This window comes from Streptomyces sp. 147326 (assembly GCF_045000215.1).
GTDB lineage: Bacteria > Actinomycetota > Actinomycetes > Streptomycetales > Streptomycetaceae > Streptomyces.
Genome location: NZ_CP134201.1, coordinates 1015877 through 1070632, shown reverse-complemented (window position 1 = coordinate 1070632; position 54756 = coordinate 1015877). Strand labels below are relative to the sequence as shown.

At 70.6% G+C, this 54756-nt stretch carries 57 protein-coding genes and 6 pseudogenes (2 of these 63 only partly in view); 38 read left to right on the top strand and 25 right to left on the bottom strand.

The genetic code is table 11. The features are described from left to right. On the top strand, nt 1-1369 hold the 3' portion of the coding sequence (locus RIU97_RS04925; protein ID WP_404953532.1) for a phytoene desaturase family protein. The gene continues 221 nt to the left of window position 1, outside the view; the window shows 1369 of its 1590 coding nt (coding positions 222-1590); its start codon lies beyond the left edge, outside the window; the stop codon is at nt 1367-1369. Nucleotides 1370-1583: 214 nt separating this feature from the next. Here RIU97_RS04925 and RIU97_RS04920 read toward each other — a convergent pair whose 3' ends face one another. Further along, nucleotides 1584-1757, bottom strand: coding sequence for a CsbD family protein (locus RIU97_RS04920; protein WP_404953531.1), 174 nt, complete (start codon nt 1755-1757; stop codon nt 1584-1586). 343 nt (nt 1758-2100) lie between these two features. Between RIU97_RS04920 and RIU97_RS04915 the strand changes: the two genes are divergently transcribed. From RIU97_RS04915 to RIU97_RS04905, 3 genes and pseudogenes are all read left to right on the top strand, one after another. Beyond that, complete coding sequence (locus RIU97_RS04915; RefSeq protein ID WP_404953530.1) at nt 2101-4209, top strand: pectinesterase family protein; 2109 nt, start codon at nt 2101-2103, stop codon at nt 4207-4209. A gap of 125 nt (nt 4210-4334) precedes the next feature. Further along, nucleotides 4335-4841, top strand: a pseudogene (locus RIU97_RS04910) (SigE family RNA polymerase sigma factor); the annotation flags it as partial. A gap of 16 nt (nt 4842-4857) precedes the next feature. Then, nucleotides 4858-5604 carry a hypothetical protein gene (locus RIU97_RS04905; protein ID WP_404953529.1) on the top strand — a complete coding sequence of 249 codons (747 nt, stop codon included), beginning with the start codon at nt 4858-4860 and terminating at the stop codon, nt 5602-5604. 68 nt (nt 5605-5672) lie between these two features. Here RIU97_RS04905 and RIU97_RS04900 read toward each other — a convergent pair. Then, nucleotides 5673-5774 (bottom strand): annotated as a pseudogene (locus RIU97_RS04900) (IS5/IS1182 family transposase); the annotation flags it as partial. Next, complete coding sequence (locus RIU97_RS04895; protein WP_404962756.1) at nt 5726-6187, bottom strand: hypothetical protein; 462 nt, start codon at nt 6185-6187, stop codon at nt 5726-5728. The gene RIU97_RS04895 and the pseudogene RIU97_RS04900, both read right to left, overlap by 49 nt. Nucleotides 6188-6547: 360 nt before the next feature. Between RIU97_RS04895 and RIU97_RS04890 the strand changes: the two genes are divergently transcribed. Beyond that, nucleotides 6548-8014: an aminotransferase class I/II-fold pyridoxal phosphate-dependent enzyme gene (locus RIU97_RS04890; protein WP_404953528.1), complete on the top strand. Its 1467-nt coding sequence runs from the start codon at nt 6548-6550 to the stop codon at nt 8012-8014. Between the two features lie 75 nt (nt 8015-8089). Here the strand turns inward: RIU97_RS04890 and RIU97_RS04885 are convergent, their stop codons facing one another. After that, nucleotides 8090-8674: a hypothetical protein gene (locus RIU97_RS04885; protein ID WP_404953527.1), complete on the bottom strand. Its 585-nt coding sequence runs from the start codon at nt 8672-8674 to the stop codon at nt 8090-8092. Between the two features lie 105 nt (nt 8675-8779). Beyond that, a complete protein-coding gene (locus RIU97_RS04880) occupies nt 8780-9736 on the bottom strand; it encodes a TIGR03557 family F420-dependent LLM class oxidoreductase (protein ID WP_404953526.1) in 957 nt (318 codons plus the stop codon). A 269-nt stretch (nt 9737-10005) separates the two neighbouring features. Here RIU97_RS04880 and RIU97_RS04875 point away from each other — a divergent pair. Both RIU97_RS04875 and RIU97_RS04870 read left to right on the top strand, forming a co-directional pair. Further along, a pseudogene (locus tag RIU97_RS04875) lies at nt 10006-10512 on the top strand (aldehyde dehydrogenase); the annotation flags it as partial. Nucleotides 10513-10588: 76 nt separating this feature from the next. Next, entirely contained in the window at nt 10589-11131 is a 543-nt protein-coding gene (locus RIU97_RS04870) for an isochorismatase family cysteine hydrolase (RefSeq protein ID WP_404953525.1), read from the top strand. 5 nt (nt 11132-11136) lie between these two features. On the opposite strand, the gene RIU97_RS04865 is transcribed toward RIU97_RS04870, so the two are convergent. The 4 genes from RIU97_RS04865 to RIU97_RS04850 all read right to left on the bottom strand — a co-directional run bounded on the left by RIU97_RS04865 (nt 11137) and on the right by RIU97_RS04850 (nt 15504). Further along, the gene (locus tag RIU97_RS04865) at nt 11137-11280 is read right to left on the bottom strand and encodes a hypothetical protein (protein WP_404953524.1); all 144 of its coding nucleotides are present in this window, start codon (nt 11278-11280) and stop codon (nt 11137-11139) included. 44 nt (nt 11281-11324) lie between these two features. Further along, the gene (locus RIU97_RS04860; protein WP_404953523.1) at nt 11325-11672 is read right to left on the bottom strand and encodes a hypothetical protein; all 348 of its coding nucleotides are present in this window, start codon (nt 11670-11672) and stop codon (nt 11325-11327) included. Between the two features lie 510 nt (nt 11673-12182). Then, a complete protein-coding gene (locus RIU97_RS04855; protein ID WP_404953522.1) occupies nt 12183-13073 on the bottom strand; it encodes a LysR family transcriptional regulator in 891 nt (296 codons plus the stop codon). A gap of 358 nt (nt 13074-13431) precedes the next feature. Continuing rightward, complete coding sequence (locus RIU97_RS04850; RefSeq protein ID WP_404962755.1) at nt 13432-15504, bottom strand: HelD family protein; 2073 nt, start codon at nt 15502-15504, stop codon at nt 13432-13434. Nucleotides 15505-16015: 511 nt separating this feature from the next. Between RIU97_RS04850 and RIU97_RS04845 the strand changes: the two genes are divergently transcribed. The 3 genes from RIU97_RS04845 (at nt 16016) to RIU97_RS04835 (ending at nt 18169) form a co-directional block, all read left to right on the top strand. Further along, entirely contained in the window at nt 16016-16276 is a 261-nt protein-coding gene (locus RIU97_RS04845) for a recombinase family protein (protein WP_404953521.1), read from the top strand. Between the two features lie 457 nt (nt 16277-16733). Beyond that, nucleotides 16734-16898: a hypothetical protein gene (locus RIU97_RS04840; protein WP_404953520.1), complete on the top strand. Its 165-nt coding sequence runs from the start codon at nt 16734-16736 to the stop codon at nt 16896-16898. 710 nt (nt 16899-17608) lie between these two features. Then, nucleotides 17609-18169: a hypothetical protein gene (locus tag RIU97_RS04835; RefSeq protein WP_404953519.1), complete on the top strand. Its 561-nt coding sequence runs from the start codon at nt 17609-17611 to the stop codon at nt 18167-18169. A gap of 176 nt (nt 18170-18345) precedes the next feature. Here RIU97_RS04835 and RIU97_RS04830 read toward each other — a convergent pair whose 3' ends face one another. The 3 genes from RIU97_RS04830 to RIU97_RS04820 form a co-directional block, all read right to left on the bottom strand. Next, on the bottom strand, nt 18346-18861 hold the full coding sequence (locus RIU97_RS04830) for an SRPBCC family protein (protein ID WP_404953518.1): 516 nt from the start codon (nt 18859-18861) through the stop codon (nt 18346-18348). A gap of 527 nt (nt 18862-19388) precedes the next feature. Then, a complete protein-coding gene (locus RIU97_RS04825; protein ID WP_404953517.1) occupies nt 19389-19583 on the bottom strand; it encodes a hypothetical protein in 195 nt (64 codons plus the stop codon). A gap of 84 nt (nt 19584-19667) precedes the next feature. Then, nucleotides 19668-19898 carry a hypothetical protein gene (locus RIU97_RS04820; RefSeq protein WP_404953516.1) on the bottom strand — a complete coding sequence of 77 codons (231 nt, stop codon included), beginning with the start codon at nt 19896-19898 and terminating at the stop codon, nt 19668-19670. A gap of 1004 nt (nt 19899-20902) precedes the next feature. On the opposite strand from RIU97_RS04820, the gene RIU97_RS04815 reads away from it, so the two are divergent. Further along, nucleotides 20903-21127: a hypothetical protein gene (locus tag RIU97_RS04815; RefSeq protein WP_404953515.1), complete on the top strand. Its 225-nt coding sequence runs from the start codon at nt 20903-20905 to the stop codon at nt 21125-21127. A gap of 34 nt (nt 21128-21161) precedes the next feature. Here RIU97_RS04815 and RIU97_RS04810 read toward each other — a convergent pair whose 3' ends face one another. Continuing rightward, complete coding sequence (locus RIU97_RS04810; RefSeq protein ID WP_404953514.1) at nt 21162-21356, bottom strand: hypothetical protein; 195 nt, start codon at nt 21354-21356, stop codon at nt 21162-21164. 115 nt (nt 21357-21471) lie between these two features. Here RIU97_RS04810 and RIU97_RS04805 point away from each other — a divergent pair. Together RIU97_RS04805 and RIU97_RS04800 are read left to right on the top strand one after the other, a co-directional pair. After that, a pseudogene (locus tag RIU97_RS04805) lies at nt 21472-21816 on the top strand (Mu transposase domain-containing protein); the annotation flags it as partial. Then, nucleotides 21791-21898: pseudogene (locus tag RIU97_RS04800) on the top strand (ATP-binding protein); the annotation flags it as partial. The pseudogenes RIU97_RS04805 and RIU97_RS04800, both read left to right, overlap by 26 nt. A 47-nt stretch (nt 21899-21945) precedes the next feature. Here the strand turns inward: RIU97_RS04800 and RIU97_RS04795 are convergent. Together RIU97_RS04795 and RIU97_RS04790 are read right to left on the bottom strand one after the other, a co-directional pair. Beyond that, nucleotides 21946-23078: pseudogene (locus RIU97_RS04795) on the bottom strand (IS630 family transposase). 53 nt (nt 23079-23131) lie between these two features. Further along, complete coding sequence (locus RIU97_RS04790; RefSeq protein ID WP_404953513.1) at nt 23132-23398, bottom strand: hypothetical protein; 267 nt, start codon at nt 23396-23398, stop codon at nt 23132-23134. Nucleotides 23399-24224: 826 nt separating this feature from the next. Here RIU97_RS04790 and RIU97_RS04785 point away from each other — a divergent pair. After that, a complete protein-coding gene (locus tag RIU97_RS04785) occupies nt 24225-24479 on the top strand; it encodes a WhiB family transcriptional regulator (RefSeq protein ID WP_404962754.1) in 255 nt (84 codons plus the stop codon). Between the two features lie 642 nt (nt 24480-25121). Here RIU97_RS04785 and RIU97_RS04780 read toward each other — a convergent pair. Both RIU97_RS04780 and RIU97_RS04775 read right to left on the bottom strand, forming a co-directional pair. Next, nucleotides 25122-26315: a PP2C family protein-serine/threonine phosphatase gene (locus RIU97_RS04780; RefSeq protein ID WP_404953512.1), complete on the bottom strand. Its 1194-nt coding sequence runs from the start codon at nt 26313-26315 to the stop codon at nt 25122-25124. Continuing rightward, nucleotides 26312-27910, bottom strand: coding sequence for an ATP-binding protein (locus RIU97_RS04775; protein ID WP_404953511.1), 1599 nt, complete (start codon nt 27908-27910; stop codon nt 26312-26314). The genes RIU97_RS04780 and RIU97_RS04775 overlap by 4 nt, the downstream gene beginning before the upstream one ends. A gap of 124 nt (nt 27911-28034) precedes the next feature. Between RIU97_RS04775 and RIU97_RS04770 the strand changes: the two genes are divergently transcribed. The 4 genes from RIU97_RS04770 to RIU97_RS04755 all read left to right on the top strand — a co-directional run bounded on the left by RIU97_RS04770 (nt 28035) and on the right by RIU97_RS04755 (nt 29717). Continuing rightward, nucleotides 28035-28808, top strand: coding sequence for a response regulator (locus RIU97_RS04770; RefSeq protein ID WP_404953510.1), 774 nt, complete (start codon nt 28035-28037; stop codon nt 28806-28808). 218 nt (nt 28809-29026) lie between these two features. Next, nucleotides 29027-29257 carry a DUF5133 domain-containing protein gene (locus RIU97_RS04765; protein ID WP_404953509.1) on the top strand — a complete coding sequence of 77 codons (231 nt, stop codon included), beginning with the start codon at nt 29027-29029 and terminating at the stop codon, nt 29255-29257. Between the two features lie 51 nt (nt 29258-29308). Beyond that, entirely contained in the window at nt 29309-29503 is a 195-nt protein-coding gene (locus RIU97_RS04760; protein ID WP_404953508.1) for a hypothetical protein, read from the top strand. Further along, on the top strand, nt 29436-29717 hold the full coding sequence (locus RIU97_RS04755; RefSeq protein WP_404953507.1) for a peptide ligase PGM1-related protein: 282 nt from the start codon (nt 29436-29438) through the stop codon (nt 29715-29717). Before RIU97_RS04760 ends, RIU97_RS04755 begins: the two co-directional genes overlap by 68 nt. 359 nt (nt 29718-30076) lie before the next feature. Here the strand turns inward: RIU97_RS04755 and RIU97_RS04750 are convergent, their stop codons facing one another. Both RIU97_RS04750 and ppk2 read right to left on the bottom strand, forming a co-directional pair. After that, the gene (locus RIU97_RS04750; protein WP_404953506.1) at nt 30077-30526 is read right to left on the bottom strand and encodes a PRC-barrel domain-containing protein; all 450 of its coding nucleotides are present in this window, start codon (nt 30524-30526) and stop codon (nt 30077-30079) included. Nucleotides 30527-30621: 95 nt separating this feature from the next. Continuing rightward, complete coding sequence (ppk2, locus tag RIU97_RS04745) at nt 30622-31680, bottom strand: polyphosphate kinase 2 (RefSeq protein ID WP_404953505.1); 1059 nt, start codon at nt 31678-31680, stop codon at nt 30622-30624. A gap of 148 nt (nt 31681-31828) precedes the next feature. Between ppk2 and RIU97_RS04740 the strand changes: the two genes are divergently transcribed. Continuing rightward, a complete protein-coding gene (locus RIU97_RS04740) occupies nt 31829-32002 on the top strand; it encodes a hypothetical protein (RefSeq protein WP_404953504.1) in 174 nt (57 codons plus the stop codon). A gap of 2 nt (nt 32003-32004) precedes the next feature. Beyond that, the gene (locus tag RIU97_RS04735) at nt 32005-32385 is read left to right on the top strand and encodes a toxin Doc (RefSeq protein WP_404953503.1); all 381 of its coding nucleotides are present in this window, start codon (nt 32005-32007) and stop codon (nt 32383-32385) included. Between the two features lie 184 nt (nt 32386-32569). Here RIU97_RS04735 and RIU97_RS04730 read toward each other — a convergent pair whose 3' ends face one another. The 4 genes from RIU97_RS04730 to RIU97_RS04715 all read right to left on the bottom strand — a co-directional run bounded on the left by RIU97_RS04730 (nt 32570) and on the right by RIU97_RS04715 (nt 37326). Further along, entirely contained in the window at nt 32570-33286 is a 717-nt protein-coding gene (locus RIU97_RS04730; RefSeq protein ID WP_404953502.1) for a restriction endonuclease, read from the bottom strand. A 320-nt stretch (nt 33287-33606) separates the two neighbouring features. Then, on the bottom strand, nt 33607-33858 hold the full coding sequence (locus RIU97_RS04725; RefSeq protein WP_404953501.1) for a hypothetical protein: 252 nt from the start codon (nt 33856-33858) through the stop codon (nt 33607-33609). Nucleotides 33859-33969: 111 nt separating this feature from the next. Beyond that, nucleotides 33970-36204: a catalase gene (locus RIU97_RS04720; protein WP_404953500.1), complete on the bottom strand. Its 2235-nt coding sequence runs from the start codon at nt 36202-36204 to the stop codon at nt 33970-33972. 498 nt (nt 36205-36702) lie between these two features. Beyond that, nucleotides 36703-37326 carry a flavodoxin family protein gene (locus RIU97_RS04715; protein ID WP_404953499.1) on the bottom strand — a complete coding sequence of 208 codons (624 nt, stop codon included), beginning with the start codon at nt 37324-37326 and terminating at the stop codon, nt 36703-36705. 274 nt (nt 37327-37600) lie between these two features. Here RIU97_RS04715 and RIU97_RS04710 point away from each other — a divergent pair, with 274 nt between their 5' ends. The 6 genes from RIU97_RS04710 (at nt 37601) to RIU97_RS04685 (ending at nt 40525) form a co-directional block, all read left to right on the top strand. Then, nucleotides 37601-37936 carry a plasmid stabilization protein gene (locus RIU97_RS04710; protein WP_404953498.1) on the top strand — a complete coding sequence of 112 codons (336 nt, stop codon included), beginning with the start codon at nt 37601-37603 and terminating at the stop codon, nt 37934-37936. A 214-nt stretch (nt 37937-38150) separates the two neighbouring features. Beyond that, nucleotides 38151-38366: a hypothetical protein gene (locus tag RIU97_RS04705; RefSeq protein ID WP_404953497.1), complete on the top strand. Its 216-nt coding sequence runs from the start codon at nt 38151-38153 to the stop codon at nt 38364-38366. Further along, nucleotides 38363-39409, top strand: coding sequence for a YihY/virulence factor BrkB family protein (locus RIU97_RS04700; protein ID WP_404953496.1), 1047 nt, complete (start codon nt 38363-38365; stop codon nt 39407-39409). Before RIU97_RS04705 ends, RIU97_RS04700 begins: the two co-directional genes overlap by 4 nt. Before the next feature lie 80 nt (nt 39410-39489). After that, nucleotides 39490-39903, top strand: a complete 414-nt coding sequence (locus tag RIU97_RS04695) for a phage holin family protein (RefSeq protein ID WP_404953495.1) — start codon at nt 39490-39492, stop codon at nt 39901-39903. Next, nucleotides 39900-40274 (top strand): DUF3618 domain-containing protein, encoded by a 375-nt coding sequence (locus RIU97_RS04690; protein WP_404953494.1) that lies wholly within the window; start codon nt 39900-39902, stop codon nt 40272-40274. Before RIU97_RS04695 ends, RIU97_RS04690 begins: the two co-directional genes overlap by 4 nt. Next, nucleotides 40271-40525, top strand: coding sequence for a DUF4235 domain-containing protein (locus RIU97_RS04685; RefSeq protein ID WP_404953493.1), 255 nt, complete (start codon nt 40271-40273; stop codon nt 40523-40525). Before RIU97_RS04690 ends, RIU97_RS04685 begins: the two co-directional genes overlap by 4 nt. A 65-nt stretch (nt 40526-40590) precedes the next feature. On the opposite strand, the gene RIU97_RS04680 is transcribed toward RIU97_RS04685, so the two are convergent. Together RIU97_RS04680 and RIU97_RS04675 are read right to left on the bottom strand one after the other, a co-directional pair. Next, nucleotides 40591-40863 (bottom strand): isoamylase early set domain-containing protein, encoded by a 273-nt coding sequence (locus RIU97_RS04680; RefSeq protein WP_404953492.1) that lies wholly within the window; start codon nt 40861-40863, stop codon nt 40591-40593. Nucleotides 40864-41269: 406 nt separating this feature from the next. After that, nucleotides 41270-41632 (bottom strand): helix-turn-helix transcriptional regulator, encoded by a 363-nt coding sequence (locus RIU97_RS04675; protein ID WP_404953491.1) that lies wholly within the window; start codon nt 41630-41632, stop codon nt 41270-41272. A gap of 125 nt (nt 41633-41757) precedes the next feature. Between RIU97_RS04675 and RIU97_RS04670 the strand changes: the two genes are divergently transcribed. The 12 genes from RIU97_RS04670 to RIU97_RS04615 form a co-directional block, all read left to right on the top strand. After that, a complete protein-coding gene (locus tag RIU97_RS04670; RefSeq protein WP_404953490.1) occupies nt 41758-42111 on the top strand; it encodes an STAS domain-containing protein in 354 nt (117 codons plus the stop codon). Between the two features lie 177 nt (nt 42112-42288). Beyond that, nucleotides 42289-42612 (top strand): plasmid stabilization protein, encoded by a 324-nt coding sequence (locus RIU97_RS04665; protein WP_404953489.1) that lies wholly within the window; start codon nt 42289-42291, stop codon nt 42610-42612. Between the two features lie 184 nt (nt 42613-42796). Beyond that, on the top strand, nt 42797-43036 hold the full coding sequence (locus RIU97_RS04660) for a hypothetical protein (RefSeq protein WP_404953488.1): 240 nt from the start codon (nt 42797-42799) through the stop codon (nt 43034-43036). Between the two features lie 139 nt (nt 43037-43175). Next, entirely contained in the window at nt 43176-43487 is a 312-nt protein-coding gene (locus RIU97_RS04655; protein WP_404953487.1) for a hypothetical protein, read from the top strand. Between the two features lie 107 nt (nt 43488-43594). After that, entirely contained in the window at nt 43595-44560 is a 966-nt protein-coding gene (locus RIU97_RS04650) for an LLM class F420-dependent oxidoreductase (RefSeq protein WP_404953486.1), read from the top strand. Nucleotides 44561-44770: 210 nt separating this feature from the next. Then, nucleotides 44771-45172, top strand: a complete 402-nt coding sequence (locus RIU97_RS04645; protein ID WP_404953485.1) for an SsgA family sporulation/cell division regulator — start codon at nt 44771-44773, stop codon at nt 45170-45172. Nucleotides 45173-45833: 661 nt separating this feature from the next. Further along, nucleotides 45834-46814 carry a LuxR C-terminal-related transcriptional regulator gene (locus RIU97_RS04640; protein ID WP_404953484.1) on the top strand — a complete coding sequence of 327 codons (981 nt, stop codon included), beginning with the start codon at nt 45834-45836 and terminating at the stop codon, nt 46812-46814. A gap of 290 nt (nt 46815-47104) precedes the next feature. Further along, nucleotides 47105-47437 carry a hypothetical protein gene (locus tag RIU97_RS04635; RefSeq protein ID WP_404953483.1) on the top strand — a complete coding sequence of 111 codons (333 nt, stop codon included), beginning with the start codon at nt 47105-47107 and terminating at the stop codon, nt 47435-47437. 744 nt (nt 47438-48181) lie between these two features. Next, nucleotides 48182-48484, top strand: coding sequence for a phosphopantetheine-binding protein (locus RIU97_RS04630; protein WP_404953482.1), 303 nt, complete (start codon nt 48182-48184; stop codon nt 48482-48484). Between the two features lie 124 nt (nt 48485-48608). Then, entirely contained in the window at nt 48609-49346 is a 738-nt protein-coding gene (locus tag RIU97_RS04625; protein ID WP_404953481.1) for a GNAT family N-acetyltransferase, read from the top strand. Beyond that, nucleotides 49343-52621: an AMP-binding protein gene (locus RIU97_RS04620; protein WP_404953480.1), complete on the top strand. Its 3279-nt coding sequence runs from the start codon at nt 49343-49345 to the stop codon at nt 52619-52621. The genes RIU97_RS04625 and RIU97_RS04620 overlap by 4 nt, the downstream gene beginning before the upstream one ends. Next, nucleotides 52618-54756: the 5' portion of an amino acid adenylation domain-containing protein gene (locus tag RIU97_RS04615; RefSeq protein ID WP_404953479.1), read on the top strand. The gene runs 273 nt beyond the window's last position; only the first 2139 of its 2412 coding nucleotides appear in the window; the start codon lies at nt 52618-52620; its stop codon lies beyond the right edge, outside the window. Before RIU97_RS04620 ends, RIU97_RS04615 begins: the two co-directional genes overlap by 4 nt.

Sequence of the window (54756 nt, the reverse complement as noted above, 5' to 3'; positions counted from 1 at the left end):
CGCCGAGGGCCTGCGGTGGAGCCACGCCCCGTCCGTACTGGCGCACCCGTTGAAGGACGGCAGGTGCGCCGTACTCGAGCGTCGCGTGGAAGCCACCTCGGCCGGGCTGGCGGGGTTCGCGGCGCCCGACGGGGACGCCTGGCGGGAGATGTACCGGGTGTGGAGCCGCGTCGGTCCCGACCTGGTCCAAGCCCTGTTCACTCCCTTCCCTCCGGTCCGGTCCGGCGTCCGGCTGGCGGCGAAGTTGCGGACCGCCGGCGGGCTGCGGTGGGCCCGGAACATGGCCTTGCCCGTTCGCCGGCTGGGCGAGGAGGAGTTCCGCGGCGCGGGCGGGCGGCTGCTCCTGGCCGGCAGCGCCCTGCACGCCGACATGGCCCCCGAGACCGCCGGCAGCGGCGGATTCGGCTGGCTGATGTCGATGCTCGGACAGAGCCACGGATTCCCGGTGCCCGTCGGCGGGGCCGGCGCCCTGTCCGCGGCGCTCGTGAGCCGCCTCCGCCGCCGCGGGGGCGTCCTGCGCTGCGGGGAGCGCGTCACGTCCGTCGTCGTACGCGGTGGCACGGCGGTCGGGGTCGAAACCGCGAGCGGGGAGACGGTCGACGCGCGCCGGGCCGTGTTGGCCGACACGTCCGCACCGGCCCTGTACCGGGACCTCGTGGGCGAGGAACACCTCCCGTCCCGCCTCCTGCGGGACCTGGAACGCTTCCAGTGGGACTTCGCGACCTTCAAGGTCGACTGGGCGCTGACCGGCCCGGTGCCGTGGACGGCGCCGCAAGCCGCCGGGGCGGGCACGGTCCACGTGGCCGACGGCGTCGACGGCCTGACCCGGTTCGCCTCGCAGATCGCCATGGGACTGGTCCCCGACGAGCCGTTCGCCCTGTTCGGTCAGATGACCACGGCGGATCCCAGCCGCTCACCCGCCGGCACGGAATCGGCGTGGGCCTACACCCACCTCCCGCAGCGCATCACCTCCGACGCTGGCCCCGACGGCATCACCGGCCGCTGGGACGCCCGGGAACAGGGAGCCATGGCCGACCGCATCGAGGCCCAGGTGGAACGGTTCGCACCCGGTTTCCGTAGGCTGATCGGCGCCCGCCGGATCCTGGCCCCCACCACCCTCCAGGCCATGAACGAGAACCTCCACAACGGCGCCATCAACAACGGCACCACCGCCCTCCACCAGCAGGCGATCTTCCGCCCCACCCCCGGCACCGGGAGGCCCGAGACCCCTGTCAAGGGCCTCTACCTCGCCTCCGCAGCCGCCCACCCCGGCGGCGGCGTCCACGGCGCCCCGGGCGCGAACGCCGCCGGAGCCGCCCTGCGATCCCACGGGCTCCATGCCCTCCTCCACGGCGCGCAACGCGTCTGAACCGCCCTGGCCGGCCGCCTCCCCGCCGAACCCGCGGCGAATCCGCCGTACATGTCGCTCGTGTGGATGCGTGCTCGGACGTCCTCGGCGTCCAGCGTCGGCGACGAAGGCCGAGTCGCTCCCGCCGGTGGCGGCCGGTGCGTCCGGACGGGACGTGCCTCGGTCCCGAACCCCTGGCGGGTCCGGGACCGAGGCACGCTGCGGCGCGGTCAGGTCACCGCTTGAAGACGTCCTTGATCTTTTCCTTCGCCTGGCGGGCATCGCCCTTCGCCCCTTCGGCGCGGCCTTCGGCGGTCAGCCGCTCGTTGCCCACCAGACGGCCGGCCGCTTCCTTGAGCTTGCCCTCGGCCTGTTCGGCCTTGGCCCGGCCCTTCTCGTCCTCTGACACAGCTGATCACTCCCTGGGGGTGTGGAAACTGCCTTGCTCTCCGCGTCTGGCCCGGATCGCGGCGGGCAAACGTGCGGGGCGAGACCACGCCCGGCATCCGGTCGGCCGGGCGGGACGCCGAACGGCATGCCGGAGAGGTCCGGAGAGGAGCTGCGTGCCCAGGGCCTCGCGCCCGCCGTGAGGGCCGACACGCCTGGGACGTAGAGGTCGACCGGGCCGTTCGGGAAGTGTGCCCCGGCCGCCGAGGTCGCGGACGGCATTTCGGCGGGTGTCCGGCAACCTTTCGGGCTCCGGCGGCAACTGAGGGGTGAACAGAGCGCCTCATCCCAAGGAGCCACCGCCCATGTCCGCTTCCCCCCACCGCCGCCCCACCGGACGTCGAAGGCTTGCCCTGGCCGGAGCGGCCACCCTGGTCGCCGCCGGTCTCGGCGCCGTGCCGCTGGTCGTGAAGGCCGATGCCGTGGCACCCGCCGACCTCGCCCACGGCGTGCTGCCCGCCCGGGACGGCTGGGCCGCGAGCGGCTCGGGCACCACCGGCGGCCGGGCGGCGCCCGCGACACGCGTCTTCACCGTCTCCACCCGCGCCGAGCTGGCGAGAGCCCTGGCTGCGGGCCCGGCCGACGCCCCGCGGATCGTCCGGGTCAAGGGCCTCATCGACGCCGGCACCGACGACAGCGGGAAGCCGCAGAGCTGCGCCGACTACGCCGCGGGCACCGGCTACTCGCTCGACTCCTATCTCAAGGCCTACGATCCCGCCGTCTGGGGCCGTGCCAAGGTGCCGTCCGGCGCCCAGGAGAACGCCCGCAGGGCGGCCCAGGCAAGGCAGGCCGCCCGCATGGTGTTCACCGTGCCGGCGCGGACCACCGTCATCGGCGTGCCCGGCACCGGAGCGGGCATCACCGGCGGCAGCCTGGTGGTGAAGAACGCCGACAACGTGATCATCCGCAACCTGTCGCTCACCGACGTCCGGGACTGCTTCCCGCAGTGGGACCCGACCGACGGCTCCGCCGGCAACTGGAACTCCGCCTACGACGCCGTCAGCCTGCGCGGCGCCACCCATGTCTGGGTCGACCACAACAGCTTCTCCGACGCCCCGCACCCGGACTCCGCCAATCCGGTCCGCTTCGGCCGCGAGTACCAGGTCCACGACGGCGCCCTCGACATCACCAACGCCTCCGACCTGGTCACCGTCGGATACAACACGTTCAGCAACCACGACAAGACCATGCTCATCGGCAGCAGCGACAAGGACACCAAACTGCGGGTGACGCTCCACCACAACGTCTTCCGGGGCATCGTCCAGCGCGCCCCCCTCGCCCGCGTGGGCCAGATCCACCCGTACGACAACTACTACGACACCACGGCGTCGGAGGGCTACGCGCACAGCTACAGCGTCAACTCCCGCGCCGGCGCCCGAGTCGTCGCGCAGAACAACTACTGGAAGCTCTCCTCCGACCGGAAGGCCTCCCAGCTGCTCAGCGGCGACGGCACCGGAGCCATCGCGGGCAGCGGCAACCTCGTCGGCGGCGCCCCCGTGGACCTGGTCGCCGTGCACAACTCCGCCAATCCCGGGAAGAAGATCAAGACCGCCGTCGGCTGGCGGCCCACCCTCACCGCCGGACTGGAACCCGCCGCCGGACTGCCGGCGAAGCTGGCGGCGAAGGCGGGCGCCGGCGTCCTCACCGAAACCGGCGGCAAGGCCGCTCCCGCCCCGTCCGGTCCGGCCGGCGGCCGTACGCTGACGGTCGCCGCCGACGGCTCCGCAGCCCACCGCTCCGTGCAGGCCGCCGTCGACGCCGCCACCGCGGGCGACACCGTCCTCGTCGCACGCGGCACCTACCGGGAGACGGTGAACGTCCCCGCCTCCAAGCACGGGCTGATCCTCAAGGGCGCCACCGGCAATGCCGAGGACGTCGTCATCACCTACGACAACGCCTCCGGCACGCCGAAGCCCGGAGACGGTATGTACGGAACCGCGGGCAGTGCCACCGCTACCTTCTCGGCTGTCTTCGGCAACGCCACCGCCGTCTACGACCACGTCAACATCACCCTGCGCGACCGGGGCGCCGCGGCCGGCGGACAGGGTGGATGCCTCGCCGCGCCGAGCACCGATGCGGCCACGCTGTACGGGATCCTCATCACCGACAGCACGATCAGCAGCCCCGCCCGGCCCGGGACCTACCACCTCGGCCGGCCCTGGCACCCCGGCGCGAGCGCGGTCGGCCAGCTGGTCATCCGCAAGTCGAACCTGCCCGCAGCCGTGAAGACCGAGGGGCCCTGGACCGACATGGGGGGCTTCTCCTGGACGTCCGCCCGGTTCGCCGAGTACGCCAACACGGGCCCCGGCCCCGGCGCCGGCGCGAACCGGCCCCAGCTCGGCCCGGACCATGCCGCGGCCCACACCGCCCGCGCCCACCTGGCCGGCACCGACGGCTGGAACCCTACGGGCTGATGGAGGCCACCGTGCGGAGCAGGCCCGGGCGAACCGAGACGTCCGAACGGACATGCGAGCGGACTGCTACGCTCCGGCACTTGCCTGAGAACGCCCTTGTCGCACCGAGAGGCCGTACCGAGGCCATGACCGAAGATGAGGCGGCCGCAGATTTCCACGCGTTCTTCGAACGCCACCACGCCGAACTCTCCCGCCTGGCGTACCTGCTGACCGGAGAGGCGGACGCCGCCGACGACCTCGCCGCGGACGCGATGGTCGCGCTCTGGCACCGCTGGGACAGGGCCCGCCGTGCCGATTCCGCGGCTGCCTACGCCCGCGGAATCGTCGCCAACCTCGCCCGCAGCCGGATCCGGAGCACGGTACGCGAGCGGCGGCGCGTCATGCTGTTCTGGTCGCACCGCCCGGACCGGACCGACGGCCCGGACATGGCCGCCGTCATGGACGTACGGGCCGCGCTGGACACGCTGCCGTTCCGCAAACGCGTGTGCGTCGTACTGCGGTACGCCTTCGACCTCTCGGAGAAGGACACCGCGGCGGCGCTCGGGATATCGGTGGGTACGGTGAAGAGCCAGACCTCGAAGGGGACGGCGGAACTGCAGCGGCTGCTCGGCGCCCGGGCCGCGGACGAGCTGCGGGAAGGGGAACCCGGTGACCGACGAACTGCGCGACCTGCTGCGCGAGAGCGCCGAAACCCACCTGCCCGACCGGGCCCGCATGCTGGCCCGCATCGAGCGCGGCACGGCCCGTCCCGGCACCGCCCCCCGGTCGCGGGACCGCGAGCGCGAGCGCGCCCGCGCCCCCGCCCTGTCCTGGCCGAAGATCGTCCTCGCGATCCTGGCCACCGCCGGAACCCTGACGGTGAGCGCCCTTACGGTGGTCGCCGTCGTGCACACCCCGGACCCGCCACGGAATCCGACGGCCGCCGCCCCGTCCGACCCCGCCCCGTCCACCGCTGCCCCGTCCACCGCCGGCCGCCCGGTGCCGCCGGTGGAGGGCAGCCGGACCGAGGACGGTCCACTGTGGGCCGACGGCTCCGTCGACCCCCACAGCAACGCCTACTGGGCACAGAGCAACGTCACCCTGAAGGCGAGGCAGCCGCTCACCGCGCTCGTCGTCGAGCTGCGCATCGCCCTCACCGAGGGCGTGAAGGACACCGGTAGCTGGCGGACCCGCCCCGCCGCGGACTTCGACCTCTCCACCCGCAAGGAAGGTGGCTTCCTCGTCTACCGGTGGACCCTCAAACCGGGCAGGACCGTCCCGCCCGGCGAGCACGTCTTCGCCGGCCAGTACGACCACGCTGCCGGCGGGCGCGACGCGAAGGACGACACCTATCGGATCGATGCGGCTGCCGGTGCCGTGGAGAGCGGAGCCGCCGTGTGGGGTGGGTTCGCGTAGGGCGCGTCCACGCCCCGCCGTTCCGGGCAGGTGCGGTTGCAGGCGGGCACCGAGCCGGCGGCCAGTGCGCCGAGCCTGCCCGGCCGCTTGCGGTTCGCGGCCTGGTCGACGGGCTGCGGGATCACCGCCCGGATCCCACGCCGCCGCAGATGCCGGCGGATCGCCCGGGAGCGCCGGTGGCGATGGTGTCGGGGAGGTCGTCGGTGTGCTCGCGGGGGGTCACCCCCAGCCGGTCGCGTGCCAGCAGCACACGTCGCTCGTACGCGCCCCACACCGCGAACGCGAAGATGCCCTCCAGCCGTTCCACGGTGCCGGCACCCCACTGGCGGACGGCTGCCAGGACGACCTCGGTGTCGGAGCGCGTCCGGAAGCGGTGACCGCGTGCCGTGAGCTCGCGGCGCAGGTGGCCGTGGTTGTAGATCTCGCCCGTGAACACCAGCACCGCCGCGGGCCCGCCGGAGGCGGTCCGGTCCACCATGGGCTGTCTGCCGCCCACCTGGTCGACGAGCGCCAGGCGGGTGTGCCCCACAGCCGCACCCGGCCCCGTCCACGAAGCCGAGGCGTCCGGGCCCCGGCAGGCCATGGGCTCCAGCATCGGTTTGAGTTCCGCCGAGTCCGCTTCCGGCATCCCGTCCCGGCCGAACACAACCAAGCCAGCGAGCCCTCACACGAAGAATCGATCCCCCTCGATGACGGCGCCCGATACGAACCACCACCGGGCGGCAACACTCTGCACATTGATGATCATCCAGGGCAATGTGCGGTGGGCCGACCGGGTGACGAGGCGGGACCGGCGGCGGCCGGGCGCATCGGGGCACTCCGGCCGGCCTCCTCGGTTGGCTGGGAAGAGCCTTCATCTTGTGAGCACACAGCGGCGCACGGCCGAAGCCCCTGTGCGTTCGGCGGGCTGTTTTCGCCGTCTGCTGCCGGGCAGGTGCGGACCATGAACCAGTCGAAGGCACCGGTACTCGAGGCGCTGGCCGCCTACCACGCCAGCGGGCAGACCCCGTTCACGCCTCCGGGTCACAAGCAGGGGAGGGGCGCCGACCCGCGCGTACGCGCCGTGCTCGGCGACGCGGTCTTCCGCTCCGACGTGCTGGCAACCAGCGGGCTGGACGACCGCACGTCTTCCCACGCCGTGGTGGAGGCGGCGCAGGCCCTGATGGCTGAGGCGGTCGGCGCAGACCGTACCTTCTTCTCCACCTGCGGCAGTTCCCTGTCGGTGAAGTCGACGATGCTGTCCGTCGCCGGTCCTCACGAGAAGCTGATCGTGGGGCGGGACGCCCACAAGTCTGTTGTCTCGGGGCTGATCCTCTGTGGCATCCGGCCCGTTTGGGTCGACCCGCAGTGGGACGCCGAACGCCACCTCGCCCACCCGCCGTCCGCCGAGTCCTTCGAGGCGGCCTTCGCCGAGCACCCCGACGCCCGCGGAGCGCTGGTGACCACCCCGACCCCCTACGGCACCTGCTCGGACCTCGCCGCCATCGCCGAGGTCTGCCACAAGCGGGGCCGACCCCTGATCGTCGACGAGGCATGGGGCGCCCACCTGCCCTTCCACCCCGATCTGCCGACCTGGGCCATGGACGCCGGCGCGGATGTCTGCGTCACCTCCGTCCACAAAATGGGCGCCGGCCTGGAGCAGAGTTCGGTCTTCCACCTCCAGGGCGACCTGATCAAACCCGAAGTGCTCAAGAGCCGTGAAGACCTGCTCGGCACCACCAGCCCCTCCGTGCTCATGTACGCGGCCCTGGACGGCTGGCGTCGGCAGATGGTCGAACACGGGAAGGTTCTCTACGACGACGCACTCGCCCTCGCGGAACAGGTCCGCGGCCGCATTTCCCGCATCGACGGCCTGCGGGTGCACGGCCGTGAGGACTTCTGCGGGCCCGGCAAGGCGGCGGACATGGACCCCCTCCAGATGATCATCGACATCAGCGCGTGCGAGGTCACCGGCTACAAGGCCGCTGACTGGCTGCGGGAGAACCACGGGATCAACCTCCACGTCAGCGACCACCGCCGCATCAGCGCGCAGCTCACCCACGCCGACGACCACACCACGGCCGAGACCCTGCTGAGCGCCCTGACCGATCTGGCCGCCCATGCCCCGCAGCTTCGTACCGGTCAGCCCGTACACGTCCCGCCGCCGTCCCGACTCCGGCTGGAACAGGCGGTCCTGCCGCGCGACGCGTTCTTCGGCGCGACCGAGCAGGTGCCCTGGGAGAAGGCGGAGGGACGGATCGCCGCCGAGATGCTGACCCCTTACCCGCCGGGCATCCCGGCGGCGCTGCCCGGTGAACGCCTCACCGCAGACGTACTGCGCTACCTGCGCTCCGGAGTCGAGGCGGGCATGGTCGTCCCGGACGCCGTCGACACGAACGTCATGAGCGTCCGGGTGCGCCGAGACGGGTGACCCCGGCGACCGCCTGCGCGCAACGGGCGACCGCCTGCGCGCAACGACAGTCCATGTGAGGCGGCTCCCCCCCGCTCACGAGCCCAACCGGTGCCCGGCCGCCGGCCTGAGGGGGCCACCGGGCACACGCGCCGAGGCCGTCCCTTCGAGTTCCGCCGCGAAGACCTCGGCCGCGCGACGTTGGCGCAGGTCGTCCAGCGTGCGAACCTGTTCGTCCGCGCGGGCGAGAAGGCGGTCGAGGGCGGGGGCATATAGGCGGTCGTCGGTCGCGGCGAGTTCGCGCAGCGCCCGCCAGCACGCGGCCTTGCCCTCGACGCCCAGGAGCATCATCTCGAGTTCGACGACGTCGCTGAGCGGGGAGCGGCGGACGAGGGTCCCGTTCGGCTTGAACCGCCCCAGTGTCTCGCCGATCCGGCCCGCGACCTCGCGTACGCGTCGTACGGGGACACCGAGGTCGCGCATGACGCTGCGCAGGCTCTGCTGGTCTTCGTCGATCTGTTCCGCCAGGTTCGCGAGCGCCGGGCCCCCGTCCGTGCGGCGGTGCCGCTCGGCGATCCGCCGGGCGAGACGTACGCCGGCACCCGAGCCGGTGAGGTGATCGTTCAGGTACACGGTGAGGAAGTACGGCCCAGGCCCTGCCGGGGACTTGGTGTCGCGCATGGTGGAACCTCCGATCGGGGACGTTCAGCGCCGGTGCCGGTGCCGGTGCCGGTAAATCGGTGTCGGCCGCCTGCACGGGCCGGAGGGACTCGGACGTGGTTTCGGTCATCCGCCGAGGGCGGGCAGCACCTTCTCGCGGTAGGCGCCGAAGAAGGCCTCTTGACCGGGGCCGATCTGCCCGACGTACACCTCCTCGAAGCCCGCTTCCACGTAGGCGCGCACGGCGGCCACGTGCTCCTCGGCGTCGTTGCCGCAGGGAACGTTCTCCGACACCTGCTCGCGGGTGACGAGTTGGCTCGCCTGCTCGAAGTGGGCCGGCGTCGGGAGGACTTGGGCGAGCTCGCCGGGGAGGTGTTCCGTGGGCCACAGCCTGTGCGCGGTGTCCACGGCTCTGTCGCGGTCCGTGTCCCAGCACACCTTGAGACCGCCGATCACCGCTTTGCCCTCGCCGCCGGCCTCCCGGAAACGTCCGATGGCCTCCTGGTCGGGGCCCATGGTGACGAACCCGTCGCCGATGCGGCCGGCGAGTTCCACGGCCTTGGGGCCGAAACCGGAGACGTGGACGGGCAGTCGGCCGTGCGGCGTGGTGTAGAGGCGGGCGTTGTCGACGGTGTAGTGCGTGCCGCGGTGGCTGATCTGGCGGCCGGTGAAGAGCTTGCGCATCACCTCGACCGCTTCCTCCAGCATGCCGGCACGCTCGTCGAAGGAGGGCCAGCGGTCGCCGAGGACGTGCTCGTTGAGTGCTTCACCGGTACCCACGCCGAGGGCGAAACGTCCCTCCAGCAGTTGGCTCGACGTGGCGGCGGCTTGGGCCGTCACGGCAGGGTGCAGGCGGATGGTGGGGCAGGTGACGAGGGTGGTCACCGGCAGGTCCACGGTCTGGGACAGGGCTCCGATCATCGACCAGACCAGCGGGCTGTTGCCCTGCGCGTCGTTCCAGGGATGGAAGTGGTCGGAGATGGCCAGGCGGGTGAAGCCGGCGTCCGCGGCCCGGCGGGCCTGCTCCAGCAGCTGGCCCGGGGTGAATTCCTCGCAGGACAGGAAGTAGCCGAACGTCGTCATGGATCTCGTACCTCCATGGGGACGGTGGGGACGGTGCGGACGGCCCCCGGTCGGCGCGTGCCCATGGCGCGGCGGGACAAACATCGCCGCGGTCCGGGCGCCGCGGTCCGGGCGCCGCGGTCCGGGCGCAGCGGTCCGACGCAGCGGTCCGGACCTGCGACCTGGGCTCCCTGCGGGCGCAGGACAAGCTCGGAGCCGCTGCGCACACACCGATCACCCACGCCGCCGTTTTCGGAAGCCTCGGTCGTTTACCGGTGACCTGTGGGGCCCAGGGGCACGAGGACGCCACCCTCACCATGAACGGCCTCATCGACGCCGTCCGTTTCACCGGCAGGATCGGGGTCGTCGGGGTGTTCGTACCCGAAGGCCCCGGAGCCCTCGAGGTGCAGGGGGAACTCGCCGCCCATGGCAAGATCCCGATCGACTTCGGCAAGCTCTGGTTCAAAGGACAGACGATCGGCACCGGCCAGGCCCCGGTCAAGCGGTACAACCGGGCGCTGCGCGACCTCATCGTCGCCGGCAGGGCCGAGCCGAGCTTCGTCGTCTCCCACGAACTCGACCTGGACGAGGCCCCCTCGGCGTACGAGCACTTCGACAACCGCGACGACGGCTGGACCAAGGTCGTCCTCCACCCCGACGGCACCCACCGTTCCGGCCGGCGCGGCGGCTCCTCCCACCTCACCCTGCAGGAACTGCGCCACCGGGCCGCGGAACACGGGATCGAAGGCCGGTCCCACATGAACAAGCACCAGCTCGAAAAGGCCCTCGGGTACTGATCACCGCCGGGGCCGACCGCCCGCAGACGCGCGGCAGCGGCCAGCCGTGCGAGGTCATCGCTCCTGGAGGTGGGCCGTGAGGAAGACCACCGCACTCGTCATCATCGACATGCTCAACACCTACGAGCACAAGGACGCCGACGTCCTGCTCCCGTCCGTCTCGCGGGCCCTGCCCGCCGTGGTGGGCCTCCTCGAACAGGCCCGGGAACGGGACGTCCCGGTGGTCTACGCCAACGACAACTTCGGGAAATGGCGCTCCCATCACGGCGAACTCTTGGAGGCGGCCCCCGCGAGCCCGCACGCCGACCTCGTCGAACCGCTGCGGCCCGACGAGTCCGCGTACTTCGTCGTCAAAGCACGCCACTCCATCTTCTACGAGACCCCGCTCGCCTACCTGCTGAACTCCCTCGACGTGACCAGCCTCGTCCTGTGCGGGCAGGTCACGGAACAGTGCGTGTTCTACTCCGCCCTCGACGCGCACATCCGTCACCTCTCGGTCACGGTCGCGCGGGATGCCGTCGCGCACATTCATGAGGACCTGGCCGAGGCGGCCCTGCGCATGATGGAAATCAACATGTCCGCCCGCATCGTGCCCGCGTCCGACGCCTTCCGTTACTGAGGATTTCAGGGTGGGGCCAGTGGGTTGAAACTCAGACCTGTGGCGGTGAGGCAGCCGTCGATCAGGCGGGGCCGGAGCTGGACCCTGCGCAACTCGCGTCGGAGCTTGCGGTCGAGGTCGTCGGGTGTGTCGAAGGCGGTGTCCGCCATCGCTCCGCGTACCAGTGACCAGACCAGACGGCCTCGACGGGAGTTCAGGTCTGGTGCATACGGCGGCCGGCGGCGGTGGTGAGCCGGTCGTGCCCGGCCTCATACCGCTTCAGCCCGGGGGCCAGATGGGTGTTGAGGTGGTCCCAGACCACCACAACCGGACCTCCGAGCTGGATGTGTGCCCTCACCAGCAGGTCGCGGCGATCCTTCCAGGAGAAGCTCCTGCGCGCGCCCTTGAGCAGGCGGTGGGTGCGGGGCCGGTGGACGAGACGGCTCGGCTGACGGCGGCCTCGGGGATCCGCCTGCGGCGTGGCGCCAGCGGTGACGGCCCGGATGGTGGGTGACCTCGTCGAAGCGGGTCTGCGGGTGGGGCCGGGCGCGGACCGGCTCACGCCGGACGTCCACGGTGACCAGGTCGAAGCAATCGCCCGCCGCCGGGATCTCCCGGCCCTGCTCGACCGGCATACCTTCCTCGGTCCGGACCAGGCCGGGCGCCGTCTGGGCGTACGCCGGAGCGACGTGCGCCTGGTGCGCCTGGGTATGCGGCGCCCGGTGCGGACGGGCGAGGTTGACTTCGGGCGGGGCCGTGGCGGGGTGGTCGACGTGCCGGCCCGGTGGGAGCCGACGGAGGACGCCGGGATGCCGCTGCCGTTCGTCGGCCGCGCGGCGGGGGTGGTCCGGGGGAACGGTGGTGGCCTGGCGACGTCAGCGCCCGCCAGTACCGCGTCACCTGGGTGTAGCCAGAGACCGCGAGCGATGAGGTACATCAGCGGAGCGGGCAGAGTAAGTCCACATGCCGTCAGCCCCGCACCTGCGGGGTTCTCCCGCGACCTGAGTCAGCTGGTCATCCTCGTCTCCCATGGCGTGGACTTCTACGAATTCGGCATCGGCCCGGGGCCCCCTCACAAGGACATCGTGCCGAGCTCGCGGGCTATGCGGACGAACGACCGGACCATCGGGCTGTCGTTGTCCGACCGCCAGACCAGTCCCCACCGCAGGAGGGGCATGTCACGAACGGACACGTACGTGACGTCGGGGCGGACGTAGAAGCGGGTGACCTGATTGCCCAGGATGTGGATGACCTCCCCGTCGGCCACGAGAGTGTACAGCTGGTCCAGCGTCGTGACCAGGAACTTCCGTTCGATGGCACGACCACTGGCCGCGGAGAACGGGACGAAGGCGTCCTCGAAGTACTCGGGCTGGAGTCCGTCCGGCCCCGCGACGCCGTGGTCCGCGAACGCTTCCAGGGTCACCGACGAGCGCCCGGCCAGCCGGTGGTCGGAGGCCACGAGTGCGACCCTGGGCTCCACGAAGAGCACCGGCCCCACGGTCAGATCGGGCTCTTCCACCGGAAGCCATGACAGCAGCAGGTCGATCTCTCCGTTGCGCAGCGGCGCGAACGGGTCGATGTAGCCGTTGTGGTTCAGTCGCAGTCCCCACTGTGGATGCTGCGAACGGAAGGCGTCCCAGAAGGGCCGCAGTTCGTGGCCGTTGGTGACCATGAGGCCGATCCGCAGGATGTCCGTCTTGCCCCGGGCGGTGAGCCGCGCCCGGTCCACGCTCGCCTTCAGGCTGTGGAACACCGGCCGCAGATCCCCGAGCAACTGCTCACCCACCGGCGTCAGCCGTACCCGGCGGCTGGTCCGCTCGAAGAGTTTCGCCCCGATCGACCGTTCCTGCTTCTTGATCGCCTGACTGATCCGTGCCGACGAAACGTGCAGCCGTTCGGCTGTCCTTCCGAAGTGCAGCTCCTCCGACAAGGTCAGGAAGATCTCGATGTCGCGCAGCTCCACGCGCCCCCACGCCCGCTCTCGTTCGTTAACCCCCGGCTTAACCGGCGTTGCATGATCAGCCGTCGATCATCATCTTGTCCAACCCGGATGCTCGGTGGATCAACGTCGTCACGACCAAGGTGTCGCTGACCGTGGAGGACGTAGGCGCTTCCAGCCGGTTCTTCACCACCCAACTGGGCTTTCGCGCCATCTGGGCTTTCGTGAAGTCGAGTCGGCGGAGGGCTACGTCTGCCTCCGCCGGGACGAAGCCTCCGCCGAGACCGCACTTGTCCGAACTCGACCCCGAACAATCGTGCGCGCGGGCCGGTGTCTGTACCGCGCCGGGTGCGCCCGCGGCGGCGACGCGGGCGCCGAGTCGTCAGGCGGGCTGGACGGTGATCGTGCAGAGGCGCTTGGTGGCCCGGGTCAGGGCTACGTACAAGTCCCTTTCCCCGCCGGGGCGGCCCGTGATGATTTCCTCGGGGTTCATGACGACGACCCCGTCGAATTCCAGGCCGCGTGCTTCGGACGCCGGCACGATGCGTGCGTGGTGAGCGATGCCTTGGGCCGTCAGCTCGCTCACCCTGGTGTCCGCGCAGAGCACTCCCAGAAGCTCGCCCGGGTGCGCGGTGCTCTGGGCGCGGAGTTCCTGAACGACGGCGGTGACCAACCCGTCCGGAGGTGTGGACACGGTGCGAGGGCTCTCACCGCTTCGCAGTGACCGTGTGGGCTTCTGGTCCGGAGCGATCCGCGTGAGCAGGTCCCGGACGCTCTCCAGGATCTCCTGCGTGGTGCGGTAGCTGACGGTCAGGTTGTGCAGTTTGAACCGCGGTCCGACGTGGGGGCTCAGTGCTTCCTTCCAGTCGCGTGCTGTCGTGACCGGGCCTGCCTGGGCGAAGTCACCCACCAGCGTCATCGCCCTTGCCGGGCTGCGGCGGACGATCATCCGCCATTGCATGGCGGTCAGTTCCTGCGCCTCGTCGACGACGACGTGCCCGTACGTCCGCTCGGGGGGGCCGTCGACCAGGCTCGCCGCCTCGTCCAGCAACGGCACATCGGCATCGGTCCACGGGTCGTCCGGGCCGCGCAGCAGAAGGGACCGCTCCTGCGCGGTCAGGCGGGGCAGGCGCTCGGCGAGAGCGCCGGCGTTCGTCAGGAGCGCCTTCACGAGGTCACCGGGTACCAGCCGCGGCCACAACACCTCGACCGCTCGGTCGACGCCGGCGTCTTCGAGGAGATCGGCTCGGATGGCGTCCAGGTCCAGCTCGTGGGCCGGCCCTGCATCGGGCGCACCTTCGACACGGCGCTGGGCGGCTCCCGTGAACCGGTCGAGGTTGAGGCCCGTCATCCTTTCGGTATCGGCGTCGATCTGCTCCAGGAGGTCGCCCATGTCCCGTTGCATCGCGTCGGTGACGGCGTCGACCAAGATTTCTTTGAACACCTGGCGCGCGGGGTTGTGCCCCAGTACGGCTGCCACGGCGGCGTCGCGTGCCGCGGCGACTTCCTCGCCGGACAGGTGAACCAGTTCCCGTCCGACCCGCACGGTGAAGTCACCGGCGGGGGCTTGGTGGACGCGCAGCAGGCCGGCCAAGGCGTCGGCGAGGTCGGAGCTGCCCTTGAGCCGCGCCGTATCGAAGGGGTCCATCGTGTCCGTGGACACTCCGGCCAGTTCCCGGCAGGTCGCCAGAACGACATCGTTCTCTCCGAGCGAGGGAAGGACCTGGGAGATGTAGTCGAGGAACCGGGCGTTCGGGCCCACCACCAGGACGCCCTCCTCCGCGGCGCGCGGGAACGCGTACAGGACATAGGCCGCCCGGTGCAGGGCGACCACCGTTTTGCCGGTGCCGGGCCCGCCCTGCACCACGGTCACCCCGCGGTGGGCGGAGCGGACGATCTCGTCCTGCTCGGCCTGCAGCGTCGCGACGGCCGCGTGCATCCTGCCCGTACGCCGTGCCGACAGAGCCTCGGTCAACGGGCCGTCCCCCACGACGTCCTCGTCGGTCGGGGCGGTCCCGTCCAGCAGTTCGTCGCTCACCGAGATGACCGTGCGCTCCTCGAGGCGCAGGTGCCGGCGCCGCCGCAGGTCCATCGGGTGGACCGGTGTCGCCTCGTAGAAGGGCCGCGCCGCGTTCGCGCGCCAGTCGACGAGCAGAGGCAGGTCATTCTCCTCCGTATGCAGTCCGATCCGCCCGATGCGCAGGGCCGTGCCATCCGTCCAGTCGATGCGCCCGAAGACCAGCCCCTTTTCGGCGCCCTCCAGCCGGCCGATTTCCTTGGCCAGACGCTCGGCGGCGATTTCTCTCTCGTATGCCTCACCCACGCCCCCCGCGGGGGCCTTCAGCACGCTCTCTCGGTGTACTCGCGCCTCGGAAAGCCGCTCGGTGAGCAACTCATATAACGAGGACACATAATCCCGCTCCGATTCAACCGCACGCACAGCGGGATCATTCATTTTCGACAACAGGGGGCTCCTTCGATTCGAGCCACACCATACGGTCAAAGTTCCCTAAAGGTAAGCCTTGACTTACTTGGTAAGTCATGGCCCTGCGAGTGAATCCATGACGGCTGACCGTATGGCGCATCATGCATTCCGCCGTTCCCTGTATCGCTAATTGTGCTCCCGGTGCCCGCCTGCCTTATGGCGAGCCCGCCCTTGGATGCCTGCGATGTATTGCCGCGCTCGGGAAAAAAAGGGGGGAAGATCCGGCGAGGCGACCGGCGCCATCGAGCTCACTGCCAGGGGACATCTGGTCGCTTCGTCTGGCGACCCGACCGAGGAGACGAACCGGTCCACCACTGCCCGACCCGTGCCGACGGCTCCATCTCAGGGCCGCAGCACCACGTCGCCGTCGGTCGCGGCCGACCCAGAGAACGGATCGGTGAACTATCACCCCGTTCGCCGCCGCGACGCCCGGCGGCGGCGCCGATCCCATCAGATTTCCGATGACGGCTGATGACAGGGTTTGCTGACAGCTAGGGTCGAATGCGACCACCACGACGGGGAGCGGCATGGTCAACCTGGCAACCTGGTCTACAAGCGGGTGTCGACCGACCAGCAGTCGACCGACCGCCAGAACCTGATGCTGGACGAGGCCGGGATCGAGGCCCCGGTTGTCTTCGAGGAGCAGGCAGGGACCTCCAGCCGCCTTCACCCGCTGGAGCGGCCGAGGTTCGGCGAGCTGCTCGCGTACGCGCGGCCGGGCGACGCTGTGTACATACCGTGATGTTCCGCCTGGTGCGCGGCACCGGACACATCCTCGACGTGTCGATGTCCTGCACGGCGACCGCCTCGCCCTGCGCATCCACGATGGCGCGTTCTCCGCGATGGACCTCACCCCCCGCCACCAGCGTGCCGGCGAGCTGCTGTCCACCGTGAAATTCATGGTGCAGACCCTCCGCCGCCGGCGAACTCCAGCGCGACCTCCATCGCGAACTGACCTACGACGGGCTGTGGGCCGCCGAGGCGAAGGGCAACAAGGGCGGGCGCCGCCCCGCCGTCCCAGCCACGAAGGCCCGACGACGCGCGCACCGCGTACCTGGAAGGCCGCTCCATCGCCGCCCTCGCCCGCGACCATGACGTCAGCCGCGGCGCCATCCGTACCGCCGTCGCGGACCTCCTGCCCGAGTACACGTCCGTCGATCCGGGCGCCCCGGCCCCGGAACTGGCGGTCGCCCCTCGACATGCCGGGCAAGGTCGCCGACTTCCTCCGCACCGCCGAACTGGAGCCCGCCGAGCGCGCCACACTCGACCAGGGCATCACCGTACGACGCGGCCAGGGCTACACCCTGCGGTCCTCGACGGCACCGCGGCGCTTCCGGCCCAGCGCAAGGCCCGCCGCGAGTTGAACTGACCGACCACCACACCCGCCAAGATCAAGAACTGGCGGCTCTTGGGCTTACCTCGGCGCTACCCCACGCGAGCCCGCCCGCGTCGTAGAACGCCTTCACCCCGTCCGGGAAGTCTTGCTGCCCGTACGGACCACCGACCCGTGCCTGCGGCTCAGGGACCAGCAGGGCGTCGGCGACCTCGGCTGGAGACTTCCCGAACCGCAACGGCCCCACGCCGGCTCCGGACCACAGCATCCAGCGCTCCCGCGCCACATCCGCGCTCATCAATCCACCCCTGCCTCTGACCGGCCCATGGTCGTATTCGTGGTGCCCTGGGCGCATGCACCAGGGCAAGGGTCAAAATGCCGACTCAGCCGCTCAAGTGCCAACTGGAGTGCTCGGTCACACGAGGGGTGCGGCGGGGTCGTCCGGGGCGCTCTCGGGCGTAGGTGTGGCTCGGTGATCGTCATGCGTCGCTGGTCGCTGCCTTCGGCTCCTCGCCGCGCTGCTCGCGGCCTCCGGATGCGTCGCCCTCTACCCCGCCCCCTCCCTCGGAACCCGTGGCACCGCTCGGACAGGGGGGCCTGTCACGCGCCTGTGACAGTCGGCGGACAGTGTCGTGAAGTCCGGAGGTCAGTCTTTTAACAGAAGGACAAATCAGACATTTCACCACTGGGATCGTCCTTCGAAACTTCCCCCCATCCCCCCCTTTTACTGGAGTAATTCTCATGGCTCGCACTTCTCGGAAGCAGCGTTTCTCGATGTTCGCCGTCTCGGCCGCGATTGTCGGGGGAGGCGTGCTGCTGCCCACCAGTGCATTGGCTGCGCCGGCCAAGCCGCAGGTCAGCGAGGCGGTCACGCTGGTCGCCGACCATGCGAAGAGCGGTCATGGGAGCAAGGGCAAGAAGGACAACCGGGGCAACAAGGGCAAGAAGCACGGCAAGAAGAACCAGGGCAAGAAGCACGGCAAGATCAAGGACGTCAAGAACATGCCGGGCTGCAAGTTCTACAAGGGCACGGTGTACTGCGAGCACAAGCCCGAAAAGCCCGCCCCCACCACGGAAACCCCGAAGACAGAGACCCCGACCACGGAGACCCCGAAGACAGAGACCCCGACCACGGAGACCCCGAAGACGGAGACCCCGAAGACGGAAACCCCGGCTACGGAGACCCCGGCTACGGAGACCCCGGCCACGGAGACCCCGGCCACGGAGACGCCCGCGACGGAGACCCCGGCCACGGAGACCGGCGAGGCCCCCGTGGAAGCCAGCGCGGCTGCTTCCGGCTGACTCTGAGACCCGGGTGACGTAGCTCCCCGTGCCGGCAGCGCTTCACACGGTGAAGCCGACATGCAGCTGATCAGCCCCTGGGACCCGTCGGGCCCCAGGGGCTTCGGCCTGCCCTGCCGGAGGCGCATCGTCTGAGCTCCGGCGCGCTCCGGTTCGCGCCGATGCCGTTGGCCGTTCTAGGGAGTGGCGGGGTGCGCCTCCAGCTCCGATTTCAGGTTGCGCAGGGTGGTCCGGATGTTCTTGCGCTGGAACTCGGCGAAGGTGTGCCCACTCGTCGCGATCCTGTCGAACGTGTTGGCCACCAGGTCGGGCCAGCTGCGCCGGTCGTCGGTCCACGTCTCCGTCACCTCGGTGCCCTCCGGCACAGCGGCGAAACGGTACTCCCAGGTGGCGATCGGGCCGCGCAGCCACGGGCGGCGCAGGCCTATCGCGTGGACCTTGAACCGGAAGACTTCGTCCGGGTCGGCGGCCGTCACCGTGCAGCGGGTCGTCCAGCGGAACGGACCGCGCTTGTTGTGACCGTCGAAGACCATCCCGACCCGAGTCGCGGTGCCGGGCCCCTCGGTCGGGGTCGCGCCCAGGTTCTCCGGGCTCCAGCGGCCCATGAGAGCGGGGTCGGAAACGTGCTGGTAGACCGTCGACGGGCCGGCCGCGACGGTGATGGTGTCGCAAACGCTGAACGTGCGGGGCATGTGGCTCCCTCCTCGGAGCACGACGTTAGCGGCCGCCGCATCGCCCGGAGCCCGGGCCCCCGCCGCGGGGTCCCTCGCTGGTGCCGCGCCGGCACCCGTCAGGCCGTTCCGGCATCCGGCCGCGGATGGGTTCGGTCCCCAGCCGGTCCGCGGTCACGGCCGCGGCGAAGCAGGTGGGCGGCGGGCCGCGGGCAGCAGGAGCACGCGGGCACCGGTTCCTCGCGATGCAGCAGCCGTGCGCTGCAGCGGCTTTCCCTGCCCGGTCACAGCAGGCGGAGCTCGCCCTCGATGACTTCACCGCGCCGGTAACGCTGAGGAGGTCGCGACGAGTGCGGCTGCCCGATCCTCGTCTGTGCGCCGAGCCAACCCGGCAGCGCCCCGACCACCGGGTAGTGCTGTGAAGTGTCGGCGACCTGCCTCGATGGCGCGTGCTCGGAGTCCGGTCGACTCGACTGCGGCGGGCAAGCCCGAAACGTGGGACGACGGGGCCGCCGGCGTCTCGCCGGGCCCCGACAAGGCGTGACTGCCTATTCGGACCCGTCCTTTCGGGCCTTCTCCCGCGCCTTCTCCGCATGGGCCCGCTCCACGCGGTCCGGGTCGGCGGGCGGGCCCCCGCCCGGGCCGGTCCTGGACGCAGCTCCCGGCGGGCGGCCGTGTTCGTCCACCGTGGCTCCCTGATCGGGGAGCAGCGACGGGCGGGGGTTCGGGTCCTTCTCGCCCATGATCCACCGCCTTCCTCCGTTTTCGATGCGCAGTGCCGCCGCCGCCCTCGGCGGCCCGGCAGTGCGCATCCCCTCGGGCGCGTGTCAGTCGGTCGGCTCCTGGGGCTTGGCGTTGCCCGGCCCGGCAGCGGGCCTCTCGCCCTCCTCGCCGGTGCCCTTCTCATGGCCGCCGCGCTGGGGCCCTCCGGCCGCGGCATCCGGGAGGTCGGGGGCGGACGGGCCGACGGGCGGAAGGTCAGGGGTGACAGCGTCGCGCTTCTCCGGCACACGATCCGGAAGCTCAGGCCCCGTCGGGGCACTGCGGGCACTGGGCATGACAGGTCTCCTTGCACGCGGGCGGCTCGGGACGGCATGGAACGACAGCGGGGGCTGCCTGCCGTTCTTCCCTTTCGCCTGCCCCGCCCTCGGCATCTCATTCGTCCCTCGGGCGCATGCCGCCACCGTGCGGACCACAGGCCGGCCGAGATCGCTCAAACCGATGCTCACGGTTGTTGGCCGGTGCGTGCGGCTTCCCGGCCCGTGGGGCCACTACCTCGGTGGAAGGGCGTGGGGGTGGGATGTGATCGCCGGAGCACGCGATACGGACAAGGTCCGCAACCTCGTGGCAGATGCCGCCGAGCGGGGCCTGGTCCTGCGCACCGCTCGGGCTCGCCGCGGCCTGAACCCCTGCAGGGACGCGGCTGGCCAGTCCCGGAGTCCCGGCGTCCCGGAGCACGGAGCGCTGTGCCGGTGATGGAGCGGCACCCCTGGAGGCGAGTTGGGCAGGTGGTCATGGCCGCGGCGGCCGCGGCGGACGGTGACTTCCGAAACTCATCGACATTGATCTTGCGGTGGGTCCCGGTGGGCCGGGGCGCGGCGGTTGCCGGTTGAGTGCGGCTGGACGACGAGGGTGTTCCGGGCTGCTGCCGTCGGGGTCCGTTGCCCGGGGGCGGCGGTATGAGCGCCGGCGCCGAGGGTTTGCCGGACGGCCCCGCATTTCCGGCCGGGGAGGGGGCCGGGATGCGGGGTGTCCGGGTGCCGTACGGATCCGGGCGGCAGCCCGTCGTGCGGGCGGGCCTGCCGCATGACGCCGGGGAAGGGCATCATGCGGCGGGGCCCGCTCCGGAAGCACCCCACCCCCAGGCGGCAGCTTCCGGTATCACGCGTCTAGCCCGGCTGGTCGTCCCCAAACACCTTTCCGTCCAGGGGTTCTGAGAAGACGTCAGGGGCGTCAAAGCTGCTGCGACGGGTGACTCGCGACCTGAGCCGCTCCAGTGCTGTTCGGCGCGCTGGGGTGAGTCCCGGATGCCGTGCTGGCGGGTCCGCTGCACTCTGGGTGCATGGCGGACCAGACGGAGATCGTGATCCACCCCGTGTCGGCGCAGGGCGGGCGGAAGGTCACGGTGCACGCGCTCGGCGTGGACGCGGACCTGGGCCGGGCGTTCACACTGGGGGACGTGGCGGAGTTCTTGCGCCGGGCCGGGCTGGAGGATGTGGAGCTGTCCGAGGACGGGCCGATCCGGTGGGAGGGGGGCGGCCCTGAGGTGTGGAGCGACGACATCTGACGACGACGGGCGCCGCGGGGTCCGGGGTCAGGGGTCAGGGGATGCGGAGGTCGTTGAGGAGCCGCTCGTGCAGGGCCTTCAGTGCCTTCTCGTTCGTTTTGGGGCCGAGGGCCAGGGCCTGGACGAGGTGTGTGTCGTCGGCTATGAGGCGAATGAAGCCGGCGAGAGGCTCACCGTCTGTCTCGGAGGTCAGTCGCGCGTCGAGGGCAGGACGGCCGTCGAATGTCACTTTGTGCACGTTACTGCTGGTCAGAGGTTCGGCGGTGTTCTGCATGTACGACTCGAGAACGCGCTGGAGACTGTCCTCGAGGGGTACTGGTCGCCCGGCATGTCGTGGACGGCGCTTCGACGCGAACCTCTACTCGGTGCCGGCCCGCAAGGTCTGCTCTCGCCAGCTGGTCGAAGTCAGGGCCACGAAGTCCCAGGTCATGCTGCATGCCACCGCTGCCGATCGCAGTGGCGAGACCCTGCTGGCCACCCATCCGCGGGCGGTCGGCCGAGGCGCCCGCATCGTGGATGAGAGGCACTGGGACGGCCTGCCCACGGGAGCCGGCCGCCGCGTCACGACCGGTGACGGGGCCCTTCCCCGGCCCCGCCGCCACGATGCTCCGGGCTCGCAGGCCGGGCCGTTGGCGGTCCTCCTGAACCGGGCCGCAGTCACCCATCCTCGACCGACTCCTCCACCACTGCGACGACATCTCCATCAACGGCCCCAGCTACCGCCTCAAGAACCGGCTTGCCGCCATCGAACGCGACACAGACGCAGCCTGAGAATTCACGGTTCCTCCGGCGGCTCCGCCGTATGAGCTAGTGCCACATCAAGCAACGTTTGCCTTGTCGACGACGGCGGGTAGGCGCCGGTCGTCGGCGTGGCGGTTTCGCCAGATGATGTAGCGGCGGATCATGCTGCCCTGTTCTTTGTGGTCGGCGTGGTCCGTGTCGTCTAGGGTGAAGTAGCGCAGGGCCGTGAACTGGGCCTCGATGCGGTTGAGCCAGGAGCTGTTGGTCGGGGTGTAGGCCATTTCGACGTTGTTCGCTACCGCCCATGTGCCGACCCGCTGACATCTCTTCGTGGTCAGGTGCGGGGAGAAGTTGTCACTGACGATCGCGATCCGCATCGTCGAAGGGTAGAGCGTGCGCAGGTAGCGGCAGAACTCCAGGAACTGTGTCCGCTTCTCGATCGGCTTGATGTGGCCGTAGAGCTTGTCCTTGGCCAGGTCCAGGGCGGCGAACAGGTGCCGCACTCCGCCGTAGCGGTTGTAGGTCGCCCGGCGCCGTCGGCGGGGCTCACGGTCGGGATCCTTGTGCTGGCCTCCGCGTTCGGCCCACTGCCGGCCCGGGTGCGGCATCAGATTGAGGGGTCCGAACTCGTGCATGCAGAAGATGACTTCGGGTTCTCCGTCCTCGGGTATGACCTCGCCGTCGGCGATCGCGTAGAGGTGCTCGACGCGGGCCTTCTTGGCCGCGTAGTCCGGATCGCGGGAGGTCTTCCAGGTCTTCAGGCGTTGAAAGGAGACGCCTTCCTCGCGGAGCAGGATGCGCAGGCCCTCGTGGCTGATGTCGTTGACCACCCCTCCGCGACCAGGAAGTCCGCCAGTTTCGTCAGACTCCAGGTCGAGAACGGCAGGTCGTGCTCGGTCGGCTTGGACTTGGCGATCTTCTTGACCTCGCGCCGCTCGGGCAGCGTGAACGTCTTCGGCCGGCCGCCCTTGTACTTCGGATACAACGAGGCGAAGCCGTCCGCGTTGAAGTTGTGGATCACATCCCGGACCCGGTCATCGCTGGTGAACGACACTTCGGCGATCTTCCCCACCGCCATGCCCTGCGCGGACAGCAGCACCATCTGGGCCCGCCGCCAGGTCACCACTGACCTGGTGCCCCGACGGATGATCCGCAGCAGCCGCCGACCCTCGTCATCATCAATCTCACGAACCCGCACCCGCTCCGCCATAGGACAACACTCTGGCGGCACCGTGCGCACAACAAAAGGACCTTCGCGGCGGATTACCCGGCGCGGCGCCGCCGAAGCTCCTCCAGCCACCCCCGCACCTGCTCGTCATCGTGAAGGTACGGCTCCTCGGGGCCCGGCCGCAGATCGATCCCGTGAAGGAGCTCCAACGCCCACCAGGACAGTTCGTCCCATTCAAGGTTGTCGTCGAGGACCCAGCGCGCGGCCCACCGGTCTGCCCTGTCCCGGCTCACTCGCCCTTCGACCACAGCAGCGAAGCACGACTCAAGCTCGTCCAGGTCCGGCTGATCACCACCACTCATGGACTCACCGTATCCAGTACGGGGCGAACGTTGCTTGATGCGGCACTAGCGGCCGTTGCGGCGCTGCCGACGAGTGCTGGCGTCGTAGAAGCGGACCACGCCAACTCCTGACATGCCCCTGAGCGCGGCCATCTCCTTCGTCCCGTGCACGAGTCGGCATGCCCCGGTGTCCTGGTCGACGATGATGGGCCAGTTTCCCCCGACCCGGATCTGGCGCCCCTGTTCGTCCTCCGCCGTGGGATACCAGGTGAAGCCATAGACGCCCCTGCTGGTTTGAAGGCCCACTCATCCCAGCGGTCGGTCAGGGTTCTGCCGAACTCTTCTGCACGTCTCCGTGCTTCGCTCTCCTCCAAGAGATCCCCCTTCACCACGCTCAGATCTTGAGAGAGCAGACGTTACGGGACTGAACCCGGCCACAGAACGGGAGCTACCTCGGTGCACATATCTCTGTACTTGGCGGTGCACACAGAGAAGTACGCCGACACCATGCCTTGGAGACGGTCGAGCGCATCGTTCAGGGGTGCGTGACGGCGACGATGCGACCATCCGCACTCTGCCGGCCGAAGCTGTCCGTGGTCGCGGGGGACACCGCTGCTCCTGCTGGATCGGCGTGAGCGGCTGTGCCGGCCGCGGTGAGACGCACCCGCCTTGCCCTCCTCGCACCAGGCGTCGGTGATCACGTCGGCCGACACCAGTGCGCTGAGGAAGGTGCGCCCCGCCAGGGTGAGGAAGTTCTGGCAAGTGACAGCCTCGACACTGAATAGAGTCGCCGGTACCGGCCAGGAGCGTGGGGAACGTTTCGGACGAACTGGATGGAGGAATGACGATGAACTGGCGCCACGAGGCCGCCTGTCGGTGGGAAGATCCCGATCTCTTCTTCCCTGTGGGCTCCAACGGCCCGGCCCTCACTCAGATCGAGGAAGCCAAAGCGGTGTGCCGCCGTTGCCCGGTCATGGAGAACTGCCTTCAGTGGGCCCTCGAAGGAGGCCAGGACATCGGTGTATGCGGCGGCATGAGCGAGGACGAACGACGGGCGGTCAAGCGGCGGGCGGCCCGGGCCCGCGCACGATCGGCAGGCTGAGCCCGGCAGACAACCGCGGTGCGCTGGGAGAAGGCACGGTGCAGGGAACTCAGGCCCGCCAGGCGGATACGGCATCGGTGCAGAGCTCGCGGGTCAGGCCGTCGTCGCCGATACCGAGCTCGGCTAGCACCGGTGCTCATCTTCCAGCGCCGCCGCGGGCTCCTTCTCCTCGGCGATCGTCTCCAGCTCCGGGAACGTCCCGTCACCTCGGGCACGGGCGCGAGGGCGCCGATCATCCGCCGACCGCGGGCCTTGAAGCCGCAGTGTCTGCACCGCTTCGACCTGGACCGGGTCACGTAGCGGGCAGCCGCAGCCGCAGCCGCAGCCGCAGTGCGACGGGCGCGAGCCGAGCGGCCTCGGTGCCGCCATCGGTGCGCTGGTCACCGAGCGGGGTACGGGAGCTCCCGGCCGCCGGAGCCCCGCGCGCACACTGCCGCAACCGGCGGTCACGGTTTGCCGTCCGTGTCTTCGTCCGGGGAGCAGAGATCCTCAGTCGCTTCGCGAGCGGGGAACCACTCCTTCTGCTCTTCCTCGACGTGGTGGCGGACGTTCACCATCAGAAGGGTCCTGCGGATCGGGGGCAGGACGGGCGGCCGTGAACGTCGTACGTTTCCGGCTGCCACCGGACGCTGCATCCCAGGCCTAGCGGAAACCCCAGCCGAGGCGGAGTACGGCGAGGTCGTCGGTGTGTCTTCCGGCGTTGAGCGCTCTGGTCTGGCGGATGAGGCTGTCCAGGTGTGCTGCGGGGTCCGCGGACGGTGTGGTGTTGATCAGGGGCAGGAGTCCCTCGATGCCCAGCCGGCCGTCGGCGTCACCGTTGTGCCCTTCCGTGAGGCCGTCGGTGTAGAGCGTGAGCGCTCCGGTGTCCGGGAGGGGGATGACCGTGGCGGGCCAGTCGCGGTGGCCGGGGACTATGCCGAGTGCGATGCCGTGCTCGGCGGGCACCTCCAGGGTCCCCTCCGAGGTGGTGAGCAGGGGTTCGTGGTGGCCCGCCAGGTAGAGGGTGGCAGTGGAGGTCTTCTGGTCGAGGGTGAGGAGCGTGCAGGTGGCGAACAGGGGCTGGGTGCCGCGCTCCGCCACCAGCAGGCGCTCCATGAGGTGCAGCAGTTCGGTGCCGTGGTGTCCGGCCAGGACGAGCGAGCGCCAGGCGATACGCAGGCAGACGCCGAGGGCGGCGGCGTCGGGACCGTGTCCGCTGACGTCACCGACGACGGCGTGCAGCACTCCTTCCTCACCCTCGACGACGTCGAGGAAGTCGCCTCCGAGCAGGGCCTGCTCGGCGCCGGGCAGATAGCGGGTGGTCACCGTGACGGTGGAGGTGTCGAGGAGGGGCTTGGGCAGCAGTCCGCGTTCCAGACGGGCGTTCTCCTCCGCACGCTGCCGGGCCGACTGGGCGTCGGCCGTCGCGCGTTCGGTGTGGCTCCGGTAGACGGCGTAGCGGACCGTGCGGCGCAGCAGGTCGGCTTCGACCTTGCCCTTGACGAGGTAGTCCTGGGCCCCGGCGGCCATCGCCTCGGAGCCCGCCTGCTTCTCGGACAGGCCGGTCAGGACGATCACCGCGGTGTGCGGGGCCATGCCGCGGACGGTGGTGACCGCATCGGTGCCCGACACGTCGGGCAGGTGCAGGTCGAGGAGGATGCAGTCGACGGCGCGGGCCGCGAGTTCTGAGCGGGCTTCGGCCAGCGAGGTGCTCGTGGTGAGTTCGAAGCGCAGCTCGGTGTCGTGGAGGAGCTCCTCGACGAGCAGGGCGTCGGCGGCGTCGTCCTCTATGAGGAGGATGCGGTAGACCGGCTCGTTCGCGGCGATCTCGCCGACGTGGGGGAGAGTTGCGGTCACGGCGCCGGCTCCGCGCTGGCCCGGGTCGCTTCCGCGATGGTCGACGGGGACAGGGCCGGGGGAGGTTCGGGGGCAAGGGTGAAGCTGATGCGCGTCCCGTCCCGGTACTCCGGGTCGACGGCGATGGTGCCGCCGTGGAACTCGACGATCTTCTTGCACATCGCCAGGCCGATTCCGCTTCCTGGATAGACGTCCTTGGTATGGAGCCGCTGGAAGATCACGAATACCTTGTCGGCGTACTCGGGAGCGATGCCGATGCCGTTGTCGGTCACCGTGAACCGCCACAGCTCCCCTTCCCGGGCAACAGTGACACGGATCTCCGGTGCCCGGTCCGGACTGCGGAACTTGACCGCGTTGCCGATCAGGTTCTGCCAGAGCATGCCCATCTGTGTGGGATCGGCGACCAGGGACGGCAGCGGATCGTGCGTGATCGACGCGCCCGCCTCCTCGATGCCGACGCTCAGTGCGGACAAGGTCCGTTCCATGACCGCGTCGAGGTCGACCTTTTCGGGAGCGTGGTGGACACGGCCCACGCGGGAGAAGTCGAGAAGGTCGTTGATGAGGGTCTGCATACGGTTGGCACCGTCGACCGCGATGCCGATGTACTGGTCGGCCTTGGCGTCGAGCTGCCCTCCGTAGCGCCGCTGGAGAAGCTGCGTGAAGCTGGAGACCTTGCGCAGTGGCTCCTGCAGGTCGTGGGAGGCCACGTACGCGAACTGCTCCAGCTCGGCGTTGGACCGCTGCAGGTCGGCGGTCTTCGCGTCCAGGCGGATGCGGGCCTCCTCGCTGAAGGCCAGCTCGCGTACCAGCCGGCGGCGCATGAAGTCGATCTCGCCGCTCAGTCGCCGCAGGTCCGCCGGACCGGCCGAGGAGATGGGATGGCCGAAGTCACCGCCGGCGACGGTGCGGGCGTCCGCCCCCAGCTGCTCCAGCGGCCGGTTGATGCCGCGGCGCAGTCCTTCGAATACCAGGCCGGCCAGGAGGGCCATCACGGCTGCGATCGCCGCGAACAGCCAGTTCCGCAGCCTCATGGTGGCGGCGAGGTCGGCTCGTGTCCGGGCCCGCTCTGCGCGCAACCGTTCCTGCTGGTCGGCCATGGCCTGGCGCAGGATGTCGAACGACGCCTTGGCCTCGGCGGCGCGTTCGATGGCCAGCGGCGAGGGCGCCCCGGGTGGTGAGGCGGCGACGGGACGGGCGATCCTCTCCTGCCACGTGGAGAGCGCGTTCTGGACGGTCTTCAGGTCGTCGAGTGCGCGGGTGTCGCCGTCCAGGAGTTGGGCGAGCTGCGCGGCGTGCGCGTTCTGATCCGTGAGCCCCCGCTGGTAGGGCTCCAGGAACTCGGGGGTTCCGGTGAGGCCGTAGCCGCGGATACCGGTTTCCTGGTTGAGGAGGGCCGATTCCAGGCGGAACGCGGTGGACAGCGCGGGGGACCGTACGTCCACGAGCTCGTCGCTGATCGTCGCCGTACGCCCCAGCACCCATGCCCCGGTCAGACCGAGCACGGCCAGCACCGTCAGCGATACGGCGACCCCGACGCGGAGCCACCGCCGGGTCGTCCACGCGGAAAGCCTCGGCGCACGTGGCGGGCGCGTCATGCCGGTCATCCTCTGAATCCCCTTCCGAGACAGCCACCTTGAACAGAGGGCGCAGCGCACACTGTAGAGGGCATCGGACAACAATTGTTGTCGGTAGTCGGGTCGGGGGCCTAAGGTGCGGGGTATGCCAGGCAAGAACTTCCACCTGCGGACCACCCCGACGGAGACAGCCGCCGTCGCCGACGCCGCTATCGCCGACCTCGCCCGGCGCCTGGCCCTCCAGCTGCAGAAGGACCTCTCCGACCCGACGGCGGACGACCGCGCGCAGGCCCTGGCACGCTTGCACGTACTGGACCACCTTCAAGAGGCTGCTGAACGGCTGCAACGCGCGGCGGCCGCCGATGCCGCGCGTGCCGGAGCCGGATACCCCCAGATCGGCCGCGCATGCGGCATGACCCGACAGGGCGCCCGCCGCCGCTGGCCGGGGCTCTTCAATCACACCGACGAAGCACCCACGGAGCAAATGACGATGAACGCCCCCGCCCGCCCGTTCGATGTCCTGCTCGTGGAAGACGACATCGCCGACGCCATGCTCATCGAGGAGGCACTCGCCGAGCGCGGGACCCGCAATCTCGTCCAGGCCACCGACGGCGTCGCCGCACTGGAGCACCTGCGCAACCCCGACAGTCCGCGTCCCGACCTCATCGTGCTCGACCTGAACATGCCCCGCATGAACGGCCGAGACCTGCTCCGCATCCTGAAGAGCGACGCCGACCTCCAGACCATCCCCGTCGTCGTCCTCACGACGTCCTCCGCCCCCGACGACGTCGCCAGCGCCTACACCAGCCACGCCAACGCCTACGTGACGAAGCCCGTCAACCTGGAGGAGTTCGAGCAGGCCGTGCAGAGCATCGACTCCTTCTACCTGGACACCGCCACCCGCCCGCCCCGCACCTGACATCCCAGGGGGGCGCCGACGGCTTCCACCTCACACCCGGCTCGGGACGATCTGGCGACAGCGGCGCGAAGCCCCGTGTCCGGCGAAACCTGCGGCGGGGACCGCCCGTTGCTGACGGTGGCCGGGTGAGGTGGCGCCGAGCAAGTGGCCGGGGTTCGACGGTGATCGGCAGGGTAGGCGATGGCCACCTGATCGATCTGCTGGCGAAAGGCGACCACATGTTGATGGCTCACCCGGCTGTGCTCCCCGGACTCGTCGACCGCTACTGGGCGTTGTCCGTACTCGACGCTGCGGAAGGCGACTCGCCCGTGCGCATGGAGCTCGAGGCCGTCGAGCAAACCCTGTGCGTGGCCACCGGTACGACGGACGTGCACGCCGCGCTGATCGCCGCCCGCCACCACCTGCCTGGTACGGGCGCCCTCGACGACTCCGTGCTCGCCTCCGGCTGATCGGTTCAGCCGTTGGCCGGGACTCCCGGACGGCGGGAGGCGCCTCGGAAGGTGTGGCTGCTTCGGCCCGGGGATGTGTTGGTCATCCCCCCCGTGCCGTCGAGCCGGGAGTTCTTGCGGTACGCGTACGACCTGACGGGAGTAACCGCGGAAACGGCGGCGGTCGTCGCGGCCGAGGGTGTGGCCCGCGAGCTCCTGCGGAATCGGCCAACGCGCCATCCGGCATGGTCGGTGTCGAAGGGCTGACGCGGACTCCCATGGACTTCGACGAGGCGCTTGCCCGGCTGCGCGCACATCCCGCCTCGCGTTCCATCCGGAGCGCGGCGAGGGCGTGGTCCTCTACGCGGACGCGCCGCCCGACGGCCGTTCCTGGCGGTACGCGGTCATTGCCAGGAGCGCTGGGGACGTGGAGGAGCGGGAGGCCGCCTTGGGTGAGGTTCTCGACTCGGAGGGCGGCTGACCCCGATCGGCTGCGGGCGGGGCTGCGGCCGCGAACATGCGGGCTGGTTGAGCAAGGGACGCCTCGAGAGGGGCCGAGCCCCTCTCGAGGCCCATCGGGCCCAGGGGCTTCGGCCTGCCCTGCCGCCGGGACGGCGAGTCCTTACCGGAGCAGTAGACGCAGCGCGCCGATCGCGGACTCGGCCGGGGTCCACTCGACAAACTGCGGAACGGTCGCGGCCTCCCACGACGCCGGCGAGGTATCGCCTCCGTGACACGGGCCGGACGGCGAAACGCCCGGGGCCGGCCGGAGCCTGATCCACCGCTCCGGCTCGGCTGCCGCCCCGCCCCGGAGCGGTACGGCACCCCGAGGCGCCCGCCTCACCGTCCCGGCCGCACCGGTCGCAGGCGCGAGACGGTGTGCTCCCGGCCGGTCGTGCCCTTGCGAATGGTCTCCGCCCGGTCCATCACCCCCCACCCCGCGTCACCCTCCGCGTTGACCTCCTCGCGTGCGTCCCGCACGCCGTAGTGCCCGTACAGCTGCTGCTCCTCCGACACGGAGAGCACGCTCCCGCAGTCCAGCGCCGCGCAGGGTGCCTGCTCGATCACCGCCACCGGATACGGGACCACCAGGCGCCCGTCCTTCAGCTCCGCCTGGCGCAACGGGACGAACACCCCGCCCAGCCCCGAAGCCCGGTCGGTGATCCGTGCCCATTCGGGCCTGCCGGTGGTGTCGTCCACCAGGACGTACTCCACTTGGCCCAAGCGCTGCCCCTGGTCCGTGTGTGCCGCACACCCGGCCAAAGCCGCGAACTGGTCCTGAGTGATCACTGATGCTCCTTACCTCACTGCCGAGCCTGCTGTCGCCCGTCGGCTACCCGCGTAAGCCGACGGGAACCACCCGCGCCACCGGTTTCGGCCGGGGCCTACGGGCCGCTTCCGGTCCCGTCTCCCACGTGCCCGGGCCGGCCGGGAGCAGGTGGTCGCGGGCTTGACGAGGGTGGTTCCGTGGGGTGCTGCGGGTGGGGATGCAGGCCGGGGCCGAGGGGTGGGCCGGCCAGGGGAGTGGGGGAGAGGTCGGTGGGTTCTTCGCCCGCCTCCAGGAGGGTGTCGGCGGCGCCGACGATGAGGGGGTCGGGGCGGCCCACCGCCGCTTCGTCCTTGCGGTCGTAATCAATGCGCGACAAGAGGCTGCGGATCGCCTCCAGCCGGCCTCGCCGCTTGTCGTTGCTCTTGACCACCGTCCATGGGGCGTGCTCGGTGTCGGTCGCGCGGAGCATCGCGATCTTCGCGGTGGTGTACGCGTCCCACAGGTCCAAGGAGGCCACGTCCGTGGGTGACAGCTTCCACTGCCGCACCGGATCGACCTGGCGGATCGCGAAGCGGGTACGCTGCTCGGCGCGGGAGACCGAGAACCAGAACTTCACCAGCAGGATCCCGTCTTCCACGAGCATGGCCTCGAAGGCCGGACACTGCCGCAGGAAGAGCTCGTACTGGCCCTGGGTGCAAAACCCCATGACCTTCTCGACGCCGGCGCGGTTGTACCAGGAACGGTCGAGGAAGACGATCTCACCGGCTGCCGGCAGATGAGCGACGTACCGCTGGAAGTACCACTGTCCCTCCTCCCGCTCGGTCGGCTTGTCCAGAGCGACGATCCGTGCCCCACGGGGGTTGAGCCGCTCGGTGAAGCGCTGGATCGTGCCGCCCTTGCCCGCGGCGTCCCTGCCCTCGCAGATCACCACCAGCCGGGCCCGGGTGTCCTTCACCCAGCGCTGCAGCTTCAGGAGCTCGATCTGCAGAATGCGCTTGGTCCGTTCGTACTCCGCCCGCCTGATCTTGCGGTCGTACGGGTAGTTCTCCTGCCACGTGCGGATCGCAGCGCCGGACGAGTCCAGCAGCACGGGCTGCTCCGGACGCCGGTCATCCACGCTCAGCCCCGTCAGTAGATCCTCGGCCCCGGACCGCTGGAACTCGTGGTCTGTCATGCCAGGCCCCTACCCACGCGATACGCCCTGATGTCCGCTCCCCCAGAACACTCCGCGCCCCCCAGAACACTCCGTGCCCTTGGGCAGTCCGGATCGTGTATGCCCGAAGGGCACCCGTGAGGGCATTCGCGGGTGCATGCTCGGAGGCATGGCAGACACCACCGTGCAGGTCGACTCGGCAATCCGGGAGCGGTTCGCCGCTGTGGCTGCCGCCCACGGCAAGCGCGTGCGCGCCTGTCCGGCGGAGCCGTCCACGGTGGAGGCGTTCGACCGTGGATTCGGCGGAGTGCCGTCGTCCGCGAGCGTGCACGGGGCGGCCTGATCTTGGAGCTGAGCATCGACATCCGCTGGCTCCTGGACCGTCAGGAGGAGCTCCTCGGCAAAGACTTGGGAGTCCTGGACTACTCGGGCCTGGTGGCCGCGGTCGCGCGGCACCGCGTGAACACCCCGGCGCTGGCGGCCGACGAGCCCGACGCGTACTGGAGGGCAGCGGCGCTCCTGGAGCAGATCGTGCTGCTGCGCCCGCTGCCGGCCAGGAACGAGTACTTCGGCTACGGCGTGGCGGTGGCCTACATCAGGGCCTCCGGCAAGGACGTGGACACCGCCTTCGAACCCTGGCGCGACCTGATCACCGACATCCGCGCACTGCGCCTGACCGTCTACGACGTGGCCGACCGGCTGCGCTCGATGCGTCCGGGATCCTGACCAAGGCCGTAGACCCGAGGACGGGCGAGCCTTCTGGCTGTACGCGGCCGTCGGCGGGGGCCGCGCGCGCCACCGGCCGGGCCGTAGCGGATGTTGTCCCGCGCCGGGGGAGTGCTGCGGTGCGCTGGAACCGGAGGGTTTCCGCGGTGCGGTCTTCGGTCACAGCACTGGGTGCCGGTATCCGTCACCCCTCCGCCCGCACCGCAGCGGCGGCGTCCCATGGAGGCGGCGTCAGCGACTCCGTCCACGCGGCCAGGCCGTCGCCGTCGACGCAGACGATGTTGCAGGCTGTGGCGTACTCCGTAGCCGGAGCGGTGAAGTCGCTGGTGGTCACGACGATGGCCACATCGGCCTCGTGGACGGCGAAACAGGTACCGCCGAAGCGCTGGAGATCCTGGGAACCGACCCGGTTGCCCTCGCCGTAGTGCTTGCACTGGATGACCACGCGCAGTCCGTCCGCCGTCGTGGCGATCACATCGGCTCCCAAGTCCCCTGCTCCGCCCACCACTTCCACCTGTGGGCAGCCATCCCGAGCGCACAGCGCGGCGACCGTGTGCTCGAAGCCGTCGGCGTCCACCGCCGCGTGGTCCAGGGCGCCGGAGTCAACCTCGGGCAGGCGGGGGGCCTCCGGCCCGGCGGCCGACGGAGCGCAGGGTGCCGGCGCGCCCGGCCCGAACGGGTCGGGCGGACCCGGCCGGCGCGCGGTGGAGCGGCGCGAACCTGGAACGATGCTCCACCGCGCCAGCGCCACTCCGGCGGCCAGGAGCAGCACGGTGACGATCGGCAGCACCGGTACGCCGCCGCCCGTCTCCACGGCCGCCTTGACGAAGACGGCTGCCCCGCCCAGACAGATCCCCACCAGCCCCACCGCCAACACGACGTCGCGCCCTGTCGACGCCACGCCGACGCCCCCATCGCGCCGACGCCCTCCCGATGCCGTCATACGGGCCCCTCCTTCACTGGTCACGAGCTTCGCCCCCTCCGTGCGGTCCCTCTCGCCACCCCGACACGCCGGAGCACTGCCGGGGATGGCTGACCCGGTGCATCCCTCCTCGTCTGATCAAGATCACCGGATCCAAACGGCCCCGCCCCCGGCCACTGGCCGCGTCGAGGCCGGGCACGTGGGGGCAGAGCGATCGGTGCGCGCGGGCCGATGGAGAAGTGCCGGTCAAAGACGCGCTGCTACGCGGACCAGGTCGGTGCCGGCGGACTCGGGCGTGATCACGGTGGTGCGGCCGAGCGCGATGAGCTGGAAGAGCTGTCTCTGGCAGCCTGCTGGGTATGCCGCCCGGCCGCGGCTAACGCGCCGAGGGTCGCGCGCCCCTCGGACAGCGGCACAGCCCCGGTCCCGGTGAGCCTCGAGCGGCTCGCGTCGAGGTCTTTGAGTTCGGAGAGCATCCACAGGACGACGTGGTGCTCCTCGATGCCTTCGAGGACGTGGTCCTTGGTGTCGGGGGCGGCCTCGCGGTTCACCGGAGGGGATGCCTCGTGGAGACGACCGTCCCTACGCCGAACGCTGATGCCGATCCGGCCCTTCTGGGTGAGCCCGGCCCCGCCCCGGGGCGGGGCCGGGCTCGGCACCGGTCAGAGGGCGGCGGGGAACCGGTCCCAGGCCCGGTGCTCGGCCAGTGCCGTCGTGAGTCCGTCCAGGACCGCGGTACTGCTGTCGGCGACGGCGATGCCCGGTCCGTCTGCTGGGATGCCGGCGGATTCGAGGAACCGCTCCGCGCCGTTCCAGCCGCCGATGGCCTTGCCGTGTCGGTACGCCTCGGTGACGAGCAGCAGTACGCGCGGGTCGGGAGCCTTGGGCGGCTGGGCCGTGCCCGCCTTGGCGTCGCGGGCACCGTATGCGTCCGCGCCCGCCTGGGGCACTCCGGCCAGCAGGAGGGCGTCGAACTCGACGGAGCGGGCGGTGGCGAAGGTTCGCTGGATGGCGATCGGTTCACCGTCGGGGTCGAGGGCGGCGCCGGTCGGGGCGATGACGAGGGGCACGATGCCGGCTTCCAGAAGGGCCTGCCGGGCAGCTCGTACGCCGTCCAGGTCGGCCGCGGCGTCGGCGACGATCCCGATCACGCGGCCGTCGGTCGGCCAGGTCCCGCCCAGTTGGGAGAGCGCGGGGCTGGGGCCGGCCGCGACGAGCGGCACGGTGGCCGCGGGGACCGGCAGTCCGAGGCCCGCGGCGACCTGCTCGCACAGCTGCGGGTCGATGTTCGCCAGGACCTGCAGGGTGCGTTCCCTGATGGCCTGCTCGTAGCACTTGCTCAGTTCGAAGGTGTAGGCGGCGATGATGTGTTCGCGCTCCGGCGGGGTCATGCTCAGCCAGAAGAGGCGCGGCTGGGTGAAGTGGTCCGAGAAGGAGGCGGGAGCTTCGCGGACCTTGCTCGCCGCCGGCACCTTTACGGGCGTCTCGATGAAGGCGGCCGTATCCGCTCCGGCGAGGAACGGGCAGCCTCCGTCGAGGCTGTTGGGCCGGTAGGGGGCGATGCCCGTGTGGACGGCGCTCTGGTGCATGCCGTCGCGCAGCATGTCGTTGACGGGGGCGTGGGGCCTGTTGACGGGAATCTGGCCGAAGTTGGGGCCGCCGAGCCGGCTGATCTGCGTATCGAGGTAGGAGAAGAGGCGGCCGGCGAGCAGCGGGTCGTCGGTGACGTCGATGCCCGGGACCAGGTGGCCGGGGTGGAAGGCGACCTGCTCGGTCTCGGCGAAGTAGTTCTTGGTGTTCGCGTTCAGCGTCATGAGGCCGATCGGCTGAACGGGTGAGAGCTCCTCGGGCACGATCTTGGTGGGGTCGAGGAGGTCGATGCCCTCGAAGGTCTGGTCGTCGGTGTCGGGGAAGACCTGGATCCCCAGTTCCCACTGCGGGAATGCGCCGGACTCGATGGCGTCGAAGAGGTCCCGGCGGTGGAAGTCCGGGTCCATCCCGTTGATCATCTGCGCTTCCTCCCAGACGAGGGAGTGCACGCCCAGCTTCGGCTTCCAGTGGAACTTCACGAGCACGCTCTCGTCGGCCGCGTTGACCAGGCGGAAGGTGTGGACCCCGAAGCCCTCCATCATCCTGAAGGACCGCGGGATCCCCCGGTCGGACATGTTCCAGATGGTGTGGTGGGTGGCCTCGGTGTGCAGGGACACGAAGTCCCAGAACGTGTCGTGCGCGCTCTGCGCCTGCGGGATCTCGCGGTCCGGATGCGGCTTGCCGGCGTGGATGACGTCGGGGAACTTGACCGCGTCCTGGATGAAGAAGACGGGGATGTTGTTGCCGACCAGGTCGAAGGTGCCCTCGTCGGTGTAGAACTTCGTCGCGAAGCCCCGCGTGTCGCGCACGGTGTCGGCCGAGCCGCGCGAGCCGAGGACCGTCGAGAACCGCACGAACACGGGCGTCTCCACGCCCTTGGCGAGAAACCCGGCCTTGGACACCTCGCCGGCCGTGCCGTAACCCTGGAAGACGCCGTGCGCGGCGGCGCCCCGCGCGTGGACGACCCGCTCCGGGATCCGCTCGTGGTCGAAGTGCGTGATCTTCTCGCGCAGATGGTGGTCCTGCAGCAGGACCGGACCGCGTGCTCCCGCCTTCAAGGAGTGATCGGTGTCGGGTAGGCGCGTCCCTTGGGCCGTCGTCAGGTACGCACCGCTCTGCGCCACGCGCGCCTGCTCCGCCCCCGTCGCCTGCCCGGTCGGACCCACCGTCTCGGGTCCGTCCTGGTCGGGCTTCGGGGGAAGGGGTTCCGTGGGCTCTGTCGGCTCGACCAGAGGCGGAGACTCCGGGCCGGGCTTGCCCGGCAGCTCGTTCTTGGCGGTGCCGGTTGATGACTGTCGCTTCGTCATGATCGTTCTCCTTGAGCTCGCCGACGGGGTGGACAGGGGAGAGCGGTGCCTCGATGAGGGCCGCCGGCCTCTTGCTTCCGCGCCGTGCGATAGGTGCTGCTGGGGGTACCCCGGTGGTGCAGCCGGCCCGGGGGGACGCCAGGAAGACGTGAGCGGGTGCCCGTCTCCGCCGTTCGCGCCGCCTGCCGGCCCAGGGGTGGCTGCTCGCCGAACTCCGTCGCGTCGGGATCGACGAGGACGTCGACGCGCCCCGGGCTCGCTGACCGAACGGTCGACCGGAGCCACGTACCGGGCCTCCTCACGGATGTCGCAGGGGACGGGTACGGTACGGCCTGACACCGCGCCCCGCGGACCAGGCGCGCGGTCTCGTCCGCCCCTTCCGCCTCTTGGGGGAGATGGGTGAAGGCGATGTCCGCGCCCTCCGGGCGAAGGCCGGGCACGCCGCCCCGCCGATCCCGGAATCGCCGCCTGTGACCGCGCGCAGGGCGAAGCCGCAGGTCAGCTCGCCGGGTACGGCGAGGCCTTGAGGCGGCGGGCGAGGTGGGCGGTGTTCGCGGCGAGCGTGGCCGTCGTGCCGGCCGTCTTCTCGGGGGTCTTGTCGAGGTCCTGGTAGTCGGTGCCCTGCATGGCTTCGCCGACCCAGTAGGTGACGGCGTTCGGGGCGAGGGAGAAGCCGGCGTCGTTCAGGCCCTGGAAGAGGTCGGCGCTGACCTTGTGCGCGCCGTCCTCGTTGCCGACGACGCAGACCGCGGCGACCTTGCCGTAGGTGAGCATGCGGCCCTCGTCGTCGGTCTCGGAGATCTCCGCGTTCAGACGCTCCATGACCCGCTGGGCGATGCTCGAGGGGTGCCCGAGCCAGATGGGCGTGGACAGGATCAGGATGTCGCAGCCCAGGATGGTGTCGCGGATCTCCGGCCAGGCGTCCCCGTCGCCCATGTCGGTCTTCACGCCGGTCTTCACGTCGTGGTCGGCGATCCGGATGGTCTTCCCGGTGACGCCGTGCTCGGCGAGGGCGGCCATCGTCTGTTCGGCCAGCAGATGGGAGCTCGACGGCGAGGGGGAGGGGGACAGGGTGCAGACGAGCGCGACAGCGCGGAGCGGGGTGTGATCGTTGGAATCCATGGTGTCCGGCTACCCGCACACCTCTCTTTGATGTCGCAAGCGCTGCGATTCATCCCCTTTGGCTCAGTCCGCGCAGGGACGGAAGCTGCGAAGAGTGTCGACGCGTCCTGGTCCGATGCTTGGCCGAGTGAGCGTACGAAGGGAGCCCGCCCGACCCGCGGGGCAGGAGGCACGCGCAGCGCCTCACGCCCCAGTCAGCCGCCCATGAGGTGCGAGGTGCTTCAGGTGCCCGCACGATGACCGTGACACGACACCGTCGACGAAGGGATCCGTCATGCCCCGAGGTTCCAGCCCGAAGCGCGAGCGGCAGTACGAGCACATCAAGGAGTCCGGTGAGAAGCGTGGCATGTCCGAAGGCCGGGCGAAGGAGATGGCCTCCCGCACCGTGAACAAGGAGCGCGCGCGATCGGGGGAGAGCAAGACGGCGAGTCGCACCTCCACCCAGGGAAAGTCCGCCTCGCAGCGGGGCGGTCAGAAGTCCGGAGGCGGCGGAGGCGGCGGATCGTTCGAACGTACCAAGGACGAGCTCTACCAGGAGGCGAAGAAGCGCGGCATCGAGGGCCGCTCATCCATGACGAAGCAGCAGCTCAGGAACGCGCTCGGCCACTGATCCGGGTCGCAGGCCGAGAGGCCCACGACACGGGCGGCCGCGACGCTGTGCGCAGGACGTCGCCCGCGGTGTGAAATCCCCGGCCCAGGACGAGTGAGCGGCTCAGGCCGAGTCGGAGTTGCGCTCAAGGCCCTTTGGTACGCGGCCTGTCCGAGGAGGAACGCCCCGGCGAAGGGCGAAGGTCCTGCCCTACTTCCGCGCCGGCGTCTACGGAATGAACTTCGAGCACATCCCGGAGCTGGGCTGGAGCTACGGCTACCCCACACCCTCGGCCTCATGGCTATGGCGTCAGGCAGCCCGTACCGCGCCTTCCGCCGCAACGGCTGGCTCGAGAGCTCCGGATCCGGGAGCCGTGTCCGGCGCGGGGAAATCTGTTTCGGACCGCTCTACGGGCATGAGTGGCGCCGAGCTGGACAGCCGCTGGGTATGACACCTCTACGGGACCGAGGCCACGGCGGCGACCGAGAGCATGCCGACACCGAGCGTGACGCCGCCGCGGGCCCGAGCGAGCTGGTCGAGGAGCGGGCTCCGGACCAGCCTTCGGACCTGCCCGCACGCTCCTGGAAAGCAGTCCTGCGCGGCACGGTCAAAGAGTTCCAGAACGACGAGCTGGCCGATCGCGCCGCGGCCCTGACCTACTACGGGGTGCTGGCGCTCTTCCCCGCCCTCCTGGTCCTCGTGTCCCTGCTGGGCCTGGCCGGGGAGTCGACGACCGCACGGCTGCTGGACAACCTGCAGCAGCTGACGCCCGGCTCCGCGCGGGACGTGATCAGAGACGCGGTCGAGCAGCTGCAGGGCCGGAGCGGCGTCGGGTCGCTGATGGCGGTCGTCGGACTCGTCGTGGCGCTGTGGTCCGCCTCTGGCTACGTGGCCGCGTTCATCCGCTCCGCGAACGCCGTCTACGACGTGCCCGAGGGACGCCCGGTGTGGAAGGTGCTGCCGCTGCGCCTGGCGCTCACCGTCACGCTGATGATCCTCGCCTGCGCCGCCGCGCTGATCGTCGTCTTCACCGGCGGCCTGGCGCGGCGCGCGGGCACCGCCCTGGGCATCGGCGACAGCGCCCTGACGGTGTGGTCGATCGCGAAATGGCCGGTCCTGGTGCTCCTCGTCACCATCATGATCGCGCTCCTGTACTGGGCGGCGCCGAACGCCACGGGCCGCGGATTCAGGTGGGTGACGCCGGGCAGCTTCCTGGCCCTGGTCATCTGGATGGCCGCCTCGGCCGGCTTCGCCTTCTACGTGGCGAACTTCGCCTCCTACAACAAGACGTACGGCACGGTCGCCGGTGTGATCGTCTTCCTTGTCTGGCTGTGGATCACCAACCTCGCGATCCTCCTCGGGCTCGAGTTCGACGCGGAACTGGCCCGCCAGCGGGCGATCGCCGGAGGGCTGCCCGAGGACGAGGAACCCTATGTACGGCCCCGCGAAACCCGCGCCTGGAGCGACCAGGACCGCCGCCGCATGGAGAAGTGATCGCGCGGCGCGGGTGCTCGTTCGTTTAGCGGGTAGGCGCGCCACGACAACAGCGTGAGCATCGTGAAGGGGAGACCCGCATGAGCACGATAGAGCGGCAGACCCATGGCTCCGACGAATCCGTGAGCGTGCTGGTCTCGCGCGCTTCCCAGCAGATTTCGGAACTGGTCCGCGAGGAGATGCAGCTGGCTCGGGCCGAAATGACTCAGAAGGGGAAGCGCTTCGGGAAGGGCGGCGGCCTTTTCGGCGCGGCGGGCCTGATCGGAATCCTGGCAGCCCAGGCCCTGACCGCAACCTGCATCGCAGCCCTCGCGTTGATACTCCCGGTCTGGGCGTCGGCCCTGATCGTCGCGGCAGTGCTGGCGGTGGTCGCCGCAGTGACCGCCATGGCTGGGAAGAAGCAGATCGGCGAGGCCGGCGCACTCGTCCCGGAGCAGACCATGGACAGCGTCAAGGCCGACCTGGCCGAGATCAAGGAGAAGGTGCACCGATGACCCACGAGCCCCGAACCGATATCGGCACGCCCACCCCCGACGAGCTGCGCGAGCAGGTCGAGCGCACCCGCGACGAACTCGGGCAGACCATCGAGGCACTGGCGGGCAAAGCCGACATCAAGGCACAGGCGAAGGGAAAGGCCGCCGCCGTCAGGCAACAGGCCGCCGAGAAGACCGCGGAGGTCTCCGACCAGATCCGTGCGAAGGCCCAGCACGCGGCGCAGCTGGTGAACGACACGACGCCCGAGCAGGTTCTGGACAAGGCGGGCCGGGCCGCGAGCGTGGCACGTGCCAACCGCAAGCCGCTGCTCGTGGCCGGCGTGGCGCTGGTCATCCTCCTGATGGTGCGGCGCAGCCGCCGAAGCCGATGAAAGCGTACAAGCCGGTGGGGCTGGCCCTGGGTGCTGTCAGCGGCATGATCGCGGGGGCGGCGTTCAAGCAGGTCTGGAAGATCGTCGAGGGTGACGGGGACGCTCCCAGTGCCACGGACGAGGACCGCTCCTGGAAGCAGATCCTGATCGCCGCCGCCATCCAGGGCGCGATCTTCGCCGTGGTCAAGGCCGCCGTCGACCGCTCGGGTGCCGTGGCGACCCGTCGCGTGACGGGCACCTGGCCGGGCTGACCGGCACGGCCACGCCCGTGGGGGCGGGGGCGCCGGCGCAGTGCGGGCCCAGGTGCAGTGCGGGCTCAGGTGTGGATGCGGCTGTTGCCGTCGTGGTGGTCGGCTTGTTCGTCGTCGAACCAGTAGTCGCCGGCTGCGAGGTAGCGGAAGGAATGGCTGCTGTGTGCGGGCAGGGAGACCTCGGCGGCGCGGGTGCCATCGCTGCGGGGTTCGAGGGGGTGGGCGGCGGGATTCCAGTGGTTGAAGTCGCCGACCACGCTGACCGGCCCCTGAGGAGCGTCTGCGGGCAGGATGAAGGTGACCTGGGTACGGCCCTTGAGCCGCTTGCGTTCGAGCACGAAGATCTCCAGCCTTGAGTCGGGGAAAGAGCCCGCGCATCCTCTCCTCGCCCACGCCCGGCCGGCCGGGGCGGTACGGGGCCGTGTGCCGCGCACGGGTCGCCCGACCGGGAACCGCGAACAGGGGCGTTAACGGTGCTCCCGGGCGCGTTTGCGGGCCGGAGCGGGCGGGCGGTCGCAAGCACCGGTGTCCGTCGCGGGGCCGGCCGGGGCTTCGACGACCGGCCGGTCCCGCGTGCGTGGACTCTCGTCGCCCTGCCACCGTGACACGGTCGAGGCCGCCCTGCCCGCCGTGGGTGGGAAGTTGTAGGCCGATGGGGTGATCGCGCCGGCATACCGCTTCCCGGGCCGGGGCCGTGGCCGATGCCTGGCGGGCCCGGCGGCCCGGATGCCCCTGCCGAACCGGTCAGGCCGCCCGCTGTGGCCGGTGGCGGGCCGTGCCCGTCTTGGGGGCCGGGGCCGGGGGCGAGGGTGGGGCGTCGGCGAAGAGGGCGAGGAGGCCCGCGATGTCGCGGCCTGCCTCGGCGGGATGCCGGAACTTGGCTCCGGGGGTGATGCGGTAGTGGTTGCGGCGTCCTTCGCGTACCCGGGTGAGGTACCCCTCCTGCTCCAGATCGGCGACGATCGACTGCACGGTGCGCTCGGTCAGGACGCAGATCGTGGCGACCTCCCGCAGGCGGGCCTCGGGATCCCTCGACAGCGCCAACAGGACGCGTGCGTGGCTCGTCAGGAACGTCCACGGTGCTTTGGGAAGTGCTTCATCACCCACCACTTCAGCATGCCCCTTTTTTTGTATATACGTCCTGTTTTTCGTGTATTTCTTGACGTACGTCGGTCGGATGTCGACGATGCTGTTGGAAGCAGTGGCACCCCAGAACGTGTGGGGAGGCGGTGATGACCGCGACCGTGTACGCCGACCGTCCGGACACCCCGGAAGCCGCCGGTCTGGAACTCGCAGTGACGCCTGGTCCGCAGCCGGGGAGGGTCCACGTCTGCGTGAGCGGCGAGATCGACTTCGACAACGCCGGGATCCTGCGCGACGCCCTGCTGACCGCGCTCGTCTCCCACCGCGGCACACTCCTCCTCGACCTGAGCCGGGTCACCTTCTGCGACTGCGCAGGCCTCAACGTCCTCCTGGCCGCCCGCGCCGCGGCCCAGCGGGCCGGCCGCCGCCTGCGCATCACCCAGACCGGCCGCCCCGTCGAGCGGCTCCTGGATCTCACCGCAACCCGCCCGTACCTCACCTGACCACCCCCAAGGCGCCCCGGCGCCTGTCGCCCCGGACCGTGTGGACCGTGCCCGCAGGAAGGAGCGACCTGCCCGGGCCTTCTGCATGACGTGGTCCGGGACGGGAAGGCGCAGCACGCACGTGGTGGCACAGCCACCGCGCCGCACCACACGCAACACGAGCGGAGGAGAGTCGTCATGCCTCGTGGTTCCAGCCCCAAGCGGGAACGGCAGTACGAGCACATCAAGGAAAGCGCTGAGCAGCGCGGCGAGAGCACGAAGCGTGCCGAGGAGATCGCGGCCCGCACCGTGAACAAGGAGCGTGCCCGCGCCGGCGAGTCGAAGACGGCGAGCCGGTCCTCGCTCCAGGACATGTCGTCCTCCAGGCGCGGCGGACTGCGCTCTCACAGCGGTGCGCAGGGCCCCACCAAGGACCAGCTGTACAACGAGGCGAAGCAGAAGGGAATCGAGGGCCGTTCGAAGATGGACAAGGCAGAGCTGAAGCGGGTGTTGGGCCACTGAAGTAGGTCTACGTCGACCGGACCAGTGAGCAGATCAAGGACGCTCCCGAGTTCGAGGAGTCCAAGCACGGCGGCGAGCCGTCCTACCTGGAGCAGTTCGGCCGGTACTACAACCAGCCGCACATGTGACGGGGTACGCATGGCGCGGGGTAGTCGCGCGATACAGGCACGCACTCGAGGAGGACATGGTGGCAGACCACGAGAAGTCCAGGCCGCACCCGCGGACCACGCCGTCCGAGGCTGCGGGAGAGGGCGGTGACCGTGAGGCCCGGCAGCAGGCGGACGATGCCGTTGTCCGGTCCTCGGGCACCGCCGAGGACGACGCGAACGCCCAGGGCCGTGCCGAGCGCCACCGTACGGGCACCGGCCGGGAAGAGCAGAACCACCCCGACGACGCGAGGCGGACGGACTCCGAGGACCTCTGACGCCGACGTGGACCGCGCCATCCAGGCCACCGGCGTCTCTCGGGCCGCTCGTGCAGGACGCTTGACCGAACGGCCGACGAGCTGCGGGTCGCAGACCTCCACGGGACGCGGAAAGCGTGGTTGGGGCCATGCTCTGGCTATGCGTCCGATCACTGGCTGGCTGTTGGCGGGCCTCGTATGCCTGGCGGCTTCGGGGTGTGCCACGGTCGGGGCGCGGGAGACAGCGGCCGAGGCGGCGGCCATCGGATTCGAGGAGACGCTGGCGTCCGCCGACAGCGGGCGTGCGTGCGCGTCGCTCGCGCCGGCGACGCGGGAGGAGCTGGAGGGAGAGGCAGAGGTCGGGTGCGGCCGGGCACTGGCCGCGTTGGAGGTTCCCGCGGCGGTCGGCGGGCGCTCACCGGAGTCCAAGCCGGTGGGGTCGGCCCACAGTGCCACCGGCGTAGAAGGCTGACACGGCGGCCGCCGCCGTGCCGGCCCCGCGTTGGGCGCGGCGACCCGGTCTGGGGCCCCGGCAGGCCGGGCGCGTTTCAACGGGGCCGAAGCGGTAAGGCGCCGGATATGGTGCGATTCGGGTACACGATGATGACCGAGCAGGCCGGGCCCCGGGAACTGGTCGACCACGTAGTGGGAGCGGAGCGGGCAGGATTCGACTTCTCCGTCATCTCGGACCACTCCTTTCCCTGGCTGGAGGCCCAAGGGCACGCGCCCTACGCGTGGAGCGTCCTGGGCGCCGCCGCGCAGGCCACGTCCCGGATCCCGCTCATGACGTACGTGACCTGCCCGACGTTTCGCTACCACCCGGCCGTGATCGCCCAGAAGGCGGCCACGATGCAGCTTCTGTCCCAGGGGCGTTTCCGGCTGGGCCTGGGTTCGGGAGAGAACCTCAACGAGCACATCGTCGGCGCGGGCTGGCCCGCTGCCCACGTCCGCTTGGACATGCTCGAGGAAGCCGTGGGGATCATCCGCTCCCTGTTCGCCGGAGGGTACGTCAGCCACCATGGCACCCACTTCGACGTCGAGAACGCCAAACTCTGGGACCTCCCCGACGATCCGCCCCCGATCGGGATCGCCGTCTCCGGGGACCGCTCCTGTGAGATCGCGGGCCGCGACGGCGACCTGCTCATCGCCACCGAGCCGAAGGCGGAGCTGGTGACCGCGTTCGAGGCGTACGGAGGCTCCGGCAAACCGCGCATGGGCCAGCTCCCGGTCTCCTACGACCCCGACCGCGACGCGGCGGTGGCCCGAGCGCACGACCAGTTCCGCTGGGCGCTCGGCGGCTGGAAGGTCAACGCGGAACTCCCCGGCCCTGCGTCCTTCGCCCAGGCCTCGCAGCACACCAGACCCGAGGACGTCGCGGATTCCATACCCTGCGGCGACGACGTGGACGCCTTCGTAGATGCGGTACGCCTCTACGCCAACGCGGGATTCACCGAAATCGCCCTGGTCCAGATCGGCGGCGACCAGCAGGAGTCCTTCCTGGACTGGTCCGAGGCAAAGCTGCTGCCGGCCCTGGCGGAGCTGTGACAACGGGCTCCTCGTGAACAAGGCCGTTCAGGCACGACACGACACGACACGCTCAGCGCCGCGCGCGATTCCGTGTTCGTCGGCGACACCGTGTGGGACATGCGGGCGGCCTCCCGGGCCGCCCCTCGATCGGCCCAGCGTGGCAAGGGTGAAGCTGGGCAGACGAGCAGAACCCGCGCAGCCCACCCCGGAGGCCTGTCGATGTCCTGTGTGTCTGCTCTGATCCTTGTTCGCCTCGACGCGGTGAGCGGCAGTGTGCCGCTCACCGCCCGCTTCTCGTATGACGCCGAGGACCCGTACGTGGTCCAGGCCACGTTCCTCGACGGACCGACAGTCCTGGCCCGTTGGCACTTCGACCGGCAGATGCTTGCCGAGGGACTCCACCGCCCGGTGGGCGAGGGAGACGTCACCTTCAGCCCCCACACGGCAGACGGCGCCGAAGAGTTCCGAGTCGCGTTGCGAGGCCGCAGCGCCGAGATGCAAGAAGACGCCGTCCTCCTCATGGAGGCCCGCGCGCTCACACGCTTCCTGGAGCAGACGTATGCCGTCATCGGCGCAGGGGAGGAGTTCCTCGACCTCGACAGGCTCCTCGACGAGTTCTTGGCCCGTTGACAGTCGAGTCCTGAGCACCGTTGTCGGTTGAGTGGTGAAATTGATCTGCCGTCACAATGCGGGGAGACCGTGCATGTGAATCGGCGAATGCAGAATGGTTCCCCGTATGGGAATTGTATTGCTCCTCGACCGTCGCTCAGATGGGCGATCGCCGATTTGTCCAGGTCGATTGCGGACTTCATTGTGGGATGAGTGTGAACAGGGGGGGCGGGGGCGGAGTTTGTTTTCCTTCCGCCGGGATGCCGGACGCCGGAGTGTGGCTTGCGAGACGGCCGGCCGGTGGGTGGGAGGTGAAGGTTCTGTGTGCTGGTGGCAGTGCGCGACGGGGCTTCCCGGGCTCTCCGAAGGAGTGCCCTGGCGCTCCGCTTGCGGTCGTACCGCCCCGGTGCCGAGCTCTTTGCGGCGGGCCGGAACCGCTCCGGCCCGCCGGTGGGACCGCCGGGCGTGAGGGAAATGCTGGCGGTTAGTCGAACTCGCTCACAGTCACTGTGTTTGAAATGCGGTTCAGCAAAGTCCAGAATGTCCTGGGTGTCTCGAGCGAGGTCATCGTCCAGCCCCCGTCTATCTGTGTTGACCCGCACATACGGGCGGGTATGCTGTGCCTCGCGCTTCGGGGACGGGATGCGTTCCCGCTGCGGTACGACCACAGGGGGAGCGGTAAGTGCTGGAGAGTATCGGCCTTGAGAATCGAGACCACGACGTTTATCGAGCGCTTCTCGTCCACCCCGGCTGGGATATGGCGGACATTGGGCAGAATCTCGGCATGGGGGAGTCCGAGGTCCGCGACACGCTGGACCGGCTGACCCGGTTCTCGCTCCTCCGCTCTGCCTCCGGAGCCGAAGCGCTCGTGCCGGCCAGTCCGGAGCTCGGACTCCTTCCCCTGCTGCAGGATCTCGAAGCCGAACTGGATGAACGCCGCGCCAGGCTGTCGCGGGACCGGGCCATGCTCACGGCTCTGACGTCCGAGTACACCGCACGGCGCGTGCAGAACGACGTGGCGGGCGTCGAGCGCCTCGTGGGCCTGGACGCGGTGCGCTCGCATCTGGCCCAACTCGCCCAGGGAGCCGCCTCCGAAGTGCGCGCGTTCATGCCGGGGCCGGCGCTCAGTCAGGCGGCCCTGGACGCGTCACGCCCCCTCGACGTGCAGAACCTGGCGCGGGGCGTTCGGATGCAGACCATCTACCTGGAGACGGTGCGCAAGGACCCGGCAACGGTCGAGTACGCCACCTGGTTCGCCGAGCAGGGAGGCCAGACGCGCACCATGCCCTCGCTGCCGATGCGCCTCATCCTCTGCGACCGCTCCGTGGCCGTGCTCCCGGTGCAGCCGGACGCGAGCGGGCAGGGGGCGTTCGTCATCCGGCTCACCAGCATCGTTTCCGCGCTCAACCAGCTCTTCGACCTGACGTGGGAGCGCGCCACCCCGCTGGGAGAAGCCTGCGCACCCCACTGCGACGGGCCCAGCGAGCGCGAACTGGCGTTGCTCAGGATGCTCGAGGACGGCCACACCGACGAAGTCATCGCACGAAAGCTCGGGGTGTCCATCCGCACGGTCCGGCGTCTGATGTCGGACCTGCTCAAGACACTGAACGCCGAAAGCCGTTTCCAGGCAGGCGTGCAGGCCACACGGCGAGGGTGGATCTGACAACTCCCCGCAAAGGGTGCGGACCGCATCGGGGGGCCTCAGGCCATGCGGCACTTGTTCGCCGTCGCGTCGCGTGGTATCGATGAGGGGCATGCCGCGCGTGACGCCCGCGAAGCCGGCCCGTCGGTATCCGTCGGGTGTTCCGGTCGACGTCCCGTGATATCGGCGAGAATGCACCGGCGTTCATCCTGGAGCGATCGGGGCTGCCCCGTGGCCACCTCATGCCATGGCACGAGGTGGCCGTATCAGACATCGTTTGACGTGCTCAAAGGCTGGCTATGGTATGCCGTGTGTATGCCATCAAGGTGTTCCTGCAGTCGCCGAAAGGCGCTCGAACCACCGGCCTGGCGGGCAGCGCCGACATCGGGGACCGGCTCCTCGGCGACCCCCAGCCCGGGGTCGCCCACGTGAGCCTGGTCCCGCTGTCCTCGCAGGTCGTGGCCATGACCTTCGTGGTCGCCGCTGACCTCGGGGCCGCCGAACGACTGGCCGCCGCAGCATGGGACGCCTGGCTCGACCGTGAATGGTCCGCGGGCTGGAAAGTGTCCTCGTACGGGGCCGACCTGCTGCTGGGTGTCTCGGCGGCCGCGGAGGCTTTCCTCCGTGAATCTGGCTCAAACTGACCGGTTGGTGCCATGGCCTACATGGGCCATCCGGAATCGTCGACACCGGCTAGTGGCTGCGACCAATATCAGTCAGGACGGGGGGCGGCGCACTGCGTCGGACGATCACGCAGAACTGCCCATTTTTTCTTGTGCCTTCCACACTTACCCGTGTGGTTCCGGCATGCATTTTCTTGAGGGGTATCCGTGCACGACCGAATGAACCGAGTATTCCGGGCAGCTGTTCTCTCCCTTCTGGTCGCCCTTCCGGTCCTTTTCGCCAGCGGTGCGCTCCCCGACGAGACCGCGGCACCCGCTCCGTTGGCCCGCGAGGAAGAGCATGTGGTGGCGGCCCCCGGGAACTGGGCCTGGGACTAAGGGATTCCCTTCGGATCGACCCTTTCGCCGGCCGGATGAGCTCCGGATGAGTTGAGGACGATTTCAAGCCGTCCATCTCCTCCTGCGGCAAGGAGCGGACTCCGCGCATTTCACACCGTGGAGGACGCCGGGCACGGGCTCCGGTGGCCGGAACCCGCCCGTATCGACAGGGCACCGTGGCGCCCGTCCGCGGCGGCCCGGGGAACGGGGGGTACCCCGCCCGCCCGATGGACGCTTCCGCCCCCACCGGCCTCCGTGGGGAGCGCATCGCGGAGCCGGAGCGCACGGCCAGTCTCCCCCTCCCCGCTCCGCTCCGCTCCGGAAGAGCGTGGGCGGTACCCACCGACTGATGACTCCCGGCACGAGCCGAGAAAGAAGCAGCTACCGATGCAGACCGACATGACCGACATGGCCGACATGACGCCGGGCGAACTCACCGACCGCGTGCGGACCATCTGGACCGAGGTCCTCGGTCATTCCGACTTCAGCGACAGTGACAGCTTCTTCGAGTCAGGCGGGCACTCCCTGCTCGCGTCCAAGGTCATGGCACGGCTCGGCCGTTCGGTCGGCACGCGGCTCTCCATGCAGCTGATCTTCGACCACCGCACCGTGGAGCAGTTGGCAGGGGCTGTGTACGCCCAGGTGTCCGCGCAGAACACCACCGCCCGTCCGGAGACGACGACGGCGTGACCGCCCCGGCGCCGTGCGACGCGAGCGGCGGTCGCGGCACCGCCCGCCGGCGACGGCGTGACCGGCAACTTCGGCCTGTCGCCCGGATCAGCGAACCGCCCCTATTCTTCCTGGAGTCAGCCCCATGTCCCATCTCGTCGTCGCCAACGGTGAAGGCCAGCACGCGCTGTGGCCGCACGCCGTGAGCGTTCCCTCCGGCTGGCAGGCCACCGGATTCTCCGGCACCGAGGAGGACTGCCTCGGCCACATCGCGGAGGTCTGGACCGACATGCGCCCCCGCTCCCTGCGGGAGCTGTCCGCGGCCGCGCCGAACGTCCTGGCGACCGAGCGGTTCGTCCTGCGGGAGCTGACTGCCGACCAGGTCGCCGCGCTGCTCCGGGACGACGCGTCGGACGACGCCTGGGCACCCGGTTACCCCTTCGCCGGGACGCTCGCCGCGGCCGGCGGATTCGCGAAGCGAACCGCGGACCAGCACGTTCGGGGCTTCGGCATGTACCAGGTCGTACGGTGCGCCGACGGCCGGGTGATCGGCGACATCGGTTTCCACACCCCGCCGCAGGAGGGCATCGTCGAGGTGGGCTTCGGCCTCGTGGAATCCGGCCGCGGCGCCGGGTACGCGAGCGGTGCGCTCCATGAACTGACGCGCTGGGCGCTGGCCCAGCCCGGCGTCACCACCGTCGTCGCGCGCACGCTGAAGGACAACACCGCGTCGCAGGCCGTACTGGAGCGGGCCGGCTTCCACCGGACCGCCGAAGAGGCGGAGCTGCTCCACTACGCGCTCGGGACCGAAGGCCGCGAGCAGGACGGGTCGCGCCCCGTCGGGCCCTGCCCCGTCGCCGACGGCGGACGGAGCGGCGCGTGACGGCGATCCGCCGGCCGAGCGCCGTGCTCTCGCACCCCAAGGACATCCCGTCCTCGGCGACGATCCACGGAGGTGTCGCCGCCGCTGCCGCGCTGCGTCCCGACGCGGTCGCCCTGCGGTACGGGGACGGTCTGACCGTCAGCTACGGAGAACTGGAAGCGGCGGCGAACCGGCTCGCCGGCGAGTTGCTGGAACGGGGCATCGGGGAGGGCGACTTCGTACCGGTCCTGGTTCCGCCCGGTCCGGTCCTGCCCGCTGCACTCCTGGCCGTACTCAAGACCGGCGCGGCATACGCGGCCCTGCCCGTGGACTGGCCGGCCGGGCGGCTCCAGCAGATCGTCGACCGGTGCGAGGCCCCCGTCCTGCTCGTCGCAGACTCCGTGGCGGTCGCGCCGACGGGACGGGAGAGCGTGCGCGTCCCGGCCGACGTCGCGGCCCTCGCGCCGGACCGGAGCGGAGAACCGGTCCCCGCCGCCGGCTCGGCGGACTCGCCGGCCTGTGTCTTCTTCACCTCCGGCTCCACCGGAGAGCCCAAGGGAGCCGTGTCACCGCACGCGGCGACCCTGCGGCTCTTCACGCCCACCCCCTATTCCTGCGAGCCCGTCGCGCCGTTCGACGACCTGCCGGACCTGTTCTCCGGCCAGGCTGCGATCGGGCACTTCGGTCCGCGTACCGTCACGCTGCGCACCTCCTCGGTGGCCTGGGACCTGGCCTCCATGGAGACGTGGGCGCCGCTGCTGAGCGGCGGGTCGGTGGCCTACGGCGCCCCCGGTCCGCTCACGCCCGCCGCCCTCCGGGACGCGGTGAGGGTCCACGGTGTCAACACGCTCACGATCACGCCGTCACTCCTGAACACCCTCGTGGACGAGGCCCCGCAGTGTTTCGACGGCATCGCCCAGGTGATGTCCGGGGGCGAGCGGATGTCGACGGAACACGCGCGACGGCTGCTGACGGCCCACCCCGCGCTGCACCTGGTCAACGGATACGGGCCGGTCGAGTGCACCATCCTGGCCACGGCAGTTCGCGTCCACGACGCCACGGCCCTCAAGGACGCCGTGGACGTGCCCATCGGCACGGCGGTGCCGGGCACCCTCGTGATCGTGACCCGGGAGGACGGAGGCGTCGCGGACCGGGGCGAGATCGGCGAGATCGTGCTGGGCGGTCCCGGACTCGTCCGCGAGTACCTCGGCGACCCGCGGCAGACGGCGGAGCGTTTCGTCGAGTCGGTGCTCCCGACGGAGATCACCGGTCTGCCCGAGGGCACCCGCGTCCGGCTCTACCGGACCGGCGACCTCGGCTTCCTCGACGAGGACGGAGTGCTCTGGTACCGAGGCCGGGCAGACCGCCAGCTCAAGATCCGGGGCGTCCGTGTCGAGCCGGCGGAGACCGAGGCCGCGCTGCGCCGCGAGCCGGGCGTGCACGACGCCGCGGTGGTTCCGCTGCGCGATGCGCAGGAGCGGCCCGTCGGGCTCGCCGCCTGGATCACGGGCGCCGAGGGGCTGGACGTGGCAGCGCTGCGGGAGAGGCTGGCCTCGCTGCTGCCCGGGCCACTGGCGCCGCGGTGGGTCGGCCGGCTCGACGCGTACCCGCGCAACAACTCGGGCAAGACCGACTACCCGGAGCTGGAACGCCGCGCCGCCCGCCAGGCCACAGCGCTGAGCGGTTCCACGCCCGCACGGGGGCCGGAAGAAGAGGCGGTGGCAGACGTGTTCGCCGCCGTCCTCGGCGCCCCGCGCGCATGGGCGGACACGCACCTGATCCACTCCGGCGGCGATTCCCTGGCCGCCGTCCGGATCGCGCACCGGCTCACGCTCGGCACGGGCCGCCGGGTCACGGCCGCCGACGTGCTGTCGGCCCCACGGGTCGCGGAACTCGCGGCGCGCATCAGCGGTCTGCCCCGGACATCCGATGCCGCGCCGAGCGCGGAGGACGGGAGCGGGACCGCCGAATCACCGCTGTCCGCGGGCCAGATCCGGATCTGGCTCACCGAGCAGCTCGCCCCGGGATGCCCGCAGAACCTGGTCCACCGCACGACCGCGATCGAAGGACCACTGGACCTCCCGGCGCTGCGCGCCGCCCTGGGCGATGTGATCGACTGCCATCCGACGCTCCGGACGGTCTACTTCGATGACGAGGACGGCGTTCCGTTCCAGCGGATCCTGCCGCCCGGCGGCGTCCCGCCGCTGGACGAGATCCGGATCCCCGCGGAGGACGTGCCGGCGCGGGCCCGAGCGGTCGCCGCCACCCCGGTGGACCTCACCACGGGCCCCGTGCTGCGGCTCACCGTGCTGCACGACCCGGGCGCGCCGGGACGAGCCACCGCCGTGTTGGCCGTGCACCACATCGCGGTGGACGGCTGGTCCCTCCCGGTCATCGTCGAGGACCTGCGCTCCGCCTACGAGGCCCGCTCCCGCGGGCTCGCCCCCGCCCTGCCGGCGGAGGCCGTCGGATACGCGTCCTGGCACAGGGCGGAGGCGGCCATGGCCGACCCCGCCGAACGGGAGCGGCGCGACCGGGCGTGGCGCGAGGAACTCGCGGGCGTCCAGGACGTGCCGCGGACCGCGCCGCCCGTGACGGGCACGGCCACCGGGGGCGCGGCTGCCCCGGGCGGGGACGTGGGCGTCATCGCGGCGCCCGTCGCGGCCGGGACCGTCGCCGCGGTACGCGACATCGCCCGCTCGGTGGCCGCGACCCCGGCCGTCGTGCTGCTGGCGGTGTTCGCGCAGGCGGTGTCCGACATCACGGGCGCGCGCCGGTTCTGCGTGGCCGTACCGGTGGCGGGCAGGTCGGACCCCAGGCTCGACCGCACGGTGGGGTTCTGTGTGAACACCCTCCCCGTGCGCGTCGACACCGAGCCGGGAACGGATCCGCTCTCGCTCGTGCCGATGCTCCGGGAGCGTTTCCTGCGTGCGCTGCGCGACGAGCTGCCGTTCAACGACATCGTCGCGGCGGTCGGCGGGGACCGCGGTCACCGGATGCCGCTCGTACAGGTCTGCATGGCCTACCAGACGGATGCCGACGCCGTCCTGACCCTGCCGCCCGCGCTCTCGCGTCCCGCGCCGACTCCCGCCGGCGACGGTGGCTTCGAGCTCACCTGGGAACTCTGGCTGGCCCACGCCGCCGACGCCGCGGTCGCGGGCACGGTGCAGTTCCGCGCCGCGGCCTTCCCCGCCGACACGGCCCGAGCGCTGAGGGAGCGGCTCGACACGCTGCTCGGCGCGCTGGACGCCCCGCTCACGCCTCCCTGTCCCGCAGAAAGCGACATCACCGAATGAACCCCCTGGAAGAAGCCGCGCCCAGCTCCGTGGGGCCGCGGGCCCTGCCCCCGGACGCCTGGAACGACACCGTTCGCCCCTTCGACCGGGAGGCCACCCTCCCCGCCCTGCTCCGCGAGGCGGCGCGCCGGGTGCCCGACCGCCCGGCCCTCCTCGCCGGTACCCGCACCCTGACGCACGCCGAACTCGACCAGCGGGCCGAGCGGTTGGCCAACCACCTGCGCACCCTGGGCATCGGCAGGGGTTCCCACGTAGGTCTGCTGTCCACCCGCTCGGCGGAGGCCGTGGTCAGCCTCCTCGCCGTGCTCAAAGCGGGTGCCACCTATGTGCCGCTGGACATCCGGTGGCCGCAGTCCCGGATCCGGTCGCTCCTCGCCGGTCTCGGCGTCAGCGCCCTGCTCACCTCGCGCGACCAGCTCCCCACCGTCGGAGTGATCCGCTGGGACCTTCCCACTCTGCGGCACGTGGTCGTGCACGACCTCACGACCGAGGACACCTGGGCGGACTCGTTCGACGAGGAGGCGGTCGGCGACCTCTGGAACTACGTGGCGGAGCGGCCGGACCCCCTGCAGGCCGCCGGCTTCAACATCGGCGCCTCCGGCGACGTCTACACCTCGGACGACGTGGCGGCCTACCGGGACCATGTCGTACGACTGGCCCGGGAGGCGCTGCCCACCGGAGGCGCGGTACTGGAGATCGGCTGCGGTTCAGGGCTGATCACGCAGGCCCTCGCGCCGCACGCCGCGCGGTACACCGCCGTCGACCCGGCCGCCTCCGCCGTGGCAGCCGTACAGGACCGGGCCGCCCGGGCGGGCCTCCCGCTCGCCGGCGCCACGCTGTTCGCGCACGAGGCCACGACCGCCCTCGACCAGCCGGTGGACCTCGTGGTGCTCGCGAGCACCGTTCAGTTCTTCCCCGACATGGACTACCTGGTGCGCGTCCTGTCGGACGTGTTGCCGATGCTGACCGCGGGCGGGTCCGTCGTGCTCGCCGATCTCGTCGATCCCGAGCTGGGCCGGCACACCGGTCTCAGCGTGCCGCGGTCGTTCTTCGCGGCGCTGGGCAGAGCCGTCCCCGGGGCCGTGGTCCGGGTGCTCGGCCGTGACGGGGCGCAGTGGCCCGCCGACCTGGCCGCGCGCTACGACGTGGTGATCACGGTCCCGGCCCGGATCCCCGAGGACAACGGGCTGCGCGCGCTGCGCTCCTGGACCGGATGGCACGTCGACCGGCGCCCGACCGTGCCGGTCCGGAGCGAGCCCGCTCCGCAGGACATCGCGTACGTCATCTTCACTTCCGGATCGACGGGAGCGCCGAAGGGCGTCATGGTCGACCACCGGGCCGTGGTCAACCTCATCGACTGGATCAACCGCGTCCACGGGGTGGGTGACGCGGACCGGCTGCTGTTCGTCACCTCGTTCTGCTTCGACCTGTCGGTGTACGACATGTTCGGCGTGCTTGCCGCCGGCGGCTCGGTCCGGGTGGTTCCGGACGGGGCACTGACGGAACCGGACGCCCTGGTGGACCTGCTCGAACAGGAGCCGATCACCATCTGGGACTCCGCTCCCGCGGCGATGGCACATGTGATGCCGTTCCTGGAATGCCGTGATCCGGAGGGACGCGGAGACCTGCGGCTCGTCATGCTCAGTGGTGACTGGATCCCGGTGACCCTGCCGGACGAGATCCGCAGCGAGTTTCCCGGAGCGCAGGTGGTGGCGCTGGGCGGGGCGACCGAGTGCACCGTCTGGTCGAACCGGTTCGCGGTCGGTGAGGTGGACCCCGCCTGGCCGAGCGTCCCGTACGGCCGTCCCATGCAGAACGCCCGGTACTACGTGCTCGATGCCGGGATGCAACCCTGCCCGATCGGGGTCGCCGGCGACCTCTACATCGCCGGCACCTGCGTGGCCCTGGGCTACACAGGGGCTCCCCGGCTCACGGCCGCGCGCTTCCTGCCGGACCCGTTCGTTCCCGAGGGAGCTCCGGACGGGGCCGAGGCCAGGATGTACCGCACCGGCGACCGGGCCCGTTGGCTGCCGGACGGGAACCTCGAATTCCTCGGCCGTCTCGACGACCAGGTGAAGGTCCGGGGATACCGCATCGAACTGGGCGAGGTGCAAGCGGCGTTGACCCGGTGTCCA

Excerpts from the sequence above, each read along its gene's own strand:
- RIU97_RS04825 (WP_404953517.1), bottom strand. The coding sequence starts at position 19,583 with ATGGGCGAGAAGGACCCGAACCCCCGCCCGTCGCTGCTCCCCGATCAG.
- RIU97_RS04850 (WP_404962755.1), bottom strand. The coding sequence starts at position 15,504 with ATGAATGATCCCGCTGTGCGTGCGGTTGAATCGGAGCGGGATTATGTG.
- RIU97_RS04685 (WP_404953493.1), top strand. The coding sequence starts at position 40,271 with ATGAAAGCGTACAAGCCGGTGGGGCTGGCCCTGGGTGCTGTCAGCGGC.
- RIU97_RS04775 (WP_404953511.1), bottom strand. The coding sequence starts at position 27,910 with ATGACGCGCCCGCCACGTGCGCCGAGGCTTTCCGCGTGGACGACCCGG.
- RIU97_RS04840 (WP_404953520.1), top strand. The coding sequence starts at position 16,734 with ATGCCGGGCAAGGTCGCCGACTTCCTCCGCACCGCCGAACTGGAGCCC.
- RIU97_RS04765 (WP_404953509.1), top strand. The coding sequence starts at position 29,027 with ATGTTGATGGCTCACCCGGCTGTGCTCCCCGGACTCGTCGACCGCTAC.
- RIU97_RS04880 (WP_404953526.1), bottom strand. The coding sequence starts at position 9,736 with ATGACGACGTTCGGCTACTTCCTGTCCTGCGAGGAATTCACCCCGGGC.
- RIU97_RS04695 (WP_404953495.1), top strand. The coding sequence starts at position 39,490 with ATGAGCACGATAGAGCGGCAGACCCATGGCTCCGACGAATCCGTGAGC.
- RIU97_RS04865 (WP_404953524.1), bottom strand. The coding sequence starts at position 11,280 with ATGGCGGACACCGCCTTCGACACACCCGACGACCTCGACCGCAAGCTC.
- RIU97_RS04835 (WP_404953519.1), top strand. The coding sequence starts at position 17,609 with ATGGCTCGCACTTCTCGGAAGCAGCGTTTCTCGATGTTCGCCGTCTCG.
- RIU97_RS04630 (WP_404953482.1), top strand. The coding sequence starts at position 48,182 with ATGCAGACCGACATGACCGACATGGCCGACATGACGCCGGGCGAACTC.
- RIU97_RS04625 (WP_404953481.1), top strand. The coding sequence starts at position 48,609 with ATGTCCCATCTCGTCGTCGCCAACGGTGAAGGCCAGCACGCGCTGTGG.
- RIU97_RS04690 (WP_404953494.1), top strand. The coding sequence starts at position 39,900 with ATGACCCACGAGCCCCGAACCGATATCGGCACGCCCACCCCCGACGAG.
- RIU97_RS04705 (WP_404953497.1), top strand. The coding sequence starts at position 38,151 with ATGAACTTCGAGCACATCCCGGAGCTGGGCTGGAGCTACGGCTACCCC.
- RIU97_RS04895 (WP_404962756.1), bottom strand. The coding sequence starts at position 6,187 with ATGGCCTGCCGGGGCCCGGACGCCTCGGCTTCGTGGACGGGGCCGGGT.
- RIU97_RS04890 (WP_404953528.1), top strand. The coding sequence starts at position 6,548 with ATGAACCAGTCGAAGGCACCGGTACTCGAGGCGCTGGCCGCCTACCAC.
- RIU97_RS04660 (WP_404953488.1), top strand. The coding sequence starts at position 42,797 with ATGGTGGCAGACCACGAGAAGTCCAGGCCGCACCCGCGGACCACGCCG.
- RIU97_RS04785 (WP_404962754.1), top strand. The coding sequence starts at position 24,225 with ATGAACTGGCGCCACGAGGCCGCCTGTCGGTGGGAAGATCCCGATCTC.
- RIU97_RS04650 (WP_404953486.1), top strand. The coding sequence starts at position 43,595 with ATGGTGCGATTCGGGTACACGATGATGACCGAGCAGGCCGGGCCCCGG.
- RIU97_RS04915 (WP_404953530.1), top strand. The coding sequence starts at position 2,101 with ATGTCCGCTTCCCCCCACCGCCGCCCCACCGGACGTCGAAGGCTTGCC.
- RIU97_RS04710 (WP_404953498.1), top strand. The coding sequence starts at position 37,601 with ATGCCCCGAGGTTCCAGCCCGAAGCGCGAGCGGCAGTACGAGCACATC.
- RIU97_RS04720 (WP_404953500.1), bottom strand. The coding sequence starts at position 36,204 with ATGACGAAGCGACAGTCATCAACCGGCACCGCCAAGAACGAGCTGCCG.
- RIU97_RS04770 (WP_404953510.1), top strand. The coding sequence starts at position 28,035 with ATGCCAGGCAAGAACTTCCACCTGCGGACCACCCCGACGGAGACAGCC.
- RIU97_RS04815 (WP_404953515.1), top strand. The coding sequence starts at position 20,903 with ATGGCGGACCAGACGGAGATCGTGATCCACCCCGTGTCGGCGCAGGGC.
- RIU97_RS04820 (WP_404953516.1), bottom strand. The coding sequence starts at position 19,898 with ATGCCCAGTGCCCGCAGTGCCCCGACGGGGCCTGAGCTTCCGGATCGT.
- RIU97_RS04700 (WP_404953496.1), top strand. The coding sequence starts at position 38,363 with ATGACACCTCTACGGGACCGAGGCCACGGCGGCGACCGAGAGCATGCC.
- RIU97_RS04715 (WP_404953499.1), bottom strand. The coding sequence starts at position 37,326 with ATGGATTCCAACGATCACACCCCGCTCCGCGCTGTCGCGCTCGTCTGC.
- RIU97_RS04830 (WP_404953518.1), bottom strand. The coding sequence starts at position 18,861 with ATGCCCCGCACGTTCAGCGTTTGCGACACCATCACCGTCGCGGCCGGC.
- RIU97_RS04670 (WP_404953490.1), top strand. The coding sequence starts at position 41,758 with ATGACCGCGACCGTGTACGCCGACCGTCCGGACACCCCGGAAGCCGCC.
- RIU97_RS04790 (WP_404953513.1), bottom strand. The coding sequence starts at position 23,398 with ATGAGTGGTGGTGATCAGCCGGACCTGGACGAGCTTGAGTCGTGCTTC.
- RIU97_RS04885 (WP_404953527.1), bottom strand. The coding sequence starts at position 8,674 with ATGCGCGACACCAAGTCCCCGGCAGGGCCTGGGCCGTACTTCCTCACC.
- ppk2 (WP_404953505.1), bottom strand. The coding sequence starts at position 31,680 with ATGACAGACCACGAGTTCCAGCGGTCCGGGGCCGAGGATCTACTGACG.
- RIU97_RS04655 (WP_404953487.1), top strand. The coding sequence starts at position 43,176 with ATGCGTCCGATCACTGGCTGGCTGTTGGCGGGCCTCGTATGCCTGGCG.
- RIU97_RS04740 (WP_404953504.1), top strand. The coding sequence starts at position 31,829 with ATGGCAGACACCACCGTGCAGGTCGACTCGGCAATCCGGGAGCGGTTC.
- RIU97_RS04665 (WP_404953489.1), top strand. The coding sequence starts at position 42,289 with ATGCCTCGTGGTTCCAGCCCCAAGCGGGAACGGCAGTACGAGCACATC.